The following is a 57,671-nucleotide window of genomic DNA, read 5'->3' as shown; positions in this document are numbered from 1 at the left end:
GTCATCGCGCACCGATGCGCGGTGACACTACGGACCGCTTGCCCGTCCGCGCACCATGGGACGGGCAAGCGGCTCCGGATCCTCCGGGCCGATCCGCGGTCCGGAAAGGACAGTCATGAACTCCCGCCCCGCAACGGTTTCCGACCAACCCCGGATACGGACGGTCCTTGTCCTCACCGGGGCTTACCTGGCGCTGAGCGTGCTCACCCTCGGCGCGATCTTCCTCTTCCGCGACGACCCGTCGATGGTTAGCGACGTCGTCTGGGTCCGCGCCACGATCGTGGCGGCCAGCGCGTTGCTCACCTTCCTGTTCGCCCGAAGCGCGGCTCGCGGGTCCAAACGAGGGCTGCTGCGGCTGCGGATCGTCTCGGCGGTGATGACGGTCGCGATCGTCGTCATCGTGTCCATTCCGGGGTTCCTGCCGCTGTGGGTTCGGCTGGAGCAGGGCGTCTGCGGGGTGCTGCTGCTGGCGGTGGTCGTACTGGTCAACGGACGGCACGTGCGTTCGCTGTTCTCCGAGTAGCGTGCCGGACGTGGACCGCGGCCCCGATTCCGACGCGCAACGCTGGGTACTGGGCTGGCGCCGGCTCGTGCTGGACGCCGGCCTCCTGGTGTATCCGCTGATCGTCCTCGCCCAGACGGCGGACCGACCGCTGGCGGTGGTGGCGCTGCTGGCGTTCTGCGCGTGCTACATCGGGGCGGCCGTCGCTGCTTACTCGTTCCGGAGCCGGCTTTTCTGGATCCTGACCGGGGTGTTGCCGGTGCTGTTCGCCGTCGTGCTGCCGATCGCCCGCGCGAACGCGTTTTACCTGCTGGCCGTGGTGGTTTCGCTCGCGGTGCCGCGGCTGCCGCGCTGGGGTGCGGGCCTGGTTCCGGTCGCCGCGGTGGCGACGGTGGTGGTGCCGTGGGCGGTCTGGCATACGGACCCGGGCTGGGCGCAGGCGGCGGCGTTGGTGTTCACCGTGCTGGTGGTCGTTGCGTTCGCGGAGGCGTTGCGGGCGAACCGGGCGTTGGTGCAGGCGCGGGCGGAGGTGGAGCGATTGGCCGCGGACGCGGAACGGTCGCGGATTTCGCGGGATTTGCACGACCTTCTGGGGCATTCGCTTACCGCGATCACGGTGAAGAGCAATCTCGCTCGCCGGCTCGCGGACAAGGGGGATGAGCGGGTGGCCGAGGAGATCGGCGAGGTCGAGCAGTTGTCGCGGCAGGCGCTGGCGGATGTCCGGGCCGCGGTTTCCGGATATCGGGAGGTGACGCTGGCCGGGGAACTCGCGCGGGGGCGGGAATTGCTGCGGGCGGCGGGGATCCGGGCGGACTTTCCGCTTTCGGTCGATGGTCCGCATCAGGAGTTGTTCGGGTGGGTCGTTCGGGAGGGGTTGACCAACGTGGTCCGGCATTCCCGGGCGAGCGCTTGTGCGGTGATTGTTTCCGGTTCTTCCGTGGAAATCCGGGACGACGGGATCGGTTCTGCCGCGGATCCCGGGAATGGGTTGTCGGGATTGCGGGATCGGGTTTCCGCGGCTGGCGGTCGGATGGAGGCGGGGCCGGTCCGGCCTCGGGGGTGGCGGTTGCGGGTGACGGTGGAATGACTGTGCGGTTGCTGCTCGCGGACGATCAGGCGCTGGTGCGGCAGGCGCTGGCGACCTTGCTGGGTCTCGAGGACGATTTCGAGGTGGTCGCGCAGGTGGGGCGGGGGGATGAGGTGGTGGGGGCCGCGCTCGCGCATCGGCCGGATGTCGCGTTGCTGGACATCGAGATGCCGGGGTTGGACGGGTTGACCGCGGCGGCGGTATTGGCTGAGCAGGTGCCTGAGTGCCGGGTGGTGGTTTTGACGACGTTCGGGCGGGCTGGGTATTTGCGGCGGGCGATGGAGGCTGGGGCCGTGGGGTTTGTGGTCAAGGATGCGCCGGCGGAGGCGTTGGGGGACGCTATTCGGCGGGTGATGGCGGGGGAGCGGGTGGTGGATCCGGCATTGGCGGTGGCGACGTTGGCCGCGGGGGAATCGCCGTTGACTGCTCGGGAGAGGGATGTGTTGATCGCGGCTCGGGGCGGGGGGTCGGTGGCGGAGATCGCGGGGAGTTTGTATTTGTCGGAGGGGACGGTTCGGAATTATTTGTCCGGGGCTATCGCGAAGACCGGAGCGAGGAATCGGATGGGGGCGGTTCGGGTTGCTGAGGAGCGGGGGTGGTTGTGAGGGTTCGGCTCGTCGCCCTGGCGGGCGACATTGCTTTTTGATGGGTTGCGTGGGGCACCCCGAAGCTTGATTGTGCTGACGGGCGGTGGGTGCTTGTCAAGGCGGGAAAGATGCCTTGACAAGCACCCACCGCCCGCAGGGAGGCTTCGTATCGGGGTTGGGGGAGGGGCTGGGTGCCTCGATGTTTGGGTGCATCTGTGCGGTTGGGGGGCGCGGCTTGGGTGGGTTGGTGCGTTGGGGAGAGCGGGCCAGGGTGCGCTGAGGTGCGTGGGACGCACCTCAGTGCGGCGTTGGGGCGTATTCCCGGCGGAGGGAGGTTGTGAAGGTTCCCGTGAGGGAATCCAAGCCCGTCAAGGGGTTTCTCACGGCTTGCGGCGGGGTCGTGAGGGGAACCCTGGGGGAATCAGAGTTTGTGGAGGTGGCTCTCACGGGGAGGTGGGTCGCCTGCCGAATGTGGTGAAGGGTCCCCTCGCAGCTTGCGGCGGGAATCCTGGGGGGAACCAAAGTCCGTGAAGGCTCCCCCGACGGACCACAAACCAGATCCGAAGTGGACGGACCTACTCGTCCTTCTCCGCGTTCAGCCTCGCGGCTTCGCGGCGTACCTCGGCCTGGGTTTCGCGTTCGCGTTGCAGCCAGGTCGGGTTCTCGGTCTTGAGGGCCTCGATCTGTTCCGTCGTCAGGGCTTCGGTGATGCCGCCTCGGGCCAGGCCGCCGATGGAGACTCCCAGTTTCGCTGCTACCACCGGGCGCGGGTGCGGGCCGTTGCGGCGGAGGTCGCGCAGCCATTCCGGGGGGTCGTTCTGCAGGGCGTTCAGCTCGTCGCGCGAGACGGCGCCCGCGCGGAATTCTGCGGGGGTCGCTTCGAGGTAGACGCCCAGCTTCTTCGCTGCCGTCGCCGGCTTCATGGTCTGGGGGGTCTTCTGCGCCGTCATGCCCACCAGCCTAACCGGCCGTCCTCGCCGGTAGCCTTGCCACGTGACAGGAGCCGACCAGGCCTCGGCGTTCCGGCTCGCCTACGTTCCGGGTGCGACCCCCGCGAAGTGGGTCCGGATCTGGGGCGAACGCAATCCCGAAGTGCCGCTTGAGCTGGTCGCGGTCACTGCCGCCGAGGCCGCCGGCGTCGTGCGCGAGGGTGGGGTGGACGCGGCGTTGCTGCGGCTGTCCGACGACCGCGAAGGGCTGCACGCGATCCCCCTCTACACCGAGGCTACGGTGGTCGTCGTGCCCAAGGAGCACCTGGTCTCGGCGGCCGACGAGGTGTCCATTGCGGACCTCGCGGACGAGCTTGTGCTGCATCCGCTCGACGACTCGCTCGGCTGGGAGCAGCTGCCCGGCAAGCCCGCGCGGGAGCGGCCGGAGACGACCGGCGACGCGATTGAGCTGGTGGCGGCGGGCGTCGGCGTGCTGATGGTGCCGCAGTCGCTCGCGCGGTTGCATCATCGGCGGGACCTCACGTATCGGCCGGTGGTCGACGCGCCGCAGTCGCGGGTCGCGTTGTCGTGGCCGGAGGGGGAGACCAGCGATCTCGTGGAGCAGTTCATCGGGATCGTCCGCGGGCGCACGGTGAACAGCACTCGCGGGCAGCAGGAGACGCAGGCGAAGACCGGCAAGGCGGCACCGGCCAAGAAGAAGCAGCGCGAACCGGACCGGCGCCGGAACGTGCCCAAGTCTGGCGGGCGGGGGAAGCCTCGCCGTCGTCGTTGAGGGAGAAGTCGTGGATCTCGGGTTGAAGGGCAAGTGCGCGGTCGTCACGGGGGCCAACCGCGGGATCGGGCTGGCGGTCGCCGAGGTGCTCGCGGCGGAGGGGGCGGACCTCGCGCTCGTCGCCCGGGACGGCCAGGCGCTCGCCGCCGCGGTGGAGAGCGTCGGCAGGCACGGCACGAAGGTCGTCGCGGTGCCGGCGGACACCACCGACGACGCTGCGGTCGCGGCGATGGCGGAGCGGGTCAAGGCGGAGTTCGGGGCGGCGGACGTCCTGGTCAACTGCGCGGCACCGGCGTCGAGCGGGGTCCGGACGCCGCTGCACGACCTGCGCGACGACGACCTGCGCCTCGAGATCGAGACCAAGGTGCTCGGCTACCTGCGGTGCGCCCGCGCGCTCGCGCCGGGGATGCGCGAGCGCGGCTGGGGCCGGATCGTGAACGTCAGCGGGCTCAACGCGCGGCTGGCCGGTTCGACGTTCGGTTCGATCCGCAACGTCGCGGTCGCGACGATGACCAAGAATCTCGCCGACGAACTCGGGCCGCAGGGCATCACCGTGACGGTCGTGCATCCGGGCTACACCGTCACCGAGCGGACGCCGGAGAAGTTCGCCGACATCGCCGCGGCGCGGGGGATTTCCGTGGCGGAGCTGGAAAAAGGCCTCACCGCCGGGGTGAGCATCGGGCGGCTGGTGACGGCGGCGGAGGTGGCGGACGTGGTGGCGTTCCTGGCGTCGCCGCGCAGTGTCGCGATCAACGGAGACGCCATCGCGGTCGGCGGCGGCGTCCCCGGCCAGATTTACTACTGAACCACCTGGAATTCGCGCGCCGGGCGGGGATAGCCGAGACGGCCCTTGGTCGCGGCGAGCACGATCAGCGCGGCGGCGGCGAACGCGGCGAACAGCAGGTGCTCGGCGAGTTTCGGGTCCGCGCTGGGGAAGAGTTCCGCCCACGCGACGGACAGGTAGTTGTTGATCCCGGCGTGCAGCAGCAATGCGATCGGCAGGCTCTCGCCGCTGCGGTTGAACACCCAGGTCATCACGAAGCTGATCGCGATGGCGGTCGCGACGAACTCCAGCACCGACCAGACCGGCACGTTCGGCCAGTGGCCCCATTCGGTGAAGAACAACGGCAGATGCCAGACGCCCCACAGCGGGCCGAGGATCAGCGTGCCGCGCAACGGACCGTACTTCGGCTGCAAATGCGGCAGGGCGAAATCGCGCCAGCCGGGTTCTTCGGCGAGGCCGGTGGTGAGCACCTGCAGCACGAAACCCAAGGCCCACACCAGGATCAGCGACGCGGCGGGGATCCGGAACGATCCCGCGAACGGCAGGCTGGCGAGCGTCAGCACGACGGGTACGGCGAAGACGGCGAGTGCGTACCACCGCCAGTTCACTCGCCACCGCAGTAGCCGGCCGACCCATGCGCGCAGTCCGGGACGGCCTTCTGCGAGTGCGGTGACGAGGAACGCGGAGAAGATCGGGCCGAGGTAAGCACCGGGGAGCATGCCCAGGATCTGCGTCGTGCCGAGCACCGGCGGGAATCCGAAGTGGACGATGCCGAGGCCGTTGTCCGAGAGTACGTACGGGAGCCAGGCGAGCCAGCTCAGTGTGATGGCGAGGGCGAAGAAGGTCGCGATCGGACGGCGTGCGACGAAAGCGCGTAGTGCGGTCATGTCAGTCCTTTGTGGACGATTTAGCGGTGGGTGCGGTAGTTCGCGACGAGCGCGATTCCCGCGGCGAGGGTGACGACGCCGAAAACGGTGCTCAGCAGGAAGTTGACGCCGAGGGCCGAGGTGACGGCGTTGGCCGCGGCGCTGAGCGCCAGCACGCCCCAGAGCAGTGGCCGAGGAGGTGATTTCGTCATGCCGGGAACGCTACGAATCGGGGCTCGCCAGAACGATCCCGTGCGCGGGAGGATCGAGGTACAGCAGGCTGTACTCCTTCGCTCCGCAGCACCGGCGGGGTGCCTTTCTGGGCTAGGGTTCGGCGGCGTAGGAGGTGCGATGGCAACCGCAGGCGAACCCCGGCCGCGTCCGTGGACCGTGCGTGTCCGGGCTGCCCTCGACGCGCTGGAACACCTCGTCGGCGGGATCGGCACTTCCGTGCTGGCGCTGCTGGTGCTGCTGGGGGTGGTCGCGGTCGCGGTGCTGAGCCTCGTGGGCGTCGGACTGGTGCTGGCGCGGCCGATGCTGCGGGTCGTGCATGCGGTCGCCGACCGGGAGCGCATCCGGCTCACCGCGATGAAGCCGGACGTGATCAGTCCCGGCCCGGGGCCCGAACGGCTCGGCGCGGCTCTATGCGACCGCACGGTGCAACGCGAACTGCTGTGGGTCGCGGTGCACTCAGTGGCGGGTTTCCTGCTCGGCTTCCTCGCGCTGACGATCGTGCTCAACACCGCGCGCGACGGGCTTTTCCCGCTCTACTGGTACTTGCTCCCGCCGGACGACGCGACGGCGTCGCTCGGCTGGCCAGTGCACAGCCTGGCGGAATCCCTTCCGGTGTCGTTGCTCGGCGTCGCGTGGGCGTTCGTCTCGGTCGCACTGCTGCCCGCGATGGCGCGCCTGCAAGCGTTGCCCGGCCGACGGTTGCTGCCCGCGGGCTCGGACGCCGACGTCACCCTCCGGATCGCTCACCTCGCCGCCACCCGGGCCGCCGCGCTCGACGCGCATTCCGCCGAACTGCGCCGCATCGAGCGCGCGCTGCACGACGGCACGCAAAACCGGCTGGTCGCGGTGAACGTGCTGGTCGGCGCGGCCCGCCGGGCAGCCGGCCGAGGTTCGGCGGACGTGGACGAAATCCTCGGCCGGGCGCAGGAAGCCACCGAGACCGCGCTCGCCGAATTGCGCGCGGTGGTGCGCAGCATCCTGCCGCCCGTGCTGGCCGACCGGAGCCTCGCCGACGCGTTGACCGCGCTCGCCGCGGACTGCCCGGTGCCGTGCACGGTCGACGCCGACCTGCCTGGCCGGTACGCCGTTTCGGTGGAGGCGTCGGTGTATTTCGTGGTCGCCGAGGCGCTGACGAACGTCGCCAAACACAGCGGGGCCAGCAGCGTCGAGGTGGTGTTGCGCCGGGAAAACGACGTGCTCCACCTCCGCATCACCGACAACGGCCGCGGCGGCGCGGCGGAAACCGGCGGCTCCGGACTCGGCGGAATGCGCCGCCGGGTCGAGGCGCTCGACGGAGCCTTCGCGCTGGCGAGTCCCGCCGGCGGACCGACTACCTTGACTGTGAGCCTGCCATGCGGATTGTGATCGCCGAGGACGACCCGTTGCTGCGCGAGGGTCTTGCGCTGCTGCTGCGCGCGGAGGGGCTGGACGTCGTCGCGACTGCCGGCAACCCGGCCGATTTCCTTGCTGCCGTGGACGAACACGAGCCGGACACCGCGGTCGTGGACGTCCGGATGCCGCCGACGCACACCGACGAGGGCATCGTCGCGGCAGTCGAAGCCCGTCGCCGGCGGCCGGGGCTGGCGGTGCTGGTGCTGTCGGCGTATGTCGAGCAGGCCTTCGCGACCGACCTGCTGGGCAGCGGCAGCGCGCGGCTCGGGTACCTGCTGAAGGAACGCGTCGGCCGGGTCGAGGAGTTCATGGGGGCGCTCAACCGGGTGGCCTGCGGCGGGACGGCGATCGATCCGGAAGTGGTGGCGCAGCTGCTGACCCGAACCCGCGCGGATTCCGGGCTGGAACGGCTCAGCCCGCGCGAACGGGAGGTGCTGGCGCTGATGGCCGAAGGATGGGGAAATGGCGCGATCGCCGAACGGCTCGTGGTGACCGACGGCGCGGTGCACAAACACATTCGCAGCATTTTCGCGAAACTCGATTTGGCCCCGGACGACAGCGCGGACCGGCGGGTTGCCGCGGTGCTGCGGTATTTGGAGGAAGCCCGGCGTTGATTCTTTGCCGGAATCCGGAGTACTCGGTGGAGGGCTGGCGACAAGCGGTCCGGGGCAATTCGCGCAGACGGAAGCGACACCGCGCGAACCGGACGCGGTGCTGCGAGCCGTCCGTACAAGGGCAGCCTTCACCGACGTCCGGCGCGATGCGATTCACTCGGACGAGTGCAGTATCGAACGCGCAAACAGGTGACCCCGATTGGGCGTACGCGCGTGCCTGAGGCCGGCGCACCGGCCCGCTGAACCCGGCGGCTACTTGCCCGGGGAGCCGGGCTTATCCTCCGCGCCGCCCTCGGGAACGTCCTCTTCGGACCAGTCCAGCCCGGCCTCGGCGACCACGCCGTCGAAAATCGGGGTGGCCACGGCCTGTTCGGCGCTCACGACGCACTCACCACGTCGATGATCGCGTCGGCCGCGATCCACTGCGGATCCGCGTCTCTCGCCTGGCCGTCGACCTGGACCGGGACCCAGGTGACCGCGGTGGCGTCGTCGGTGACCGGGGCTCCGGTGACCACTCCGCGCCGGCACAGCTGGCGCCTGCCGGTGCGCTTGCCGACCAGGTAGATGACCCGGTGGCCGGTGGACAGTTCGGGCCGGTGCTGTTCGCCGTCCATGTGTTCCTCCCTGCACGCCACCCTTGTGGGCGACGCTCGCTTCACCGACGCGACTCGCTCCCCTCGCGCCGATGACGCACTCCCGGTCCGTGTTCTGAGTCACATCGAAGCAACGGCCGCCGTGCGCGCGACTGCTACATCGAGGCAACCCCGACCACGGACAGTCATCCCTCTATACCCAAAGTAACAGGTACAGCGGCGTATCCGATAGGTGACCCGGCGATACACTCGCGCGGATGACGTCCTCAGGTACTCCGCCCGACGGGCGGGCCGCCCGGTGGGCAGGGCAGCGCGAACGCCGACGCCGGGAGTTCGTGGAAGCCGGGATGCGGGCGATCGCCCGGTACGGGCCGGAGGTGTCCACCGAGCAGATCGCCGACGAGGCCGGGGTGGCCCGCACGCGCATTTACAAGCATTTCGCCGACACCGCCGATCTGCAGCGCGCGATCGCGTTGCGCGCGGCGGAAATGATCGGCGCGCAATTCGCTCCGCTGTGGGGAGTTTCCGGCACTCCGCGCGAAATAGTGCACGCGACGATCGGCGCGCACATCGAATGGCTTTCCGAACACCGCGCGCTTTACCAATATCTGATGCGGCAGTCGGTGACCGGGCCGCGCGACGTCGTCGCGGACGTGAAAACCGCGATCGCCCGGCAGCTGACCGTGCTGTTCGAGTACTACCTCGGCCTGTTCGGCGCCGACCAGCGGGTCGGCGAGACCATCGCGTACGGACTGGTCGGGCTGGTCGAGTCCAGCACCGCGCACTGGCTCGACACCCCGCGCGGCATCGACCGCGACGACCTGCGCCAGCTGCTCGCCCGCTGGGTCTGGTCGATCCTCGACGACACGCTGCGCACGGTCGGCGTCGAGCTCAACCCGGATTCGCCGTTGTCCGATCTGGACTACCGCGTCCTCGACTGAGCGAAAAGGCCTCCCCGCGGGAATCCCGCGAGGAGGCCTCGAAACGAAAGGGGCGTCAGGGCTTCCGGGCGACCCCGCCCGCGATGCACTCCTGGACCTGGTTCAGCGGCTGGTACCGCGGGCCGTCCGGCCACCAGTCCTCGCACAGCACCAGGCCCGGCTCGACCAGCTCGGCTCCGCCGAACATCCGCTTGATCTCGTCCCACGTGCGGAAAAGGCCGCTGCCCATCGGGCTGTGCGTGAACTTCTCCTCCATCCGCCGGGCGATCTCGCTGTGCTCGGGCGTCTGCGGGTCGAGGAAGTGCGCGACCACCACGAACGACCCGGACGGCAGCGCGTCGACGTAGGTCCGCATCATCTCCTCGTAGTCGTCGCCGAGGTAGTGGTGCAGGGTTCCGTTGTGCAGCAACGCGATCGGCTTGCTCCAGTCGAGGAACTCGCGCGCGGTCTCGTTCTCGAGGATCTGCGGCGGCTTGAAGATGTCCGCTTCCATGAACCGGGTGTTCTCGTTCTCCTCGAGCAGCGCGCGCCCGTGCGCGAGGACCACCGGGTCGTTGTCCACGTACAGCACGCGGGCCTCGGGGATGATCCGCTGCACGACCTGGTGCGTGTTCTCCGCGGTGGGCAGGCCGGAGCCGCAGTCGAGGTACTGGGCGACCCTGCCCTGGGTGGCGAGGAACCGGCAGGCGCGGATGAGGAAGTTGCGGTTGGCCCAGGCGAGGTCGTTGACCTCCGGGGCCACGGTGCGCACCTGGTCGAGCACCCTGCGGTCGATCTCGTAGTTGTTCGTGCCGTTCAGGGCGGCGTCGTACACCCGGGCAATGCTCGCTCGCGTGATATCGACCCCGACCGGGTGCGAACTGGGCGATTCGACGGCCTCGGTCATTTCTGGCGTCACCTCGGATGTGTCGGACGTCTCTGTGGCCTACTCACCGTAGACCTTCGAGGCTGTCAAGCGACCGCCAGGAGGAGGACACCCGGACCGGGTGACAGATTCTTGATTCATTCCAGAAAATGGGGCAGACTCGCGGGCATGCCGACGACCGCGGACTTCGAGCAGATGCTGCGCGGAGTGCAGTTGCGGATCACGCGCCCCCGGCTGGCCGTGCTCTCCGCGGTGCACGCCCATGCGCACGCGGACACCGAGTCCGTCATCGGCATGGTGCGCGCGGACCTCGGCGAGGTTTCCCACCAGGCCGTTTACGACGTGCTGCGCGCGCTCACCGAAGCGGGGCTGCTGCGGCGCATCCAGCCGCCCGGTTCGGTCGCGCGGTACGAGGCCCGGGTAGGGGACAACCACCACCACGTCGTGTGCCGCTCGTGCGGTGCCATCGAGGACGTCGACTGCGCGGTCGGGGAAGCGCCTTGCCTGACCGCTTCCGAAGCACACGGTTTCGTCATCGACGAGGCCGAGGTCGTCTACTGGGGCCGATGCCCCGCCTGTTCGACGGCAGCAAACTGATTCTGAGTTCCGGAAGGATTCCCGTGTCTGACACCCCGAACGCCGAAGTCGGCGAGATGAATGAGGAGACCGCTGGCGGGTGCCCGGTCCACACGGGCCGCTTCGCGCACCCGACCGAGGGCGGCAGCAGCCGCGACTGGTGGCCGAACCAGCTCAACCTGAAGATCCTCCGGAAGCACCCCGTCGTGGCGGACCCGATGGACGACGGCTTCGACTACGCCAAGGAATTCTTGAGCCTCGACCTCGACGCCCTCGCCCGCGACGTCGACGCGGTGCTCACCGACTCCCAGGAGTGGTGGCCCGCCGACTTCGGCAACTACGGCCCGCTGTTCATCCGGATGGCCTGGCACAGCGCGGGCACCTACCGGATCGACGACGGCCGCGGCGGGGCCGGCGCCGGGCAGCAGCGGTTCGCGCCGCTGAACAGCTGGCCGGACAACGGAAACCTGGACAAGGCGCGCCGTCTGCTGTGGCCGGTCAAGAAGAAGTACGGCAAGAAGATCTCGTGGGCCGACCTGATGATCTTCGCCGGCAACCGCGCGCTCGAGACGATGGGCTTCAAGACCTTCGGCTTCGCCGGCGGCCGCGCCGACGTGTGGGAGCCGGACGAGGACGTGTACTGGGGCCCGGAGCGCACCTGGCTCGGCGACGAGCGCTACTCCGGCGACCGCGAGCTGGAGAACCCGCTGGCCGCGGTCCAGATGGGCCTCATCTACGTGAACCCGGAAGGCCCGAACGGCAACCCGGACCCGATCGCCGCGGCGCGCGACATCCGCGAGACGTTCGGCCGGATGGCGATGAACGACGAGGAGACCGTCGCGCTGATCGCGGGCGGCCACACCTTCGGCAAGACGCACGGCGCGGCCGACGCGGACGTGCACGTGGGCGCGGAGCCGGAAGGCGCCCCGATCGAGCAGATGGGCCTCGGCTGGAAGAACAGCTTCGGCAGCGGCAAGGGCCGGGACGCGATCACGAGCGGGCTGGAGGTCACCTGGACCCCCACCCCGACCAAGTGGAGCAACTGGTTCTTCCACAACCTCTTCACCTACGAGTGGGAGCTGACGAAGAGCCCGGCCGGCGCGCACCAGTGGAAGCCGAAGAACAACGCCGCGGCGAACACCGTGCCGGACCCGGAGACCGGTGACCTCAACCGGGCGCCGAGCATGCTGACCACCGACCTGGCGCTGCGCTTCGACCCGATCTACGAGCCGATCTCGCGCCGGTTCTACGAGAACCCGGACCAGTTCGCGGACGCCTTCGCCCGCGCCTGGTTCAAGCTGACGCACCGCGACATGGGCCCGATCCAGCGCTACCTCGGCCCGCTGGTGCCGCAGGAAGAGCTGATCTGGCAGGACCCGGTCCCGGCGGTCGACCACGAGCTGGTCGACGACGCGGACGTGGCGGCCCTCAAGGCGAAGATCCTCGAGTCCGGCCTGTCGGTGTCGCAGCTGGTGTCCACCGCGTGGGCGTCGGCCTCGACCTACCGGCACAGCGACAAGCGCGGCGGCGCGAACGGCGCCCGCATCCGCCTCGAGCCGCAGCGCGGCTGGGAGGTCAACGAGCCGGACGAGCTGGCGCAGGTGCTGCGCACGCTCGAGGGCGTCCAGGAAGCGTTCAACAGCGCGCAGACCGGCGGCAAGAAGATCTCGCTCGCCGACCTGATCGTGCTGGCCGGCGCGGCGGGCGTGGAGAAGGCGGCGAAGGACGGCGGCGTCGACATCACCGTTCCGTTCACGCCGGGCCGCACCGACGCTTCGCAGGAGCAGACCGACGTCGAGTCGTTCGCGCCGCTCGAGCCGAAGGCCGACGGGTTCCGCAACTACCGCGGCAAGGCCAACCGGCTGCCGTCGGAGTACCTGCTGGTGGACAAGGCGAACCTGCTCAACCTGAGCGCGCCGGAGATGACCGTGCTGGTCGGCGGCCTGCGCGTGCTGGGCGCGAACTACCAGAACTCGTCCCTGGGCGTGTTCACCGACCGGCCGGGCACGCTGACGAACGACTTCTTCGTCAACCTGCTCGACATGGGCACCGAGTGGAAGCCCGCCGACGGCGAGGGCCCGAACGCGGAGTCCTTCGAGGGCCGCGATCTCGCCACCGGCGAGGTCAAGTGGACCGGCACCCGCAACGACCTGGTGTTCGGCTCGAACTCCGAACTGCGCGCGCTCGCCGAGGTCTACGGCAGCGACGACGCCAAGGAGAAGTTCGTCCGCGACTTCGTCGCCGCGTGGCACAAGGTCATGAACAACGACCGGTACGACCTGGTCTGAGTTTCCTGATCCGCTGAGCGGACGAAGGGCTCCTCGCGGGAATTCCCGCGAGGAGCCCTTTGCCTTTTTTTCGCCTAGGCGTCAGCTCTGGACGAGCTTGCCCATCGCGTTGACCTCGTCGACGTCGCCGGTGCTGAAGAACGACCACGGCACCGTCACGAAACCGCCATCGCCCCAGCCGGATCCCCAGCTGTTCTCGATCTTCACGCCCTGCTCGTTGTAGGCCACGATGGTCACCTCGTGCCCGCCGACGACGGGGTCGCTGTTCGAATCGCCGGGCAGGTACGAGTAATCGCTCGCGGTGGACGAGTCCAGGTTCATGAAGCTCTGGTGCACGGTGAACCCGATCGCCACCGGCTCGCCCTGGGAAATGGCGTTCTCGATGTCGGAACGGGCCGCGTCGCCGCTCGTCGACAATTGCGTGTAGCCGGAAAGCTTGTAGTGCGCCGCATTCGCCCGTTCGTTCTGATCGGGCTGGGTGGTGTAGTCGAAATCGCCCTGCCAGTAGTCGGATTTCGTGTCGATGCCCTGCTTCTGTTCCATCGGAAGCGCGACGCTCGCCCAGGTGCCCTGGTCGTTGCCCTTGGCGATCTGGGAGTAAATGAACATCGGGGCCATCGGGCCGCCGCTGATGCCCTGTTCGTTCATCAGCACGCCGTAGCCGGTGTAGCCGGTGGCCCAGGTGACGCACGAACCGACCTGGCCCTGGTCGCCGGGCGCGTTGGCGTACTGGGTGAGGTCGCCGCTGGAGGGCAGTTCGGCCGTGGCGCGCGGGTGCACGGGGAGCGCGGAGTTCGCGCGGGCGTGTTTTTTGGCCTGCTCGGCCTTCAGTCCGGCGATGTTCAGTCCGAGGCCGTGCTTGAGGTGCTGCGGGTGATGCTGGGCGGCGGCCGCGGAGGCCGGGGTCGCGCCCATCGCCGCGGCGAGGCCGGCCGCGGCGAGCAGGGAAACGAGTGCGGACGTTTTTCTGATCTGCATCCTGGTGCTCCTTTGGACCTGCAGAAAAAGAAATCGGAAAGGGTGGGGGAGGCGGATCCGGCCAGAGCAAAGGTAGATCGGCGGAAATTTTCCGGGAACCTACGAAAGGAGGGAGCGCATCAACTGCCGAATTGGAGCGGATCGATCAAGCGGACATTGCGCCCGTAATCGCCGCTATTCCGGCGTACTGGTCCATGATGGACGCGCGGAAACCCTGGTGCCGCAGGTGGTCTGAACCACCTCAGCCGGGCAGCTGGGTCGTGCGCGCGCCGTTGAGAAGGGCGTCGATCGCCCACCGAGACCGCGTTTCGGCATTGCCGGAGAACAGGTTTTCGCTCGCCGCGGCGATGTGCGGATGCGTTTCGGGGGAAAGGCCGCGGACGGTTTCGGCGAGCGCGTCGTGCTTGCGTTCCGAGTCCGGGCGGTCCTTGCGGGTGCTGTGCTCGACCGCGCTGGCGGTGGCGACGAGCAGCAGCAGGTCGACCGTCCACGCGGCCGGGCCGGACGGCACCCCGGCTTCGGCGAGCAGGCCGAGCACGGTGTCGACAACGGCGAGGTAGTTCGGCCCGTGCAACGGCGTCACGAGCGCGACGCGGGCGAGCCCGGGGTGGGCGTAGAGGACGTCGCGGTAGGTGGACATGACTGTCCACAAGCGACTCCGCCAGTCGCCCTCTGCGGCGCCGGCGGCGGCCGGGACCTCGCCGAGGAGTTCGTCAAGCACCGCGGCGTGGAGTTCGTCGGTGTCGCGGACGTAGACGTAGAGCGAGGCCGGGCCGGTGTCCAGTTCCTTCGCGAGCCGCCGCATGGTGACGCGCTCGGCTCCTTCGCGGCGCACGACGTCGAGAGCGGCCGCGATGATGCCTTCGCGGCTCAGCGCGGGCTTGGCGGGACGTTCCCGGCGGTTGTAGCCACTCGCGGTCATCCGCCCATGGTAGGCGCACGCGGCCCGAACGGTCTGGACCTTGGCCGGGCTACTCGGCGAGCACGCGGTCCAGGGCGGGCTGGACGTCGGTCCGCCGGACCGCGCCGAGGTAGACCGCGGCGACCCGCTGCTGTTTGTCCACGATCAGCGAGATCGGCACCGCGCTCAGCGGGAGGCCGCGCAACTGCAGGGCGACCCGGCCGGACGGGTCGAAGATCGACTCGTAGCCGAGCCCGAGGTCCTTGACGAAGTCGGCGGCGTACTTCGGGTTGTCTCGGACGTTGATGCCGAGCACCCGGATGCCGCGGTCGCGGCCGGCGTCGGCGATGGCCTGCAGCGTGCGCGCTTCGGCCCGGCACGGCCCGCACCAGGCGCCCCAGAGGTTGAGCAGGACGACTTTCCCGGAGTAGTCGGCCAGCGAGAGGTCCCTGCCGGGCTCGCGCAGGCTCTGGCCCTTGACGTTCGCGGCCATTTTGCGCTCCGGCACCGGATAGTGGATGGTCGTCCGCCCGCCCGGCGAGACGAATTCGAAGGTGTCCGACTGGCTGACCGCGTCCTTGCCGGTCGCGCACGCGGCGAGGGGAAGCAGAGTCAGCAGGAGAACGAGCCGAGCGAAGCGCACGCGGCATGGTATCGGTGCGGCCCCGGGCGGCTTCCGACGCGGTTTTCTAGGCTGGACCCCGTGTGGGAGACAGCGAAGGACCGGTTGCGGGGCCGGCTGGCGGACGGCTTGGCCCAGTCCGGGCTCACGCTGCCCTGGTGGGTTCCGCTGGGGACGACCGCCTTCACGGTGATCGGGCTGGTGGTCGCGGTCGGCCAGCGGGTGGGGCCCGCGCTGCCGGTGGCGATCGCCGGGTTTCTGCTGGCCACGTCGTCGACGCTGCTGTGGATCTGCACCGGGCGGCTCGCTCCGTCGTGGCTGAAGGCGCTCGGGGTGCTCGCCGGGACCGGGCTGCTGCTGACGCACCCGGTGGTGCCGGACTTCGCGCCGATGCCGATGATCGTGCTCGCCGGCGAACTGGGGTCCATCGCGCCGCCGCGGGTCGCGTTCGCCTCGACCGGCGGGGCGATCGCGGTGCTCGGGGCCGCCGCGCTGACCGTCGGGCTGGTCGGGGCTCCGGTGTACCAGCTGGCGGTGGTGGTCGGGATGGCCGCCGGGTTCATGCTGCGCTGGTACGTGCGCGCGCTGGACGCCGAACGCGGCAAGCAGGAGGCGGTGCGCGAACAGGCGATGCTCGGCGAGCGGCAGCGGATCGCGCGCGAGGTGCACGACGTCGTCGCGCATTCGCTGAGCATCACGTTGCTGCACGTCACGGGCGCGCGGCACGGATTGCGCACGGATCGCGACATCGACGAAGCCGTCGCGGCGCTCACCGAAGCGGAGCGGATCGGACGGGCGGCGATGGCCGACATCCGGCGCACGGTTGGATTGCTCGCGCAGGAGTCGGCGGGGACGCGGGCGTTGCCCGGTGCGGGCGACCTCGCGGACCTGGTGGCGGAAACGTGCGCGGCCGGGCTGGCCGCGGACTACGAACTGGAGGGGGACGTGACCGCGGTCGATGCCACGGTGGGGCTGGGGCTCTACCGGATCGCCCAGGAGTCGCTGGCGAACGTGGTCAAACATGCCCCGGGGGAGAAGGCGTTGGTACGGCTGGAGATCGGCGGCGCGGACGCGCGGTTGACCGTCCGCAATGGACACCACGGCGCGGCGCGCGGCTCGGGCGGTTCGGGGTTGGCGGGCATGGCGGCGCGCGCGGATCAGCTGGGCGCGCGGCTGACTGCCGGACCCGAGGGGGGCGAGTGGGTGGTCGACGTGACGGTTCCGCTGGCGCGCGAGGCGGGGTCGTGACCGCTGCCGCCGGGGAAACGCGGGTGTTGCTCGTCGACGATCAGGAGCTGGTGCGGTCCGGGTTGCGGTTGATCCTGCGGCGCCGCGACGGGTTCGTGGTGGCGGGGGAGTGCGCCGACGGCGACGAGGTCCCGGCCGCGCTCGAAGCGGCGGGCGGGGTCGATGTCGTGGTGATGGACCTGCGGATGAAGCGGGTCGACGGCATCGAGGCGACGCGCCGGCTGCGCGCGGCCGGCCCGCGCCCGCCGGTGCTCGCGCTGACCACGTTCGACGACGACGAACTGCTCGCCGGAGTGCTGCGCGCGGGCGCGGTCGGGTATGTGCTGAAGGATTCGCCCGCGGAGGACCTGATCCGCGCGGTGCGAGCCGTCGCGATGGGCGAGGCGTGGCTCGATCCGGCGGTCACCGGACGCGTGCTCACGACCTACCGCGAGGCGGCGACGGACCGTCCGACGATGCCGTCCGGATTGTTGACCCCGCGCGAACTGGACGTGCTCACCGCGGTGGCCCGGGGGCTGACGGACGCGGAAATCGCCGGAACGCTGGGGATTTCCGCGACCACGGTCGAGGCGCACTACGAGCGGGTGCGCGCGAAACTCCGCCTCCGCGACCGGGCGGCGGCCATCGTGTACGCCTTCGACCACGGCCTGGTCACCCCCGGCGCGGCGCCCGCCCCGGTCGGCCCGGACTCGCTGCGGTTCAGCGTGCTCGGCCCGCTGCAGGCCTGGCGAGGCCCGAACCTGCTGGACCTCGGCCCGGTGCGGCAGCAGGCACTGCTGGCGGCGCTGGTCCTGCGTCCGGGCGAGACGGTGAGCCCCGGGGAACTGCTCGATGGCGTGTGGGGGCTGGAACCGCCCGGAACCGGTGGCCGAGTGGTGCCGGTCTACGTGCATCGGTTACGGAAATGCCTGCGCGGGGCCGGTGAACGAACGGAAGACTCAGTCATCGGGAGCGACCGCGGCGGATACCGCTTCGCCGGGGAACGGGTGCGACTGGATGTCAGCGAGCTGACCGACCGGATCTCGGAAGCCACGACCGCCACCCGAGGCGGCGACTCAGCGGCCGCGGTCGCCGCGTACGACGGCGCGCTGGCCCTCTTCCACGGCGAACCGCTGGCCGGGCTGCCCGGTCCGTTCGTAGAAGGGGAACGCCTGCGCCTGACCGAGCGGCGGCTGACGTTGGTGCAGGAAAAGGCTGTGCTGCAACTGAAACTGGGCCGCACGGACGACGTGGTGCACGAGCTGTCGGCGTTGCTGGCAGTGCACCCGCATCGGGAACCGTTGGCGGTATTGCTGATGCGAGCACTCCATCGGGGCGGCCGCCGGGCCGACGCACTGGCGGTCCATCGCCGGACGCGGGAACGATTGCGCGCGGACCTGGACGTCGAACCGGGGGCGGAGCTGGATCGGGAACTGCGGGTGGTGCTTGGCTCGTGAGTGCACACGGGACCCTGCACCATGTCGAGTTGTGGGTGCCGGACCTCGGCCGCGCGGTCGCGTCGCTCGGATGGCTGCTGGAAGAACTGGGATATCAGCGGTTCCAGGACTGGGACGCCGGGCGCAGCTGGCGGCTCGGGCCGACGTATCTCGTGGTCGAGCAGTCCCCGGCGCTGACCGCGGACCGGCACGACCGCTGCCGGCCGGGACTGAATCACCTCGCCTTCCACGTCAAGGACGCCGCGACGGTCGAGCAGATGGCCGCCGACGCCGCCCGGCACGGGTGGCAGCTGATGTTCCCGGAGAAACATCCCCATGCGGGCGGCGCGGAGCACTACGCCGCGTACTTGCAGAACGACGACGGCTTCGAGGTCGAACTCGTCAGCTCTGCTGCGCAGTAGTGCGCGGGAGATCCTGGCTCGGGTACTGAGAATCCGCCGATTCATGCGGCGACTCCGCAGAAGAAGCCGAGCCAGCTCCGTCCTCAGTGCTGGCTTCGTAGCGCTGCACCGCTTCGGCTTTCTGTTCGGCCGCTTGGACATTCGCGGCGAACAGGCTGGCCCCCGCCGCCCGCACTCGCTCCTGCCGCGGCGGCGACTGCGCCCCCAGTCGGGTCGCCCGGCGGCTTCGGCATGGGGTTGCTCGACAGCATGCGAATCGCCCGTGGGCCGCGCGCCGAGTCGGCCAGGTTCTCCACCCGGCCGACGCGGCGTCGACCCACTGATCCGGATTCTCCGGTCATCCCCCGCCTTCGCCTCTGCCCGGCCAGCCGCGGCCGGGCACTCGCGCACGGTAAGAGACGGCGATGAAATCGCGATGAAAGCTGTGCTTACCGGGGCGGGACGAGGTCTCCGCTCTCGATCCGGGCCGCGGTGCGGGCGAGCCAGTCGGCGTCGTGCCGGAGCCGGGAAACCAGGAAATGCGCTTCGATCATCTGCATCTCCGGCAAGGCGGCGTCGTCGAGCGTCTTGGCCAGCTCGCGATGCTGGTCGCTGACCCGGGCCGCCCGGTCGCGCAGCAGAGTCACCGCGCGCGCCGGCGGCAGCGCGCCGAGGTAGGCCAGCGCGATCAGGAACCGGGAGTCGAGGTTCGGGTCGGCGTCGCGCAGCTGCCGCTCGATCCGTTCGCGGAAATCGGCGAGACCCGCCTCGGTCAGCCGCACCGGCTGCGGGTCGCCGTCGCCGTCCGGTTCCACGAGACCGTTCCGGGTCAGCGTGCCGACCAGCGTGTACACCGTCGACGTCTTCGGGTTCAGGAACGGGTAGCGCGTGCGGAGTTCGCGCAGGAGCGCGTACTGGTGGCGCGGGGTTTCCACGAGCAAGCCCAGCATCGGCAGCACGAGCGGGTTGTCGAGAGCGTTCGTCGGCACCGGACCAGGGTAGCGCACGATAGTCGTATACGAGTATATTGCTCGTATACGACTAATGGAGGAGATGCTCATGATCGCCTTTGGCGTGTGGCCCGGCGTGGTCAGCGCGGACCTGGTGCGGCTGGACACGTTCATCGACGCGCCGCCGGAGGACGTCGAACGGACCGCGGAAGCGTTGCGGGACCTGGCGAAGGGCACGGAACGGTTCTACGTGCGCTGTTACCGCAACTACCGGGGTCCGCACGAGCCGACGCCGCCCGATCCGGTGCCGTACCTCGGCGACGGGCGGGTGGTCGACTACGTCCTCGGCTACGGCAGTCCGGAGGCCGATCCGGACGGGTTCGCCGGCGCGGTGCGCGCCGCGGTGCGCGAGGTCGCCGAGCTGGGCGGCGGGAAACTGCAGGTCTGCGAGGAGGTGAACGTGGCCGCGCCGCTGGACGGCGGCAGTCCGGGTTGTTACGAAGCGCTCGGCGCCGGGCTCGCGGCGGCGCTGGACGAACGGGCGCGGCTGGGGGTCGACGTGGCGATCGGATTCAACGCCGCGGTCGCGTTGCCCGGCGATCCGTTCTGGGCCGCGGTGCGCTCGGCGGTGGACCCGGAGGTGCTGGCCCGGGTGGACTACCTCGGCCTGGACTTCTTCCCGGACGTCTTCCGCCCGGTGCCCGCCGGCGCGCTGGCCGGTGCGGTGACCCACGTCGTGCGGTCCTTTCGCGAATCCGCGTCGGCGATCGGGATTCCGGCGAGCGTGCCGCTGCACATCACCGAAACCGGCTGGCCGACCGGACCGGAGAATTCGGAGGAACAACAGGAGCGGGTGATGGAATCCGTGGCGCGCACGGTGTTCGGGCTGGCGGCCGAGGCAGGCGTGGACACCTACGAGATTTTCGGGCTGCGGGACGGGCTGTCGAGCGGCCCGCGCGAAAATCGGTTCGGACTGCTGCGGGACGACTATTCCGCGAAACCGGCGTACGAGATGGTGAAACGGCTGATCGCGCAGCATTCTTCCTGACCGCGGATTCGCGCAAGGTGGATATTCCGCCGCGCGCAGGACCCGGTTAGTTCCATCTGGCCCCTGGTCACCGGGAAGCCGAGGCCCGATTCTGGAGCGGTCAGAGATCACCAGTGCCCTCAGGGAGATACCGTGCGCAGAAAGAAGTGGGTGGCAGGCGCGTTGGGTGCCTGCGCACTGGTCATGGGCGTCGCGCCGGCGGCCAGCAGCCACAGCGGCCAGCAGGCGCCGGAATCGGCCCGGCAGCCGGCCGGGGCGGCTTACCGCGACGGCGATTCCGCCTCCGCCACGCTGAAGGACGCCAAGGGCAACGAGGTCGGGACCGCGTGGTTCACCGCCGACAGCCGCTCGCACGCGGTCTGGGTCGAGGTGTACCTCACCGGGCATTTCACCCCCGGTTTCCACGGCATGCACGTCCACGAAAAGGGAAACTGCACCGTAGGCGACCCGAAAAACCCGTTCACCGCGGCGGGCGGGCACCTGATGCCGATGGACCACCACACCGGACTGCCCATCGGCCAGCTGCTTCCGGTGCAGGTGCGCTCGAACGGCCGCGGTTACGTCAAGTTCCTCCTGGACACCTTCACGCTGGACCAGCTGTTCGGGCCTAACGGGACCGCGATCATCGTGCATTCGAAGTCCGACAATTTCGCGAACATCCCCGCCGACCGCTACAGCGTCCGGGGCGACCCCAACGCTCCGGTGCCGGACGAAAAAACCAAGGCGACCGGCGACGCGGGTTCCCGGTTCGCCTGCGGCGTGATCACCCGGGACCAGAACTGACGGAGTCCTTTGTGGACCTTGCCGCGGCGTGATCCGGGAAGGGTTGCTTGAGGGAAGCAGATCCCCTCAAACAGCCCTTCCCGGACCGGTAACCGGGAGCGGCTACTACGATCGGCGCATGTCTGATCAGCCGGTCACGCTCTCGCGGCCCGTGCGGTTCTTCGGTTTCGCGTCCGCGGCGAGCCTGCGCTGGACCGGCTTCGGCGGCGTGCTGCTGCTTGCCGTCGCGGTGTACGCCGGGGCCGCCGGGACGTCCGGGGTGCTGCCCTTCGCGGGCGGGATCGCCGGGGTCGGGCTGGTGGTGCTCGCGTGGGCGCTGCTGGGCGGCCGTATCCTCGCCGCGGACGTGCCCGGCGCGGGCTGGCTCAAGTGGACGCTCGCGTTGTGGTGCGGGCCGTTGCTCGTCGTGCCGCCGTTGTTCAGCGGAGACGTCTTCAGCTACCTCGCACAGGGTGCGGTGGCCGCGCACGGGTTCGACCTCAACGTCGTCGGGCCGCGGCAAGCGCTGGGCGCGGCGTCGGACATCGTCGGGCGGGTCAGCGTTTACTGGCGCGAGACGCCGTCGCCGTACGGGCCGTTGTTCGGTGCGGTCGAACGGGTCATCGCGCAAGCGTCCGGCGGAAACCCGGTCGTCGGCGTCGCGTTGCACCGGCTGGTCGAGGTGGCCGGGCTCGTCTTGATCGCATGGGCGGTGCCGCGGCTGGCGGCCGCGGCGGGTGCGTCGCCGCGGGTCGCGTTGTGGCTGGGTGTGCTGAACCCGCTGGTGCTGTGGCACGTGGTCGCCGGGATGCACAACGACTCCCTCATGCTCGGCCTGATGCTCGCGGGCGTGGCGGTCGCGCTGGACGCGATGGGCGACCGGATCCGCTGGTGGCCCCTCGCGGGCGGGGTGCTGCTCATCGCGCTCGGCGCGGAGGTGAAGGTGCCCGCGCTGGTCGCGCTGGCCGCGGTCGGCACGGCACTTGCCCGCCGGCGCGGGCGGATCGGCGAATTCCTGCTCGCCGGCGCGGCGATGGCCGTGGTTTTCGCGGCGGTGTCCGCGGCGGTTTCGCTGGCGTCCGGGATCGGGTTCGGCTGGGTGTCGGCGCTGACGACCTCCGGCGAGGTCAACAGCTGGATGGCGCCCACGAACTGGTTCGGCTTCCTGGTCGGCGGCATCGGTTCGCTGTTCGGCGCGCACGTTACGCAGACGATGATCGGCGTCGGCAAGATCATCGGGTACGTGCTCACCGCGGCGGGGATCGCCGTGGTGCTGCGGCAGCAGTGGACCGGCCGGATCGACGCGGTCCGGTCCCTCGGGCTGATGCTGAGCGCGGTGGTGGTGTTCGGGCCCGTCGTGCAGCCGTGGTACCTGCTGTGGGCGGTGATTCCGCTGGCCGCGTCGCTGCCCGCCGGGCGCGTGCGGTCCGTGGCGATCACGCTGGTGGCGGTGTTTTCGGTGGTGCTTCCGCCGGTGGGCGGCAACTTCAGCGGACGCGTCGGGCTGCTGGTGCTCGGGTACGTCATCGGGCTCGCGGTCGTGGTGGCGGCGTTTTTCGCGCTGCGGAAAGCCGCCGCGGCGGACTAGCGCTGGCTCAGCCAGGCCTGTTCGGCGGCTCGGGCGGACGCGATCGCGCCGGTTTGAGTCCACTGTGGACATTGAACAGCTGGCGGGCACCGCGAACGGCGCTGGTTGCCCGGTGCGGGACGGCCGGATAGGTTGCGATCATGGACATCGAGGTGCTCGTGTTCGACGTGCTTGGCACGCTCGTCGACGAACCAGCCGGAATCCGGGCGGGGATCCGGAAATTCGCGCCGTCGCTCGCCGCCGCGGAGGTCGAAGAGCTGCTTTCGGTGTGGCAGAAGAAGGTCGAGCAAGAGCAGGCTCGCATCGTGGCCGGGGAGCGGCCGTTCGTCGCGAGTGACGTCCTCGATCGCGAAGCCGCGCAAGCCGTCGCCGACGCGGTCGGTGCTGGTGATGCGGCCGAGCTGGCGCTCGCGGCTCGGCAACTGCCGCCGTGGCCGGACACTGTCGACGGCCTCTCCCGCCTGGCCGAGCGATTCCCTCTGGTCGGACTGTCCAACGCGAGCCGGACCGGGTTGCTCGACCTGTGCGCGAACGCCGGCCTGCGCTGGCACACCGTGTTGTCCGCCGAGGACGCCCGCACCTACAAGCCGGCTCCGAACGTCTACCGGCTCGCCATCGACGTCGCGGGCCGCGCGCCGGAGCGGCTGCTGATGGTCGCCGCGCACGCTTGGGACCTGCGCGGGGCGCAGGAAGCCGGACTCCGGACCGCGTACGTCGGGCGTCCGGTCGGTGACCCGCCGGGCCCCGCCGACCGGTTCGACCTGCGGGCGGACGGGCTCGCGGACCTCGCCGACCAGCTCGAGCGCGGTCGCGGCTGAGCCCCGGACCAGGCATGATCTCGGGCGTGACTGCGCCCCGGGTGTCCGAGCTGAGCGATTTCGAACGCCGTCTGGTCGAATCGGCCCGCGAAGGCGAACTGCTCGGCGCCGCCCCGATCGACGTCGCCGAGCTGGCCGAAACCGAAAGCCCGGACCACCTCGTGCGCGCGGAGGTCCTCCGCGACCTGCTGCTCGGCAGGCACGGCGACCTCGACCCGCGCGGGATCATGCTGGCGCGGGCGCGGATCATCGGCGAGCTGAACCTCGACGGGGCCACCGCGATCGCCGGGATGGTGCTGCTTGCCTGCGTCTTCGACGGGCCGGTGCTCGCCCGCCAGGCGCGGCTGCCGCACCTGTACCTGATCGGCGGGCGGATGCCGGGCCTGCACGCCTCCCGGGTGCGGATCGAGGGGGACCTGCACCTGTCCGACGGCGTGCGGATCACCGGGAACAGCTCGGACGGGGCGATCCGGCTGATCGGCGCGCACCTCGGCGGGAGCCTGCTGTGCCGGGACGCGGAGATCTCCAATCCGGACGGGCTCGCGCTGGAGGCGAGTTCGGCGGAGCTGGGCAGCGGGCTGTACCTGCATCAGGGCACCCGGATCACCGGCTCGTCGGCCGACGGTGCGCTCCACCTCAACGGCGCGAGCATCGGCGGTCCGCTGGAGTGCCAGAGCATCAAGGTCTCCAACGACCGGGGACCGGCGATCGAGGCGGACAACCTGACGGTCGGCCGCAGCATGCTGATCCGGGACTCGGAACTGAGCGGCAACGGCGAGATCGGCGCGGTGCGGTTGCAAGGCGCGCAAATCGGCGGACAGCTCGAGTTCTCCGCGACCACGCGCGTCACGTCGCCGGAAGGCCGGCTGCTCGGGCTTTCCGACGCGAAAGCCACCACGGTGTTCATGCCCGGCGGCCTCGTGTGTCCCGACGGCAGCACGAGCGCCGAGTGCGACCATCCCGAACTGGCCTGGCTGGACGGATTCACCTACGCCACCATCGATCCCGCGTTCGGCTGGCGGAGGTGGCTGCACCTGCTTCGCTGCCACACCGAGTACTACGACGCCACCGGGTACCAGAAGCTGGCGGCAGTCGAACGGACCGCGGGCCACGACGGCAACGCGCGTGCGATCCTGATCGCGCAGCAGGACGACCTGCGCCGCCGGTCGCCGGAAGCCCTCGGCGGGCGGATGTCGCGCGGCTTCCACTGGATCTGGGGCACGCTGGCCGGATACGGCTACCGCGCCCGGCGTACGGCGGCGGCGTTGCTGCTCGCGCTCGTCGCCGCCGGAGCGCTCGGATTGTGGGCCGGCGCAACGGAAACCCGGCCGGGACACCACGCGGCGGAACGGGTCGCGACGGGTGCCGCGTGTTCGCCGGTCGAGCTGATCGGCCTGGGACTGGATCGCGGGCTGCCGATCGCGCCGACCGGTCTGCGGAGCCGGTGCGACCTCGACACGGCCAGCGTTTCCGGCCAGGTGTTCACCGTGGCGATCTGGAGTGTGCAGGTCGCGGTGTGGGGACTGGCGACGCTGGCGCTGGCCGGATATACGAACCTGGTGCGCAAAACCGGCTGACTTTCCGCGCTGCTCACAGCAGATCTGCCGTCGGCAGCGAAAGCGGCGGCACCGGGTCCCGCGGCGGCACAGTCGGGGCATGACCAACGAATCGACTCCGCCGATGTTCGACCAGCGGCTTCGGGAACGGTTCCTGAGCCAGCGGGTCCTCGTGCTGGACGGCGTGCTCGACGACGACAACGGGACGGTCCTCGCGACCCAGATGCTGTCCCTGGCCGGCGAAGACCCGGTCAAGGACATCGCGCTGTGGATCCACTCGCCCGGCGGTTCGGTCCCGTCGATGCTCGCGATCCGCGACGTGATGCGGCTGGTGCCCTGCGACGTGTCGACGCTCGCGCTCGGATTGGCGTGCAGCGCCGGGCAGTTCCTGCTGTCCGCGGGCACTCCCGGGAAGCGATTCGCCCTGCCGCACGCCCGAATCCTGATGCACCAGGGCTCGGCGGGCATCGGCGGCTCGGCCGTGGAGGTCGAGGTGCAGGCCGACGACCTGCGCTACACGCGGGACACCGTGCTGGGCCTCATCGCGCAGGACACCGGACAGCCGTTCGACCGCATTTTCGCCGATTCCCTGCACGACCGGTGGTACACCGCCGCGGAGGCGAAGGACTACGGCTTCATCGACCAGATCGTCGACCGCCTGGAGCAGGTCGTGCCGGTGCGCACGCACGCGATGGGCCTGGGGGTACGCGCATGAGCACCTACACCATCCCGAACGTCGTGACCCGCAGTCCCGGCGGCGAGCGGATCATGGACGTCTACTCGCACCTGCTGTCGGAACGGATCGTGTACCTGGGCACGGCGATCGACTCGGGCGTCGCGAACGCGTTGATCGCGCAGCTGCTGTTCCTGGAGTCGGACAACCCGGAGCAGGAAATCAACCTGTACATCAATTCCGAGGGCGGCGACCCGGCCGCGATGCTGGCGCTGTACGACACGATGCGCTTCATCAAGGCCCCAGTGGCGACGACCTGCGTCGGCCAAGCGGTGGCTACCGGCGCGGTTCTGCTGGCCGCGGGCGAGGCGGGCCGCCGGTCGGTGCTGCCGCACGCGCGGGTCGTGCTGCACCAGCCCGCCGCGCAGGGCCGAGGAACGATCCCGGACCTGATCCTGCAAGCGGACGAGGTGATCCGGGTCCGGACGCAACTGGAGGAGATCACGTCCCGGCACACCGGCCACGACGTGGCGGAACTGCGCCACGACACCGACCGGGACCGGGTGTTCGACGCGGCCGGGGCGGTGGAGTACGGACTGGCGGACCAGGTGATCGAAGCCCGTCCGTGAGCGGAGGCGCAGGCCGGTCTGGGGTTCCGGCCTGCGGCTTCGCGCCTCGGTTCGGGCTGTCGTGGGGGCGGGGTCGGGTTGCGGTGTCGCGCCTCGGTTCGGGCTGCGATGGGCGCGGTTCGGTGGGCGGTTTCGTTCCTCGGCTCGGGCTGCGGTGGCGCGCTCCGGTGGGCGGTTTCGTGCCTCGGTTGGTTGCCGTGGGCGCGGGGGTCGGACTGCGGCTTCCTCTTTGGTCCGGGCTGCCGTGGGCGCGAATCCGGCTTGCGGCTTCGCGCCTTGGCCAAGGCTGTCTTCGGCACGCGGGCCGTGGTCAGAGCACGGCGATCCAGGCGATCCCGCGGGCGGAATCAAGCAGCCATCAGCACCGGTCCGGCCGGACGGCGCGACGGGCGCGGTCCCACCACGCTGATCCGTCGCAGGTCCCCGGCGATTCCGCTCAGCAGTCCGGCCAGAGTGACCCCGAGCGCGCCCGTCACCGCGGCGATCATCTCGCTCGACGGTTCCTTCCGGCCGCGCTCGATCTCCGACAGGTACTGCGGCGAGATCCCGGCCCGCTCGGCGACGTCGACGAGCCGCTCGCCCTGGTTTTCCCGTTCGGCGCGGAGGCTGCGGCCGAGGACCTCGCGCCACAGCGGCTCCGCCTCGTCGTCCCGGGCGGGGGCGCGGCGCTGGTGGAAAGGAAGGATGTCCGCCATAGGCCCAGCCTGGCATCCGCCGGGGCCGCGGCGACAGCGGTTCCGCTCAGGGCAGAACGTCACCCCCCGACGTAATTGGCGAGCATGACCACTCCGAACACCAGCGCGATCGCCGAGATCGCGATGCCGGCCGCCGACACCGGCTTGCCGGTGCGCCGTCCGACGACGCCGACGAGTCCGCAGGTCAGCCCGGCCACGCCGAAGGGGAACGCGAGGTACGCGCGGATGCCGGTCAGGTCGATCGGCAGCAGCGGGACCACGCAGCCGAGCACCCCGAGCACCAGCGCCGCCACCCCCAGCCAGACGCCGTTCGCCGGAGCGGGCAGGGCGGGCGGATACCCCGGATACCCCGGGTACTGCTGGAGGTTCGGCTGACCGGCCCACTGCTGCGGCTGCCCGGCCCACTGCGCCGGTGGTTGCGCGGGGCCCGGCATCGGCGCGGGTCCGGCCGGCGGCACGCTCTGCGGACGGGGTTCGTCGGTCATCGGAAAGCTCCTCACCGCGCGAAAGAAACGTCGGCACACCTTAGATCGCCGGCTCCGGAAACCCAATCCGCTGCCCGCGGGCCGATAGGGTGCCCGAGGGGCAGCAACCGGCGACCGACGGGGTGACGCATGGACCGGCGCGAACTGATCGACCAGGCTCTCCGCGGCGTCGAGGCGTGGGAACGCAAGTGGGGTCCGTTCACCCCCTCCCCGGCGAGCCGGCCGGACGTCGACCTTCCCGCGCTGCTCGACGCCTACGCCGCCCGGATGGACGCGTCGTTCCCCTTCTTCCACCCCCGTTACGCGGGCCAGATGCTCAAACCGCCGCATCCGGTCGCGGTCGCCGCCTACCTCGCCGCGATGGTGGTCAACCCGAACAACCACGCGCTCGACGCTTCGCAGGCCACCTCGCCGATGGAGGTCGAGGTGATCGCGGACCTGGCGCGGATGTTCGGGTTCGCGCAGCCGTCGCTCGGCCACCTCACCTCCAGCGGGACGATCGCGAACCTCGAAGCCCTCTGGGTCGCCCGCGAACTGGCACCCGGCAAAGCGGTCGTCCACTCCCGGGACGCGCACTACACGCACGGCCGGATGTGCCAGGTCCTCGGGGTCGAATCCCGCGCGGTGCGGGCACTTCCCGACGGACGCGTTGATATGTCAGCTGTCGAAGCTGAAGTCCGCCGCGGCGGGGTCGGCACGGTGGTGCTGACGCCGGGAACGACCGGACTCGGGGCGGTGGACGACATCCAGCAGGCCCTCGCGCTGAAGGAACGGTACGGAATCCGCCTGCACGTCGACGGCGCGTACGGCGGGTTTTACACCCTGCTGGACGAGTACGAGGCCTACCGCGCGATCGGCTCGTGCGATTCGGTTGTCGTCGACCCGCACAAACACGGGCTTCAGCCCTACGGATGCGGCGCGGTGGTGTTCGCGGACCCGGCGGTCGGCCGGTTCTACAAACACGATTCTCCCTATACCTACTTCACTTCCGACGAATTGCACCTCGGCGAGATCTCCCTGGAATGCTCCCGCGCGGGCGCCGCGGCCGGAGCGCTTTGGCTTACCCTGCAAGCCTTTCCGCTGGAACGGGACCGCGGGCTCGGCCGAATGCTGGCCGCGTGCCGTCGAGCGGCGAACGATTTCGCCGGACTGCTCAAGGAATCCGACCGTTTCGCGCTGCACCTCGAACCCGCGTTGGACATCGTCGCCTACTGGCCGCGACGGACGCGGATGAGCGAGATCACCGACGCCGCCAACGCCATTCTCCAGAACGGCATGGCCGATCCGGACAACCCGCTGTACCTGTCCACTCTGCGCGTCGACGCGGACGCCTTCGCCGCACTGCACCCGGACGTCGAACGCGATGCCGAGACCGTCACCATCCTCCGGTCGGTGCTGATGAAACCGGAGCACGAAGCCTGGGTTCCGCAGCTCAAGCAAGCACTCGACCGGTTGGCGGGCTGAGCCCCGGACCGCCGGTTACCTCGGTGCGCCTGGTTGAGGATGGAACTTCGCGCGCCTGCCGACGAGTTAGTCCATTGAGGACTTGAGGCGCCACACGCCGTCCGGTGAGATATCAGGTCGACCGGATCTCCGAGATCCCCCCGGACCTGACCGCGGCGGGTGTCCGGTTGCTCGTGGAGACCCAAAATTCCCCGCTCGCGGAAAGCGGAGTGCCTGCCTCAGGCCGGTGCCGACGAGACAGCCCGCGATCTCCGACCTCCTGGATCGAGCCGACGGCCTCCCCCGGGGCTTCCGGACCCGGTCCGCGGCCAATCGACTGCTCTCGGCTCCCCGTGTCGCGGCCTCCTGCCGCGATACCTCGAGCGGAATGCCCGCCGCGATCGCCCCCGTCTCCGGGACCGTCATCCCAACTGTGACCCTCATCAACAACATGCGCCAACAACATGCCGCGTATGCAACTATTGCGAGAGCCGACAAGGAGCATCCACACACAGACCACGGAACCAAGGAGACGCGGGCTCATGCCACTAGCACTGGTAGCGCTGGCCATCGGCGCGTTCGGGATCGGCACCACCGAATTCGTGATCATGGGCCTGCTCCCGGAGATCGCCGCCGAGTTCGGGGTGTCCATCCCGGCCGCGGGATTCCTGGTGACCGGTTACGCGCTCGGGGTCGTTGCCGGAGCCCCGGTGATGACGATTCTCGGCACGAAGATCAACCGGAAGACCATGCTCATGCTGCTCATGGGCCTGTTCATCGCCGGAAACCTGCTGTCGGCGGTCGCGCCCGTGTTCGGGGTCATGCTCGCCGGGCGGATCGTCGCGTCGCTCGCGCACGGGGCGTTCTTCGGGATCGGCTCGGTCGTCGCGGCGGAACTCGTCGCGCCGGACAAGCGGGCCGGGGCGATCGCGATCATGTTCACCGGGCTCACGGTCGCCAACATCGTCGGCGTGCCGCTCGGCACGTTCGTCGGGCAGGCGGTCGGCTGGCGGGTCACCTTCGGGATCGTTGCGGCGCTCGGCGTCGTCGGGCTGGCCGGGGTCGCGAAGCTGGTGCCGGACCTGCCCCGGCCCGAAGGTGCGCATCTGCGCAAGGAGCTGGCTGCGTTCCGGAACGTCCAGGTCGTCCTCGCGATGGCGATGACGGTGCTCGGCTTCGGCGGGGTCTTCGCCGCGATCACCTACATCGCCCCGATGATGACCGAGATCGCCGGATACTCGGCGGGCGCGGTGACCTGGCTGCTGGTGCTGTTCGGCGTCGGCATGTTCCTCGGCAACCTCACCGGCGGCCGGTTCGCCGACCGCAAGCTCATGCCGATGCTGTACGTCAGCCTCGGCGGGCTCGCGCTCGTCCTGGCGCTGTTCACCGTCACCGCACACAGCAAAATCCTCGCCGCGGCAACGATTCTGCTGATCGGCGCGCTCGGCTTCGCCACCGTGCCGCCCCTGCAGAAGCGCGTTCTCGACCAGGCGCACGGCGCGCCGACGCTCGCGTCCGTCGTCAACATCGGCGCGTTCAACCTCGGCAACGCGTTGTCCGCGTGGCTCGGCGGCGTGGTGATTTCCGCCGGATTCGGCTACACCGCGCCGAACTGGGTCGGGGTCGCGCTCGCCGGTTCCGCGCTCGGCCTCGCGGTCCTGTCGGCCGCGCTCGAGCGGCGCCCGCGCGTCGCCGCGGCCGAACCCCTGGTTCAGCACTGAGAAAGGCAAGTCCCATGAACATCCGCCTCAACAACGGGGTCGAAATCCCGCAACTCGGCTTCGGGGTCTTCCAGGTCCCGGACGAGGAGACGACCGCCGCGGTCGCCAGCGCTCTCGAAGCCGGCTACCGCAGCATCGACACCGCCGCGATCTACGGCAACGAAGCCGGCGTCGGCCGCGCCATCGCCGAGTCCGGGATCTCCCGCGAGGACCTCTTCGTCACCACCAAGCTGTGGAACGAGGACCAGGGTTACGACTCGACCCTGCGCGCCTTCGACGCCAGCCTCGCGAAACTCGGTCTCGACTACGTCGACCTCTACCTGATCCACTGGCCGGCGCCCGCCCGCGACCGCTACCTCGACACCTGGCGCGCCTTGGAACAGCTCGCCAAGGACGGCCGCGTCCGCGCCGCCGGCGTGTCCAACTTCCAGCCCGCGCACCTGCGCCGCCTGCTCGACAACAGCGGCCTCGTGCCCGCGGTCAACCAGATCGAGCTGCACCCCGGCCTCCAGCAGGCCGAGCTGCGCGCCTTCCACGCCGAACACGGCATCGCGACCGAAGCGTGGAGCCCGCTCGCCCAGGGCGCGGTGCTGGCCGACCCGGCGATCGCCGGGATCGCCGCGCGCACCGGGAAATCCGCCGCGCAGGTGGTGCTGCGCTGGCACCTGCAGCTGGGCAACATCGTGATCCCGAAGTCCGTGACCCCGGCCCGGATCCGGGAGAACCTCGACGTCTTCGACTTCGAACTGACCGAAGAGGACCTCGCCGCGATCGCCGCCGCCGACCGCGGCCTGCGCACCGGGCCGGACCCGGACCAGTTCGGCTGACCGCTGCGGCACAACGGAAAAACCGGTCACCGGGAGCCTTTGGCGGCTCTCGGTGACCGGCCGCGTCCGGGGCGTCAGGGCCGGTTGACAATTCGCGCGGCCGCCTGCAAAGGTTGCCGGAGGTGACGAGGCCGGTCGCCGCACTGGGGATGTTCGATGAGGACTCGGGGGATTTCTTCTGCCCGATTCCTTGTGCTGCCAAGGGTTTCCCGGACCTCCCCGACTCGCCCGAGGAGGACGCCGATGACTGCCGATGCCGGGTTGCTCGCCCAGCTGCTGCCGTACGACCCGTTCGATCCCGCGTTCCTCAGCGATCCGTACCCGACCTACCGCAAGCTGCGCGAGGAAAGCCCGATCCTGCGGACGCCCGCGGGCATCTGGACGCTGACCGGTTTCGAGGACTGCTCCGCCGTGCTGCGCGACCCCCGGTTCGGCTGGGGAGACGGAGCCACGGTCGCCGACCACTTCACCACGGCCGAGGACGGTTCCGTAGTGCGGCCGTTCATCTTCGCCGACCCGCCGGAGCACACGCGGATCCGCACGCTGGTCAGCAAAGCGTTCGCCGCGCGCCGGGTCGACCGGATGCGCGACCGGGCGCGCGAACTGGCGAACGAGCTGGTCGGCGCGGCGGTGGCGAGCGGAACAACCGACCTGATGTCGGCGGTCGCGCATCCGCTGCCGGCGTTGCTGCTCGGCGAGCTGATGGCCGTCGAACCCGAACACGAGCCGCGCTTCCGGCAGCTGACCAGCGACATCGCCCGCGGCCTCGACCCGAGTTTCTTCCTGACGCCAGAGGAAATCGCCAAACGCGACAACGGCCGCCGCGAACTGCGCGAGTACTTCGCGACGCTCGTCGAGGCCCGCCGCGGCAAGCCGGGCGACGACCTCGTCAGCAACCTGGTCGCCGCCGAGGAAGCGGGCGACCGGCTCACCGAGTTCGAAATCCTGGTCACCTGCACGCTGCTGCTCGGCGCGGGCTACGCGACCACGGTGAACCTGATCGGCAACGGCATGCTCGCGCTGCTGCGGACGCCCGGCCAGCTCGAATGGCTGCGCGCCCACCGCGACGCGATCCCCGGTGCGGTCGAGGAAATGCTGCGGTTCGACGCTCCGGTCCAGGTGGTCTCCCGGACCGTGCTCGCCGAAGCGGAGATCGGCGGGACCGCGTTCCAGCCGGGGGAGCAGCTGATGCTGCTGCTCGGCGCGGCCAACCGCGACCCCGCGTTGTGCGAAGACCCGGAGGAGCTGCGGGTCGCCCGCCCGGCGAGCCGCACTCTCGCGTTCGGGCTCGGCATCCACTTCTGTGTCGGCGCTCCGGTCGCGAGGCTCGCCGCGCAGTCCGCGGTGGACGCGCTGCTCGACCACGACCTGGTGCTCGCCGGGGAACCGAGCCGGGTGCCGAACGTGGTGATGCGCGGGCTCGCCGAATTGCCGGTGGAGTTCCGCGACTGACCGGCACGGGCGCGAAGCGGCGCCGGGGGAGGAGAACCGCACATCCCGCTGAGTGCTGCCTCGAGAACGGCTCGAAGACGCGCCGTACCGGGCCGGCCGCGGTGCCGCAACCGCATTCCGGCGGGAATATGCGCCGCATTTAACGTAATTCCTCCGGCCGTCCGCACTAACTTGCCGACCGGGCAAGCCGGGACGTGCAGCGGAAATGGCCGGCGTTTCCGATATCGCGGCTCTGTCGAGAATGGAGCAGTGCGAAATTCCCGTGACGAAATATGCTTCCGGGCGGCTCCGGGAAGTGACCGGACGCGTGCGGGCAGTAGTCCTTTGTGGTCGGTTGGCCTCGGATTGTCCGGAATATGCGCAGGTCAGCGCGGTGCGGTTGCGACGGACACGCGGCGCGACCGAGACGGTACCGGCTGGATAGGCCCAACCGGAGGCTTGACGTAGTTCGGATCCGTGCGGCAATGTCGGGCTCAATCACGGAATGCGCTGGGGGTCGCAAGAGTGGCACAACAACCTGCCCTGTCCACTTCACGCGGGGCTGCCGAAGTCACCGGTCAGGATCTTCCCGAGATCCTCGGCGGGTTCGACCTCTCCGATCAGGACCGGTTCGCCGCCGGTTTCCCGTACGACGTTTTCGCTCGGCTGCGCGAGTCCGCTCCGGTGCTGCGGCATCCGCCGGGCCGCACCCGCGACGGCGAGGATTTCTGGGTGCTCAGCCGGTACCACGACATCGTCGAAGCGGCGCAGAACCCGGTTTTCTCGTCGCAGGGCGGCGGCTCCCGCGAGGGCGGCGGCACGCACCTCGACGACCTTCCCGCCGGGACGTACTCCGGCGGCATGCTGAACATGATGGACGATCCCCGGCACCGGCTGCTCAAGGACCTGGTCGCGCCGATGGTCACCGGCACCGGGCTCGGCAAGCTCGAACCGGTGGTCCGCGACCGCGCCGCGGCCGTCGTGTCCCGGGCGGTCAAGCTCGGTTCCGGCGACTTCCAGACCGCGGTCGCCGGCCGGTTCTCGGTCGAGATCATGGCCGCGCTGCTGGGAGTTCCGGCCGAGGACTGGGACCGCCTGATCGGCTGGACCGACGTCGCGATGGGCTACGAGGACCGCGATTCGGGCGAGTCGAGCGAGCGCAGCCAGTCGGTGCTGCTCGACATGTACAACTACAGCCGCGAACTCGTCGCGGCCAAACGCGCCGATCCGGGCGACGACTTCCTGTCCGGGGTCATCCACGCCGATCTGCCCGAGGTCGAAGGCGTCGCGCCGCTGTCGGACTACGAGCGCGAAGTGTTCTTCAACCTGCTTTCGCTGGCCGGCACCGAACCGACCCGCAACGCGATCGCGATCGGCATGCTGGCGCTGGCGGAGCGGCCCGACCAGTGGCGTGCCCTGCGCGCGGACCGGTCGCTGCTGGACGGCGCGATCGAGGAGATGCTGCGCTGGTCGAGCCCGACCCCGTACAACCGGCGCACGGCCACCGAGGACATCGAGTTCGGCGGCCACCTGATCCGGAAGGGCGAGAAAGTCACGCTCTGGTGGGCGTCGGCGAACCGCGATCCGGAGGTCTTCCCGAACCCGGACGCCTTCGACATCCGCCGCGACCCGAACCCGCATCTCGCCTTCGGCCACGGCACGCACACCTGTCTCGGGCTCACGCTCGCCCGGTCCGAACTGCGCGCGCTGTTCACCGAACTGCTCGACCAGGTCGCGCAGGTGCGGCTGACCGGGCCGGTTCCGTGGGCCCGCAACAACAAGCACACGGTCGCGCTCGAGATGCCGGTGGAGTTCGTTCCCGCCTGACGCGCCGCTCCCGGCCGCACCGGTCCGCGGCCGGGCACCCCGAACTCGACCGACGCACCGCCGAACCGATTGGTGTCCCGTCATGTCCGAAACCGCTGCGCTGGCGAATCTTTTCCCGTTCGACCCGTCCGATCCCGGGTTCCGCGCCGACCCGTACCCGGTGTTCCGCTCGATGCGCGAGCAGGCCCCGGCGCTGCGGACCGCGCCGGGCATGTGGGTGGTGACCGGGTTCCCGGAGTGTTCGGAGGTGTTGCGCAACCGCAGCTTCGGCCACGGCGACGGCAGCCTCGTCGCGTCGCAGATCACCACGAACGCCGACGGCGAGGAGGTCCGGCCGTTCGTTTTCCTCGACCCGCCGGACCACACCCGGATTCGCCGGCTGGTCACGAAAGCGTTCTCCGCGTCGATGATCGAGAAGCTGCGCTCGCGGGCCGAGGAGCTGGCCAGCGGGTTGCTCGCGCAGGCCGCGGGCGAACCGGTGAACCTGATGACGTCGCTCGCGCTGGCGCTGCCGTCCCAGCTGATCTCCGAACTGCTCGGCGTGCCCGCGGAGGACAAACCGCTGTTCGAACAGTGGTCTGCCGCGCTCGGCCGCGGGCTCGACCCGGATTTCATGCTGACGGCGGAGGAAACCGAGCAGCGCGACCGTGCTCGCACCGAGTTCGACGAGTATTTCGCCGAACTCGCCCGGCTCCGGCAGGCCGAACCGCGGGCGGACCTGGTCAGCGCGCTGGTCGCGGTCGCCGAGGACGGGGACCGGCTCAGCCGCACCGAACTGGTCAGCACGTGCCGGCTGCTGCTGTCCGCGGGCTATCTGTCCACCGCGCACCTGATCGGCAACGGCGTCGCGGCGTTGTTGCGGCATCCGGAACAGCTGGAGTGGTTCCGCGCGAACCCGGGCGAGGCCGTCGGCGTGGTCGAGGAACTGCTGCGCTTCGACTCGCCGGTGCAGGTCGCCGGAATGCGGCTGGCCTTGGAGGACACCGAAATCGCCGGTCAGCCGGTCGCCGCGGGCGAGGCGGTGACGATCATGGTCGGCGCGGCGAACCACGATCCGCGCGCCTTCGAGAACGCGGATTCCCTCGACGTCCGCCGCAAGCCCGAACGCAACCTCGGGTTCGGCGTCGGCGCGCACTTCTGCGTCGGGGCGCCGCTGGCCCGGTTGTCCACGCAGGTCGCGCTCACCGAACTGGTCACGCGGTACCGGATCGAGCGCACGGACGCGGACGCGACCCGCATCGACAACCTCGTGCTGCGCGGTTACGCGGATCTACCCGTTTTGCTCAACGCTGCTTGATCGACCCCCGGGGGGTGGTGCGTCCAGTGAGTTCGGCGAGAGAAGACGATCCGATCGCGGTCGTCGGGATGTCCTGCCGGCTGCCGGGGGCAGCGAACCCGGCCGAGTTCTGGAAGCTGCTGCGGGACGGGGCGGAGGCGGTCGGGGAAGCACCCGCGACCCGCTTCGTCCCCGGTGGCCCGGAGCCGCTGCACCGCCCGGACGGCCAGCCGCTGCGGGCCGGTTTCCTCGACCAGGTCGACCGGTTCGACGCGCAGTTCTTCGGCATTTCCCCGCGCGAGGCGGCGGTCACCGACCCGCAGCAGCGGTTGATGCTGGAGCTGTCCTGGGAGGCGCTGGAAGACGCAGGCACGGTGCCCGGCAACGGTCGGGTCGGCGTGTTTTTCGGGGCGGTGGCGGGAGATTTCGGCTCGGTCACCGAGACCGTTTCGCAGCACACCGCCACTGGGCTGAGCCGCGGTCTGATTGCCAACCGGGTTTCGTACGCGCTCGGGCTGCGCGGGCCGAGTCTCACCGTTGACAGCGCGCAGTCGTCGTCGTTGGTCGCGGTGCACTTGGCCAGCCGCAGTTTGCGGGACGGCGAGTGCGAAATCGCGCTCGCGGGCGGGGTGAATCTCAACCTCACTCAAGGTGCGCACGACGTCATCGAGGCCTTCGGCGCGTTGTCTCCGGACGGGCGCAGCTATACGTTTGACGCGCGCGCCAACGGATACGCGCGTGGCGAGGGCGGCGGGGTCGTCGTGTTGAAGACGCTCTCTCGGGCGCTCGCGGACGGCGATTCGATCTACGCGGTCATCCAGGGGAGCGCGGTCAACAACGACGGCGGCGGTGCCGGATTGACCGCGCCGAGCCAGGAATCGCAAGAGGAAGTGCTGCGGCTGGCTTGCCGCCAGGCCGGGATCTCGCCGAGTGAAGTGTCCTATGTGGAGCTTCACGGGACTGGTACGCCGCTGGGCGATCCGATCGAGGCGGCGGCGCTCGGGCGGGTGTATGCCGCGGAGCGGGAACTGCTGGTCGGGTCGGTCAAGACGAACATCGGGCATCTCGAGGGCGCGGCCGGGATCGCCGGGCTGCTCAAGGCGGTGCTGTGCGTGGCGCACCAGTCGGTGCCGCCGAGCCGGAACTTCGAGACGCCTCATCCGGCGATCCCGTTCGCCGAGACGCGGATGCGGGTGGTCACCTCGGCCGAGCCGCTGCCGGAGTCGGCGCGGGTCGGGGTCAGTTCGTTCGGGATGGGCGGGACGAACTGTCACCTGGTGCTGTCGGGATGGGCGGCCAGCACCGCGCGGACCGACTCTGACCTGCCGGTTTTGCTCCCGCTGTCCGCGCGCGACGAGACCGCGCTGGGGGAGCTGGCGGCCCGGCTGCGCGAGGTAGCGGCGGCTCCGGCGGACCTTGGCTACTCGCTGGCGACGACTCGGGCCGCGCTGGAGCGGCGAGCGGTCGTGGTGGCCGCGGACGCGGCTGAGGTCGACTCCGGTTTGGCCGCGCTCGCGTCCGGTGCCGGGACGATCCAAGGCACGCCGGTACCCGGTGAGGTGGCGTTCCTGTTCACCGGGCAGGGCAGCCAGTGGGCCGGAATGGGGCGGGCGCTCTACGAGCGATTCGAGGTCTTCGCGACGGCGCTGGACGAGGTGTGCGCGGCGTTTGGCCCGCATCTCGAGCAGCCGTTGCGTGAGGTGATGTTCTCTGCCGAGTCCACATTGGACGAGACCGCGTACACCCAGCCCGCGTTGTTCGCCCTCGAGGTGGCGTTGTTCCGTCTGCTGACGGAATGGGGCCTGACAGCGGACGTCCTGCTTGGACACTCCGTCGGCGAACTGGCCGCGGTCTACGCGGCCGGTGCCTTGTCTCTGTCGGACGCGTGTGCGCTGGTGGCCGCGCGGGGACGGTTGATGCAGGCGTTGCCGGGCGGCGCGATGGTCTCGGTGCGGGCGAGCGAAGCCGAGCTGCGGTCCGAAGTGGAGGAGCGGACCGACGTCGCGATCGCGGCGGTCAATGGGCCGTCGGCGACGGTGTTGTCCGGTGCTGAGAACGCGGTGCTGGAGATCGCGCAGCGGTGGGCGGCGCGGGGCCGGAAGACCCGGCGGTTGCGGGTCAGCCACGCGTTCCATTCGCCGTTGATGGAGCCGATGCTGGCGGAGTTCCGTGCGGTCGCGTCGACGGTGGCGTGGCAGGATCCGTGGCTGCCGGTGCTGTCCAATGTGACTGGTCGCGAGCTGACCGCCGAGGAGATCCGGTCGCCGGAGTACTGGGCTCGGCACGCGCGGGAGGCGGTGCGGTTCGCCGACGGGGTCCGGCGGTGCGGCGAACTCGGCGTGACGACCTTTGTGGAGCTAGGCCCGGACGGGACGTTGTCCGTGCTGGGGCGCGATTCCTCCGCGGCCGCGTTTCTGCCGGTACTGCGGGGACGCGATCGGGACGAGGTTCGGGCGCTGCTCGAAGCGGTGGCGCGGGCCCACGTTCGCGGGCTTTCGGTGGACTGGCAGTCGTTCTATGCCGCGCACGGTGCGCACCGGGTGAAGTTGCCGACGTATCCGTTCCAGCGGCAGCGGTACTGGCCGGGTGCGGTGAGCGACCAAGCTCCAGTGAAGTCTACTGTGGACGTTCCTGTTCTGGAGCTGGTTCGGCGGCACGCCGCGGCGGTGCTGGAGCACGGGTCGCCGGACGCGGTCGATGTGCGGCGGGCGTTCAAGGATTTGGGTTTCGGGTCGTTGATGCTGGTCGAGTTGAGCGACCGGCTGAGCGAGGCGCTCGGGCGGCGAGTTTCGCCCGCGACGCTGTTCGACCATCCGACGCCGGAGGCGGTGGCCGCTGCCCTGGCCGGTGCTCCCGAGACGGTGCCGGACGAGGTCGTGACGCCCGTCGATGAGCCGGTCGCGATCATCGGAATGGCGTGCCGGTTCCCCGGCGGCATCGACGGACCGGAACAGTTCTGGCAGTTCGTCCGCGGCGAAGGCGACGCGATCGGCGACTTCCCGGACGATCGAGGCTGGGACTTGACCCGGTTGTCCGGCACGAGTTACGTCCGGCAGGGCGGTTTCCTCACTGGTGCGGCGGAATTCGACGCGGCGTTGTTCGGCATCTCGCCGCGTGAGGCGTTGGCGATGGATCCGCAGCAGCGGTTGCTGTTGGAGACGTCGTGGGAGGCGTTCGAGCACGCCGGGATCGACCCGAAGTCACTGCGAGGCAGCCGGACCGGGGTGTTCGTCGGTGCCACCGCGCAGGATTACGGCGCGCGGATGCACGAATCGTCCGAAGGGGACGGTTATGTGCTGACCGGCACCACGCCGAGTGTCGCTTCGGGCCGGGTGTCGTACTCGTTCGGGCTTGAAGGCCCCGCGGTCACGGTGGACACTGCGTGCTCGTCGTCGCTGGTGGCTCTGCATTTGGCGGCGCAGTCCCTGCGGTCCGGGGAGTGTTCGCTGGCGTTGGCGGGCGGGGTGACCGTGCTGGCGTCGCCGGGGATGTTCACCGAATTCAGCAGGCAGCGCGGGTTGGCTCCGGACGGCCGGTGCAAGGCGTTCTCCTCGGACGCGGACGGAACGGCGTGGGCTGAAGGCGTCGGAATGCTGCTGCTGGAGCCGCTTTCGCTGGCGCAACGCAACGGACGGCGGATTCTCGGCGTGCTGCGCGGGTCGGCGATCAATCAGGACGGTGCGTCTAATGGGTTGACCGCACCGAATGGTCCGGCGCAGGAGCGGGTGATCCGGGCGGCGCTGGCTTCGGCGGGTCTGTCCACTCAGGACGTGGACGCGGTCGAAGCACACGGCACTGGTACGGCGCTCGGGGATCCGATTGAAGCGCAAGCCTTGTTGGCCACCTACGGGCAGGGCCGGGAGCGTCCACTGTGGCTGGGCTCGGTCAAGTCCAACATCGGGCACACGCAAGCTGCGGCCGGGGTGGCCGGAGTGCTCAAGATGGTCCTGGCGATGCGCGACGGGGTGCTGCCGCGGACATTGCATGTGGCCGAACCTTCGCCGCACGTCGATTGGTCTGCTGGCGCGGTGGAGCTGCTCACCGAGACCGTGGAGTGGCCTGCGGTGGAGCGGCCGCGGCGAGCTGGAGTGTCGTCGTTCGGGATCAGCGGCACCAACGCGCATGTCATCGTGGAACAGGCTCCGGCCACTGTGGACTCGACGGTCGAGGGCGCGGCACCGGTGTTGCTCTCCGGCCAGAGTGAGGCTGCGGTACTAGCGCAAGCTGCGCGACTTCGGGACTTCGTGGCGGACCGTCCAGAAGCGACCGTCGCCGATCTCGCGTACGCCAGCGTGACGACCCGAGCCGCGCTCGAACACCGAGCGGCCCTGCTGGCTGGTGATCGAGCCGAGTTGCTGCAGCAGTTGCACGCATTGGCGGACGGCCGCGAAGCACCGGGCATCGTCCAAGGCACCGCAGACGGCACCGGCGGAATCACGTTCGTCTTCCCTGGTCAGGGTGGCCAATGGGCGGGGATGGCGCAGCGGTTGCTCGCCGAGTCGCCGGTGTTCGCCGACCGGTTGAATGCCTGCGCGGACGCGCTGCAGGCGCATGTGGACTGGAAGCTGCTCGAAGTGCTCGGCGATGCCGCCGCGCTCGAACGAGTCGACGTCGTGCAGCCCGCGTTGTTCGCGGTGATGGTGTCGCTGGCGGAACTGTGGCGATCCCATGGTGTCGAGCCTTCGGCGGTGATCGGGCACTCGCAGGGAGAAATCGCCGCGGCCTGTGTCGCGGGGGCGTTGTCGCTGGAGGACGCGGCGGCGGTCGTGGCCTTGCGGGGCAAGGTGCTGACTGGCTTGTCGGAGCCCGGCGGCATGCTGTCGGTGCTGCTGTCAGCGTCCTCAGTGGAGCCTCGGCTTACCCGTAAGGTTTCGATCGCGGCGGTGAACGGTCCGTCGGCGGTCGTGCTGTCCGGCGATCCGGCCGAGCTGACGAGGCTGCTCGCGGAATTCACCGCGGAGGGCGCGCGGGCCCGGCTGATCCCGGTGGACTACGCCGCGCACTCCGCACAGGTCGAGCCGCTCCGCGCACAGCTGGTCGAGTTGCTGTCCGGGATCGCGCCGCGCCCGTCAGAGGTCCCGTTCTACTCCACGGTCACCAGCACCCGGATCGACACCACTGAGCTGGACGCCGAGTACTGGTACCGGAACCTTCGCGAGACAGTCCGCTTCGAACAGGCGGTCCGCGCGGCGGCCGAGGCGGGGAACCGGTTCTTTGTCGAGGCCAGCCCGCATCCGCTGCTGGTGGCCAATGTGGAGGACACCGTCTCCGGCGCGGTGGCGGTGGGCTCGCTGCGCCGCGACGAAGGCGGTTCCGAGCGGTTCCGGACGTCGCTGGCGGAGGCCTATGTCCGCGGGGTCGCGGTGGACTGGCCGATCACCGGAACCGGGCCCGCGCTTGAACTGCCCACGTATGCGTTCCAGCATCAGCACTACTGGCTTGAAACCCCCGCCGGTTCCGTGGATCCGGTGGCGCTCGGCCTGCAGTCGTCCACGCATCCGTTGCTGGGCGCGGTTACGTCGGTCGCCGGGGCGTATCCGCTGCTGGCTACCGGAAAGGTAACTGTCCGCGAGCATTCCTGGCTCGCTGAGCACGCTGTGTTGGGTACCGTCGTATTGCCGGGCACCGCGTTCGTCGAGCAAGCGGCCTGGGCCGGGGCGCAACTCGGCTGTCCGTATGTCGAAGAACTCACGCTGCAGGCTCCGCTCGTCGTGCCGGACCAGGACGGCGTCCTGATGCAGTTGACGGTCGGGCCGGCCGGGGACGATGGCCGCCGCACGGTGGAGATCTACTCCCGGACGGACCCGAGCGTTGACTGGACTCGGCACGCGACCGGGGTACTCAGCGCAGGCAGCCGTCCGGTGGCCGACCTCCGCGCGTGGCCGCCAGCCGGGGTCGTCGAGCTGCCGTCTCCCTACGAGGCGCTGGCCGATCGCGGTTACGGCTACGGTCCGGTTTTCCAGGGCCTGCGGAAGTTATGGCGTCGCGGCGAGGAGAGGTTCGCCGAGATCGCTCTGCCCGAAGCGCCTGGTGAGTACGTCGTCCATCCTGCGTTGTTGGACGCCGCACTGCACGCCCTTCTTCCGGACTCCGGCGACACGATGCTGCCGTTCTCGTTCAACGGAGTGCGGTTGTACCCGACGAGTGCAACGACTCTGCGTGCCCGCCTGACTTCAGCCGGTGCTATTGACCTCGCCGACGAGCGCGGCAACCCAGTGGCCACTGTGGACTCGGTCGCGTTCCGCCCGGTGACGATGAACCAACTCGGCACCGGACAGCACGAATCGCTGTACCGCGTCGAATGGTCGCCGATTTCCGTGCCCGCCGCGGGTTCTTTGCAGCTGGTGACCGAACTGTCCGAAGTAGACGAGGTGCCGGCGGCGGTCGGCATCCGGGCGGACACTCCGGGCCGGGCGCTTGCGGTGGTTCAGCAATGGCTTGCCGAAGAACGGTTCGCCGAATCCCGCCTTGCCATCGTGACCAGCGATTCCGTGGACGCGGCAGCGGTCTGGGGATTGGTGCGTTCGGCACAGTCCGAACATCCCGGTCGCTTTGTCCTGGTCAAGGACGGCGACGAGCGGCTGCTCGCCCGCGCGGTAGCCACCGGGGAGCCGCAACTCGCGCTCCGTGCTGGCCGAGTTCTGGTCCCGCGGCTGACGAAAGCGACTGGCCCGGTGGCGAAGTCGCCGTGGGGACCGCATTCCGCCGTGCTGATCACCGGTGCCGGAGGAACGCTCGGCAAGCTGATCGCCCGGCATCTGGTGGCGGAGCACGGGGTGCGCCGGCTGGTGCTCGCCAGCCGTCGAGGTGCCGCGGCTCCCGGCATGACGGATCTCCACAGTGAACTGTCCGAACAGGACTGCTCAGTCACCGTGGCCGAGTGCGATGTCGCCGACCGGGACGCGGTCGCGGCCCTGCTCGCGGAACACCCGGTCAACGCGGTCGTCCATGCCGCCGGGGTGCTGGACGACGCGGTGCTCGAATCGCTGACCGCGGAACGGATCGAGCACGTCATGCGCGCCAAGGTCGAGGGCGCGCGCAACCTGGACGAGCTGACCGGCGACCTCGACGCGTTCGTCCTGTTCTCCTCGATCGCAGGCACCTTCGGCAGTCCGGGGCAGGCCGCGTACGCCGCCGCGAACGCGGTGCTCGACGCACTGGCCGCCGACCGTCGCGCGCGCGGTTTGCCGGCCTCCTCGCTGGCCTGGGGTTTCTGGGCGGACCGCAGCGAGATGACCGAGCACCTCAGCGACGTCGACGTGTCCCGGATGGCGCGGGCCGGGGTGATTCCGCTGTCCGCCGACGAGGGCCTGGCCCTCTTCGACACCGCGACCGCGCTCGACGAACCGGTGCTCGTCCCGGTCCGCCTCGACCTCGCCGCCTTGCGGGCACAAGACCGCGACGGTCTGCTGCCCGCGGTTTTGCGCGGACTGGTGCCCCGTTCGACCACAGTGGACGCCGGCGCGCTGCTGAACCGGCTCACCGGCACCGACGGCGAGCAGCACGCGCTCGACCTCGTGGTGGCGCAGGTCGCGGTGGTGCTCGGGCATTCCGATCCGGCGGGGTTGTCGCCGGACCGGCCGTTCAAGGACTTCGGCTTCGACTCGCTGACCGGCGTGGAATTGCGCAACCGGTTGAGCCGCCTGACCGGCTTGCGGCTGCCGGCCACCGCCGTCTTCGACCATCCGACGCCGGCCGCGCTCGCGGGTTACCTGCGCGGCCAGCTGGTCGGCGCGAAACGCCCGGTTACGGCCGAACCAGCCGCCCGCGCCGACGAACCGATCGCGATCGTCGGCATGGCCTGCCGGTATCCGGGCGGGATTGATTCGCCCGAGCAGCTGTGGCGGTTCGTCTCCGAGGGCGGCGACGCGATCGGCGAATTCCCCGACGACCGCGGCTGGGACGTCGACGCGTTGTTCAACGCCGACCCCGACCATCCCGGCACCAGCTACGTCCGGCAGGGCGGTTTCCTGTCCGGTGCGGCGGAATTCGATGCCGCGCTGTTCGGGATTTCGCCGCGGGAAGCGCTGGCGACGGATCCACAGCAGCGGCTGTTGCTGGAGGCCTCGTGGGAGGCGTTCGAGCGGGCCGGGATCGACCCGTTGTCTCTGCGCGGCAGCCGCGCCGGGGTGTTCGCGGGCGTGATGTACCACGACTACAGCGCGGCGTTCGGCGAGATTCCGGACGAGCTGGAAGGCCAGGTGCTGACCGGGACCAGCGGGAGCGTCGCGTCGGGCCGGGTGGCGTACTCGTTCGGTCTCGAAGGGCCTGCGGTCACGGTGGACACTGCGTGCTCGTCGTCGCTGGTGGCGTTGCATTTGGCGGCGCAATCGCTGCGCTCCGGGGAGTGTTCGCTCGCGTTGGCCGGCGGGGTCGCGGTGATGGCGACGCCGACCACGTTCACCGAGTTCAGCCGCCAGCGCGGTCTGGCGCCGGACGGCCGGTGCAAGCCCTTCGCCGCCGCGGCCGACGGAACCGGTTGGTCCGAGGGCGTCGGCATGCTGGTGCTGGAACGGCTTTCGGACGCGGAGCGCAACGGGCACCGGGTGCTGGCGATCGTGCGTGGCTCGGCGGTGAACTCCGACGGTGCGTCGAATGGGCTGACCGCGCCGAACGGGCCTTCGCAGGAGCGGGTGATTCGCGCGGCGCTGGCTTCGGCAGGTCTGTCCACAAAGGATGTCGACGCGGTCGAGGCGCACGGTACTGGCACGGCGCTGGGCGATCCGATTGAGGCGCAGGCATTGCTGGCCACTTACGGCCAAGAGCGCGAGCGTCCACTGTGGCTTGGTTCGCTGAAGTCGAATCTCGGGCATACGCAGGCGGCATCCGGCGTGGCTGGGGTCATCAAGATGGTGCTGGCCATGCGAGACGGGCTGTTGCCGCGAACGTTGCATGTGGACGAACCTTCCCCGCACGTCGATTGGTCGGCTGGTGCGGTGGAATTGCTGACGGACCCCGTCGAGTGGCCCGCGGTGGACCGGCCGCGCCGGGCTGGGGTGTCCTCGTTCGGGATCAGCGGGACCAACGCGCATGTCATCCTTGAGCAAGGGCCGGTCGTCGAGCGAGAGCCGATTCCCGCTGCGGGTCCGGTGCCCGTGCTGGTTTCGGGACGCGGAGAAGCGGCGTTGGCCGCTCAGGCGGCACGGCTGCGGGAATTCGTGATCGAGCGTCCGGAGTTGACCGTCGCCGAGATCGGTTACGCCTCCGCGGTGACGCGCGCGGCGCTGCCGGACCGAGGCGTCGTGATTGCGTCCACCCGGGACGACCTGCTGCAGAAGCTCGGCGCGCTCGCTGCTGGTCGCGAGGTGCCGGGAGTGCTCCGAGGCACCGCCTCGAATTCGCCGGGCCGGGTGGTGTTCGTGTTCCCGGGCCAGGGTTCGCAATGGGTCGGAATGGCGCGGGAACTGGCCACGGAATCGGAGGAATTCGCGGCGCGGCTGGCGGAATGTACGGCGGCGCTGGACGAGTTCGTGGACTGGTCGCTGGACGAAGCATTGGCGGACAGCGCGTTGCTGGACCGCGTCGACGTCGTACAGCCCGCTTCATGGGCCGTGATGGTGGCGTTGGCAGGCCTGTGGCGCTCGTGCGGAGTGGAACCGGCCGCGGTGATCGGGCACAGTCAGGGCGAAATCGCCGCGGCCTGCGTGGCGGGAGCGTTGTCGTTGCGCGACGGCGCGCGCGTGGTGGCGTTGCGGAGCCAGCTGATCAGCGAAGTCCTGGCTGGCCAGGGCGGCATGGTTTCGGTGGCGCTCCCGGTCGGCGACCTGGCGGACCTGCTGGGCGAGCTGGAAGTCGCGGCGGTGAACGGACCGTCGTCCACAGTGGTCTCCGGAAGTCCGGAAGCGGTCGAGAAGCTGCTGGAGGTGTGCGAATCCCGCGAGATCCGGGCGCGGCGGATCGCGGTGGACTACGCGTCGCACTCCACCCAGGTCGAGTCCCTTCGCGACCGGCTGGTCGAGCAGCTCGCCGAGATTGCTCCGCGCAGTACGGAAATCGCCTTCTATTCCACCGTGCACGGCGCAGTGATCGACACTCACGGGCTCGACGGGGACTACTGGTACACGAACCTCCGCCAGACGGTGCGTTTCGAGGAATCGATCCGGGCCGCGCTGTGGGACCGCTTCGGCACCTTCCTCGAGGTCAGCCCGCATCCGGTGGTTGCGCAGGGAATTCAGGAAACCATCGACGCCGCGGACAGCTCGGCGCTCGTCCTCACCACGCTCCGGCGCGATGACGGCGGTCTTGACCGGTTCCTGTCGTCGGCGGCTGAAGCGCACGTGCGCGGGGTCGCTGTCGACTGGGCGAAGACGTTCCCGGTCGCGCCCGCACATCCGGTGGAGCTGCCGGGTTACGCGTTCCAGCACCAGCGGTTCTGGCCGGTCGGTTCCGGACAGTCCCCAGTGGACAAGTGGCGTTACGCGGTGGAGTGGCAACCGGCCGGTGTTCCGGCGGAAGCTGAACCAGGACCGTTGGTGGCGCTGGTTCCTGCTGGGCACCGGGGTTGGGCAGCGACGGTCCTGGACGGACTGGAAGCACGAGTGATCGAGGTCGATCCGGAGAATGTCGTCGCGGCGGTAGCCGAGATAGGCCGCCCGGCCGCACTTGTCTCCTTGCTCGCGGCGGATGACCGGCCGCATCCGGATTACCCGATGCTGTCGCGCGGCGTCGCGGGAAGTCTCGCGCTGGCAAAGGCATTGCTCGACCACGACCTTCCGTTGTGGACGCTCACCCGCGGCGCGGTAAGCGGACCGGACCCGATGCAGGCGCAGATCTGGGGCTTGGGCCGGGTCGTGGCCCTCGAACACCCGAAGACCTGGGGCGGCCTGATCGACCTGCCGGAGCAGATCGGTCCGGCCGAGCTGGCGGCGGTGAAGCACGCCATCGCCGGAGCTTGGGGCGACGAGGACCAGTTCGCCATCGGCCCGGACGGAGTGCAGGTCGCCCGGCTCGTGCGCGCGCCGGCGGCCGGGGGACGGAGCTGGCAGGCCCGGGACACCGCGATCGTCACCGGCGGAACCGGCGCGCTCGGTCCGGACATCGCCCGCTGGCTGGTCCGCGAAGGCGCGGCGCACGTGGTCCTGGTCAGCCGCAGCGGCCCGGCCGCCGACGGCACCGCGGAACTCGAAGCCGAGCTGACCGGACTCGGCGCGGAGGTCACCATCGCGGCCTGCGACATCGCGGATCCGGACGCCGTCGCGAAGCTTCTCGGCAGTCTCCGCGAACGCGGTTGCGTCGTGCGTTCGGTGTTCCACGCCGCCGCGTTGATGAAGCTCGGCGCGGTGAAGGACATCGATCTGGCCGAATTCGCCGCGGTCGTCGAGGCGAAGGTCGCGGGTGCGGAGAACCTGGCGCGGCTGCTCGACTACGACGAACTCGACGCGCTGGTGTTCTTCTCGTCCATCGCGGGTGTCTGGGGCAGTGGCGATCACGGCGCTTACGCTGCCGGAAATGCCTACCTCGACGCGCTCGCGGTGCGGCTGCGCGCCGAGGGGCGCCCGGTGACTTCGGTGGCCTGGGGCGTCTGGGACGGGGCGAAGTTCCCCGCCGGAGTCGATCCGGATCAGTTGCGGCGGCAGGGTTTGCCGCTGATCGGCACCCGGCCCGCGCTCGCTGCCCTGCGCCGGATTCTCGGGCAGGACAAGGCGATGGTCGCCGTGGCCGACGTCGACTGGACGCGGTTCGTCCCGCTGTTCACCTCCGCGCGTTCCCGGCCGCTGCTGACCGGTGTGCCGGAAGCCGTGCAGGCGTTGAACGAATCGGCCCCGCAAGAAGAGACCGCTTTGGCCGGTCGGCTAGCCGAGATGTCCGAAGTGGAGCAACGCACCACCTTGCTGCGGCTCGTCCGCGAACAAGCGGCACTCGTTCTGGGGCACCACGGCCCCGAGGCCGTCGGCGACGACCAGCCGTTCCGCGACCTCGGCTACGACTCGCTGACCGCGATGGAGCTGCGCGCCCGGCTGGGCGAACGGATCGGCCTCCGGCTGCCCGCGACGCTGGTGTTCGACCATCCGACGCCGGTCGCGGTCGCCGAACACCTGCGGTCGCGGATCGCTCCCGCGACCGTCTCGATCGGAACCGAGCTGGACCGGCTCGCCGCCCGACTGTCCGGAGTGGACGAAGGGGAGCGCGCGGACGTGGCCGAGCGGTTGCGCGCGATGCTCGCGGCGGTGCGGGACGAGCCGGACGACGACCTCGGCGCGGCGACCGACGACGAGATGTTCGACCTCATCGACCGCGAACTGGGCTTGGACTAGGGGAATCGGATGGCTGACGAGGACCGGCTGCGCGACTACCTCAAGCGCGTGACGACCGACCTGCGCAAGGCGAAACAGCGCGTACGGGAGCTGGAGGAGGCGCGGCGCGAGCCGATCGCGATCGTCGGGATGGCCTGCCGCTACCCCGGCGGCGTGCGCTCGCCCGAGGACCTGTGGCGGCTCGTGGCCGAGGGCCGCGACGCGATTTCGCCGTTCCCGGCGGACCGGGGCTGGGACCTCGAGGCTCTGTACGACCCCGACCCGGCGCGGTCCGGCCGGTCGTATGTCCGCGCGGGCGGTTTCCTGGACGACCCCGGCTCGTTCGACGCCGGGTTGTTCGGGATCAGCCCGCGCGAGGCGCTGGCGATGGACCCGCAGCAACGGCTGCTGCTGGAAACCGCGTGGGAATCCCTCGAACACGGCCGGATCGACCCGTTGTCGTTGCGGGGCAGCCGAACCGGGGTGTTCGTCGGGCAGAACTACCAGGAATACGGGCCAGGACTCGCGATCGCGCCACCGCGAGTAGAAGGCAACCTGGTCACCGGCGTGGTGCCGAGTGTCGCTTCTGGACGCGTCTCGTACAGCTTCGGCTTCGAGGGCCCTGCGGTCACTGTGGACACTGCGTGTTCGACGTCCTTGGTAGCGCTGCACTTGGCGACCCAGTCGCTGCGCGCCGGAGAATGCACGCTCGCGTTGGCCGGTGGCGTGACGGTGCTCGCCACCCCGGGCACGTTTGTGGAGTTCAGCCGCCAGCGAGTCCTCGCGCCGGACGGCCGGTGCAAGGCGTTCTCCGCGGGCGCGAACGGCATGGGCATGGCCGAGGGTGTCGGTCTGCTGGTGCTGGAACGGCTTTCGGACGCCGAACGCAACGGACACCGCGTGCTGGCCGTGGTGCGCGGCTCGGCGGTGAACCAAGACGGCGCGTCGAATGGGTTGACCGCGCCGAACGGTCCGTCGCAGGAACGCGTCATCCGGGCCGCGCTCGCCGCGGCGGGGTTGTCCACTGAGGACGTTGACGCCGTTGAGGCACATGGCACCGGGACAGCGCTCGGCGATCCGATCGAAGCGCAGGCTCTGCTGGCGACTTACGGCCAGGATCGCGACCGTCCACTGTGGCTAGGTGCGTTGAAGTCCAATATCGGCCACACGCTGGCGGCCTCGGGCGTGGCGGGCGTGATCAAGATGGTGCAGGCGATCCGGGCCGGTTCGCTGCCGAAGACGTTGCATGTGGACAAACCATCGTCGCATGTGGACTGGGACAGCGGTGCGGTCCGGCTGTTGTCCGAACCGGTGGACTGGCCGACGGTGGACCGGCCGCGGCGGGCTGGCGTGTCGTCGTTCGGGATCAGCGGAACGAACGCGCACGTGATCCTTGAGCAGGCGCCGCCGACGGAGGTCGCGACCCGGACGGTCACCGGTCCCGTACCGGTCGTGGTCTCCGGTCGCGGTGTGGCAGCGATGCGGGCGCAAGCCGCGCAGCTGCGGGACTACGCGAACGCCCATCCGGCCCTGGAAATCGCCGATCTCGGCTACTCGTCGGCAGTGACCCGGGCGGCCTTGCCGGACCGAGGCGCCGTGCTCGCGGACGACCGGGCTGACCTGCTGGAGAAGCTCGATGCCCTCGCCGACGGCCGGGACCCGGCGGGCGTCCTCCGCGGCACCGCCAGCCGAACGCCCGGGGGAGTCGCGTGCATGTTCCCCGGCCAGGGCTCGCAGCGGCTGGACATGGGCCGTGACGCCTACGCCCGCTTCCCGGTCTTTGCCGCGGCCTTCGACGAAGCGTGCGCGGCGGTTGGCCAGGAACTGCGCGAAGTCGTCTGGGGCACCGAGGAAAAGCTGCTGGAGCGCACTCAGTATGCCCAAAGTGGACTGTTCGCGGTCGGCATGGGGCTGTGGCGGCTCGTGGAATCGTGGGGCATCGAACCCGCCTGCGTACTCGGGCATTCCGTCGGCGAACTCACCGCGGCTTGTGCGGCGGGCATTTTCTCGCTGAACGACGCGGCGCGGCTCGTGGTCGCGCGCGGCCGGTTGATGGATGCGTTGCCGGAGGGCGGCGCGATGATCGCGGTGTCGGCTTCGGAAGAGACGGTGCGGCCGAGGCTCACCCCGGCAGTCGCGCTGGCCGCGGTCAACGGCCCGGAGTCGGTGGTGCTCTCCGGCGATGAGGACGCGGTCGAGGCGCTCGCCGAATCCCTTGCCGCCGAAGGACATCGCACGCGACGGCTGCGCGTCAGCCACGCCTTCCACTCGCCGCGGATGCAGCCGATCCTCGAGGAATTCCGCAAGGTCGCGGAGTCGGTGGAATACCACCCTCCGCGCCTCCCGTTCATCTCCAGCGGGGACCCCGCGTCGCCGGACTACTGGGTCCGCAACATCGCCGACACCGTGCGCTTCGCTGACGCTGTCACCAAGGCGAACACCACCGTGGACGCGCGAACCTTCCTCGAACTCGGCCCCGACCGCGCGCTGTCGGCCGCCGGCGCGGAATGCCTGAGCGACGCGGCATTCATCCCGATGATGCACCGCGACCAGCCCGAAACCGGCACCATCACCACCGCCGCCGCGCAGTTGTACCTGCATGGCACCCCGCCCGACTGGGGCTCCTTCGAAGCGAACCTTGTCGACTTGCCGACTTATGCCTTCCAGCGCGACCGCTATTGGCTGGACGGCGTCCGCGCAGGTCATCCGCTGCTCGGCGAGAAGGTGGAGGTCGCCGAGGACGGGGTACTGCTGACCGGTCGATTGTCTGCCGGCGACCAGCCGTGGCTCGCCGAGCACGTCGTGCTGGGCGCGACCGTGGTCCCCGGCAGCGCGATCGCCGAGCTGGCCTTGCACGCCGCCGCCGAAACCGGCTGTTCGACCGTCGAGGAACTCGTCCTCGAGACCCCGCTCGTCCTCGACGGTCCGGCGGAGGTGCAGCTCAAGGCAGGCGAAACCGACGCGACCGGTCGCCGTCCGCTGACCGTTCACGCACGCCCCATCGGTGGCGAGTGGACCTGTCACGCGCGAGCGACGCTTTCCAGCGCTACCCCGGTGCCATCTCAGCTGTCGTGGTCTACCGACGGTGCTCCGGTCGACGTATCCGCCACCTATGCGGACCTGGCGGAAGTCGGCCTCGGCTACGGCCCGTCCTTCCAAGGATTGCGCGCGGCCTGGCAGTCCGGCACTGAGATCTTTGCCGAGGTCGACCTCGCCGATCGGGCGGAAGCGGCGCGGTACGGCATCCATCCGGCGCTGCTGGATTCCGCCCTGCACGCGGTCCGGCACCTCTTCGGCTCCCGGCTGGTGCTGCCGTTCGCCTGGCGCGGGCTGACCCTGCACGCGAGCGGAGCGTCGGCGGTGCGCGTGCGGCTCACCGAGACCGGAACCGACACCGTGGCGGTCGAGATGACCGACGCCCACGGCGCACCGGTGCTGTCGATCGAGTCGCTCGCCGTCCGTCCGGTGTCCGCGGGGCAGCTCGGCAGCCACGAATCCCTCTTCGGCGTCGAGTGGTTCGACGCGGAATTCGCGGAGACGACCACTGAAGAAGCCGTCCTCGCACCGGGTGCCACTGCGGCTGAAGTGCTCGCGAAGGTCCAGGACTGGGTGGCCGAACCGCGAACCACTCCGCTCATCGTGTGTACCAAGCACGCCGACACCGACCCGGCCGCCGCGGCGGTCTCCGGCCTCATCCGGTCGGTGCAGGCCGAGCACCCGGGCCAGTTCATCCTGGCCGACCTCGACGCCGACGCGCCGCCCGCGGGACTCTCCGCGCTGGGCGAACCGCAGGTCCGGGTCCGAAACGGCCGGGTGTCCGTGCCACGCCTGGTGCGGCTGCCCGCCGTCGGCGAGCGGTTCGCCTGGAATCCGGACGGCACCGTGCTGATCACCGGCGGCACCGGCACGCTCGGCCAGCTCGTCGCCCGGCACCTGGTCACCGAACACGGCGTGCGGCGGCTCGTGCTGCTCAGCCGCACCGGTGGCGAGGTCGAGCAGCTGACCGCCGAGGTCACCGTGGTCGCCTGCGATCTCACCGACCGCGAAGCCGTGGCTGGCGTGCTGAAGGAACACCAGGTCACCGCGGTAATCCACGCGGCCGGAGTGACCGACGACGGGGTTGTCACGTCACTCACCGAGGAGCGGCTGGCCGCCGTCGCGCGCCCGAAGGTCGAAGGCGCGCTGATCCTCGACGAGCTGACCGAAAACCTCGACGCGTTCGTCATGTTCTCCTCCGCTTCCGGGACGCTCGGTAATCCGGGCCAGGGCGCGTACTCGGCCGCCAACGCGGCCCTCGACGCACTCGCCCGCCGCCGCCGGGAAGCCGGCCAGCCCGCGACGTCGATCGTCTGGGGCCTGTGGGAGCGAAGCAGCGGAATCACCGGCAAGCTCAGCGACGCCGACCGAGCCCGGATCGGCCGCGCCGGACTGACTCCGCTGCCCACCGAAACCGCGCTCAGCCTCTTCGACGCCGCCCTTGCTTCGGGCGATCCGGCACCAGTCGCGATAGGACTCGACCCGGCGGCGGTGCGTGCGGCCGGGCCGGTGCCGGCGATGCTCCGCCGGTTGGTCCCGACCGGCGAAACCCCGAGCACCAAGCGAGCCGCGCGCCTGGACGTCTCGGCACTGTCCGGAATGGAGCGTCAGCAGGCGCTCGCCGATCTGGTCCGCGCCGAGTCCGCCACCGTCCTCGGCTACGGCACGGCGGACGCGATCGGGCCCGACCTCGCGTTCGCCGACCTCGGCTTCGATTCGCTGGCAGTCGTGGAACTCCGCAACCGGCTCGCCGCCGCCACCGGCGTTTCCCTTCCGCCGACGGTGGTTTTCGACCATCCGACCCCGGCCGCGCTCGCCGAGCATCTGCACCGCCGGCTGCCGTCGGCGGACGGAACCGCGGACCCGGCGCTCGGCGCGGAGTTCGACCGGCTCGAAGCGGCGCTGGAAAACGCCGACGCGCTCGACCGGCCGAAGATCGCGATGCGGCTTTCCGCGCTGCTGGCGAAATGGACCGGCACCGAACCGGCTCCGGCCGGTGAGCACGACCTTTCTTCCGCCAGCGACGACGAGTTGTTCGACCTCGTCGACGGCCTCGGCGCGAACTGAGCTAAGGGGACAGACACGCATGGCCGGTGAGGACAAGCTCCGCGAATACCTGAAACGCGCGCTCGCGGAAGCCCAGCAGGCACAGCAACGGCTGCGCGAGGTCGAAAACGCGCGGCGGGAGCCGTTGGCGATCGTCGGCATGGCTTGCCGTTACCCGGGCGGCGTTTCCTCGCCGGAGGATTTGTGGGATCTGGTCGCCGAGGGGCGTGATGCGATTTCGCCGTTCCCCAGCGACCGCGGCTGGGACACCCGCGACGTTCCCGTTGGCGCAGGCGGCTTTCTCAGCGACGCCGGTGCGTTCGACCCGACTCTGTTCGGCATCAGCCCGCGCGCCGCGCTCGCGATGGACCCGCAGCAACGGCTGCTGCTGGAAGTCGCGTGGGAAGCATTCGAGCGGGCCGGAATCGACCCGCTTTCGTTGCGGGGAAGCCAAACCGGCGTTTTTTCCGGTGTGATGTATTACGACTACGCGACCCTGATGGACGCGGTGCCGGAGGAGCTGGCCGGTTTCGTCGGACACGGCAACGCGGCCAGTATCCTTACTGGACGCATCTCCTACACCTTCGGGCTCGAAGGTCCAGCGGTCACTGTGGACACCGCGTGCTCTTCTTCGTTGGTGGCACTGCATTTGGCCGCCCAATCGCTGCGGTCCGGGGAGTGTTCGCTCGCGCTGGCCGGTGGCGTGACGGTGATGCCGAACCCGGGCACCTTCGTGGAATTCGGCAAGCTCGGCGGGTTGGCGGCGGACGGCCGGTGCAAATCGTTCTCCGCCGGCGCGGACGGTACTGGCTGGTCGGAAGGCGTCGGCCTGCTGGTCCTGGAGCGGTTGTCGGACGCTGAGCGCAACGGGCACCAGGTCCTGGCTGTCATCCGCGGGTCGGCGGTGAACCAGGACGGCGCGTCCAACGGTCTGACCGCGCCGAACGGCCCGTCGCAGGAACGCGTGATCGTGCAGGCGCTCACGAACTCCGCGCTGACCCCGGACCAGATCGACGTCGTGGAAGCGCACGGCACCGGCACCGCGCTGGGCGATCCGATCGAGGCCGGCGCGTTGCTCGCGACCTACGGTCAAGGCCGCGAACGTCCACTGTGGCTTGGTTCGCTGAAGTCCAACCTCGGACACACCCAGGCCGCGTCCGGCGTCGCGGGCGTGATCAAGATGGTGCAGGCGATTCGCGCCGGAATGCTGCCGAAGACGTTGCATGTGGACGAGCCTTCCCCGCACGTCGACTGGAACAGCGGTGCCGTCGAACTGCTCACCGAAGCGCAGCCGTGGCCGGAGACCGGACGTCCTCGGCGCGCCGCCGTCTCGTCGTTCGGCATCTCGGGGACGAACGCGCACACCATCATCGAGCAGGCTCCGGACGCGGCGGTCGAGGACAGTCCACGGAGGACACTTCCGGCGATTCCGTGGGTGCTATCCGGAAAAACCGAAGCGGCTCTGCGGGAGCAAGCCCGGCGACTGGCCGAAGTGGACGCTGACCCGATGGACATCGGGTACTCGCTCGCCGCTACCCGCGCCACCCTCGATCACCGCGCAGTAGTGCTCGGCGCCGACCGTGCCGAACTCCGCGCCGCGCTCACCGAGCTGACGTCGAGTCCCGCCGCGTCCGGACGGCTGGCCTTTTCATTCTCTGGCCAGGGCGCGCAACGGCCAGGGATGGGCCGGGAGCTGTACGAGACGTTCAGCGTTTTCGCCGAAGCCTTCGACGAGATCTGCGCACAGCTGGATCCGTTTCTGGACCGGCCGGTGAAGGACGTCGTCTTCGGCGACAGCGAGCTGGTGCACGAGACGCAGTACACACAGGCCGGGTTGTTCGCGATCGAGGTCTCGCTGTTCCGGCTGGTTTCGTCGTGGGGCGTGAAGCCGGACTACCTGATCGGCCACTCGATCGGCGAACTCGCCGCCGCACATGTCGCGGGTGTGTTTTCCCTTGCCGACGCGGCGAAACTGGTCGCCGCGCGCGGCCGGTTGATGCAGGCGCTGCCGCGCGGCGGGGCCATGGTGGCGATCGAAGCGACCGAGGACGAGGTCATTCCGAGCCTTACCGATGGCGCGGACCTCGCCGCGGTCAACGGTCCGCGGTCGGTTGTCATTTCCGGAGACGAGGACGCGGTACTGCGGGTCGCGGGGAGTTGGCGAACCGAGGGGCGCAAGACGAAGCGGCTGACGGTGTCGCACGCGTTCCATTCGCACCGGATGACCGCGATGCTGGCCGAGTTCGGCGAGATCGCCGCGAGTATCGGCTACGCCGCTCCGGTGGTTCCGGTGATCTCCAACCTGACCGGCGAGATCGGCACCGAACTGCACGAACCGTCGTACTGGGTCCGGCACGTCCGAGAAGCAGTGCGATTCCACAATGGACTGCAGACCCTGGCCAAGCACGGCGTCACGCGTTATCTGGAGCTGGGCCCGGACGGCGTGCTGACCGCGCTCGCGCCAGCCGAGGCCGTCGCCGGTGCCGCCACCCGCAAAGGCCGCCCCGAACCGGCCACCCTGCTCACCACGCTCGGCCGCCTGCACGCCGCTGGCGTCGAGGTCGACTGGGCCGCGGTCTTCGCCGGCACCGGTGCCCGCCGGGTCGAGCTGCCGACGTATCCGTTCCAGCATGACCAGTATTGGCTCGAACCCCAGCCTCGGCGCGGACAACTGGCCGCGGCCGGCGCTCGCGACGCCGAACACCCGTTGGTACGCGCGGTCATCACCTTGCCCGGTTCGGCGGGAACGCTCCTCACTGGACGGTTGTCGGTTGCTGCCCAGCCGTGGCTGGCCGACCATCAGGTCTCCGGCGCGGTCCTCTTCCCCGGCGCGGCGTTTGTCGAACTGGCGCTCCAAGCGGGCAACCACATCGGCTGCGCGACCGTCGACGAGCTGACCTTGCACGCCCCGCTCGTGCTGCCCGAGGGAGAAGCCGCCGACCTGCGGGTATGGGCGCGTCCGGACACCGTGCCCGGCCGCTGGACCCTGGAAATCCACTCGCGCCCGGAAGCCGGCAGCGAGCAGGACTGGACCCAGCACGCGACCGGCCTGCTCAGCGAGCAGGCGAGCGCAACCGCGGCCGGACTCGCCGAATGGCCGCCCAACGCGACCCCGGTCGACCTCGACGGCCTCTACGAACAACTCGAAAACTCCGGCCTGAGCTACGGTCCCGCCTTCCGTAATCTCCGCGCGGCCTGGCGCGACGGCAACACCCTCTATGCCCACATCGCGCCGACCGGAACCCCAGCCGCGCAACGCTTCGACCTCCACCCGGCCTTGCTCGACGCGTCCCTGCACGCGCTTGCCCTCACCGGTGGCGAAACCGCGCAGCTTCCCTTTTCCTGGCAAGACGTCCAGGTGCACGCCACCGGTGCCCGGTCCCTGCGCGTCCGGCTCACCCCTGGCAACGGCTCGGTGGCGATCGACCTCGCCGACGACACCGGCGCACCCGTCGCGACAATCGGCGCTCTGGCATTGCGCCCGATCGGAGCCCCGGCCCGACGCACCGCGCACGACTCGCTTTTCCGGCTGAACGCGGAAGTCCTGCCGCTGGAACCGTCCTCAATCGACGGACGCTGGGCCATCGTCGGCCCACCGATGCGCGGCCTCGACGCGGAGTCCTTTGTGGACATCTCGGCAATTCCGGAGGGTTTTGACACAGTAGTCGTCCGTGCCGCTGACGCCGAGGTCGGCGCGGCGACGCGCGAAATGCTGCGGACAGTGCAGGAATTCCTGGCCGCGGAACGGTTCTCCCGCCTGGTCGTGGTCACCACCGAAGGGCTGCCCGGTGCTGCGGTACAGGGCCTTCTCCGTTCCGCGCAGGCCGAACACGCCGGGCGCATCGTCATCGCCGAGCTGGAAGACCCCGACGTCGCGCCGCCGCTGCTCGGTGCCGCGCTCGCCACCGGCGAACCGCAATTCTCCTTCCGTGCCGGGGAAGTCCGCGTGCCCCGTCTCGCCCGCCCGGAGCTGACCCCGCCGGATGGACCCTGGCGGCTGGACGTCACCGC

At 70.0% G+C, this 57,671-nt stretch carries 41 protein-coding genes (1 of these 41 cut by a window edge); 29 read left to right on the top strand and 12 right to left on the bottom strand.

Annotated features, from left to right (window positions below; genetic code table 11):
* Positions 1–115 precede the first annotated feature (115 nt).
* From F9C11_RS42045 to F9C11_RS42035, 3 genes are read left to right on the top strand one after another with little or no spacing between them, the layout of a single operon-like run.
* Positions 116–523: a hypothetical protein gene (locus F9C11_RS42045; RefSeq protein ID WP_409182894.1), complete on the top strand. Its 408-nt coding sequence runs from the start codon at positions 116–118 to the stop codon at positions 521–523.
* 10 nt (positions 524–533) lie between these two features.
* The gene (locus F9C11_RS42040) at positions 534–1,589 is read left to right on the top strand and encodes a sensor histidine kinase (RefSeq protein WP_409182893.1); all 1,056 of its coding nucleotides are present in this window, start codon (positions 534–536) and stop codon (positions 1,587–1,589) included.
* Positions 1,586–2,194, top strand: a complete 609-nt coding sequence (locus F9C11_RS42035) for a response regulator (RefSeq protein WP_409182892.1) — start codon at positions 1,586–1,588, stop codon at positions 2,192–2,194. The genes F9C11_RS42040 and F9C11_RS42035 overlap by 4 nt, the downstream gene beginning before the upstream one ends.
* A gap of 557 nt (positions 2,195–2,751) precedes the next feature.
* On the opposite strand, the gene F9C11_RS42030 is transcribed toward F9C11_RS42035, so the two are convergent.
* On the bottom strand, positions 2,752–3,126 hold the full coding sequence (locus F9C11_RS42030) for a DUF5997 family protein (RefSeq protein ID WP_409182891.1): 375 nt from the start codon (positions 3,124–3,126) through the stop codon (positions 2,752–2,754).
* Between the two features lie 43 nt (positions 3,127–3,169).
* Here F9C11_RS42030 and F9C11_RS42025 point away from each other — a divergent pair, with 43 nt between their 5' ends.
* Positions 3,170–3,898, top strand: coding sequence for a LysR family substrate-binding domain-containing protein (locus F9C11_RS42025; protein ID WP_409182890.1), 729 nt, complete (start codon positions 3,170–3,172; stop codon positions 3,896–3,898).
* A gap of 10 nt (positions 3,899–3,908) precedes the next feature.
* On the top strand, positions 3,909–4,703 hold the full coding sequence (locus F9C11_RS42020) for an SDR family NAD(P)-dependent oxidoreductase (RefSeq protein ID WP_409182889.1): 795 nt from the start codon (positions 3,909–3,911) through the stop codon (positions 4,701–4,703).
* Here the strand turns inward: F9C11_RS42020 and F9C11_RS42015 are convergent.
* Positions 4,697–5,569, bottom strand: coding sequence for a CPBP family intramembrane glutamic endopeptidase (locus tag F9C11_RS42015; RefSeq protein WP_409182888.1), 873 nt, complete (start codon positions 5,567–5,569; stop codon positions 4,697–4,699). The genes F9C11_RS42020 and F9C11_RS42015 overlap by 7 nt on opposite strands.
* A gap of 20 nt (positions 5,570–5,589) precedes the next feature.
* Positions 5,590–5,760 (bottom strand): hypothetical protein, encoded by a 171-nt coding sequence (locus F9C11_RS42010; RefSeq protein WP_409182887.1) that lies wholly within the window; start codon positions 5,758–5,760, stop codon positions 5,590–5,592.
* Positions 5,761–5,899: 139 nt separating this feature from the next.
* On the opposite strand from F9C11_RS42010, the gene F9C11_RS42005 reads away from it, so the two are divergent.
* Both F9C11_RS42005 and F9C11_RS42000 read left to right on the top strand, forming a co-directional pair.
* Positions 5,900–7,147, top strand: coding sequence for a sensor histidine kinase (locus tag F9C11_RS42005; RefSeq protein ID WP_409182886.1), 1,248 nt, complete (start codon positions 5,900–5,902; stop codon positions 7,145–7,147).
* The gene (locus F9C11_RS42000; protein WP_409182885.1) at positions 7,135–7,788 is read left to right on the top strand and encodes a response regulator; all 654 of its coding nucleotides are present in this window, start codon (positions 7,135–7,137) and stop codon (positions 7,786–7,788) included. Before F9C11_RS42005 ends, F9C11_RS42000 begins: the two co-directional genes overlap by 13 nt.
* 252 nt (positions 7,789–8,040) lie before the next feature.
* Here F9C11_RS42000 and F9C11_RS41995 read toward each other — a convergent pair whose 3' ends face one another.
* Positions 8,041–8,169: a hypothetical protein gene (locus F9C11_RS41995; protein WP_409182884.1), complete on the bottom strand. Its 129-nt coding sequence runs from the start codon at positions 8,167–8,169 to the stop codon at positions 8,041–8,043.
* On the bottom strand, positions 8,166–8,402 hold the full coding sequence (locus F9C11_RS41990; RefSeq protein WP_409182883.1) for a hypothetical protein: 237 nt from the start codon (positions 8,400–8,402) through the stop codon (positions 8,166–8,168). Before F9C11_RS41990 ends, F9C11_RS41995 begins: the two co-directional genes overlap by 4 nt.
* Before the next feature lie 236 nt (positions 8,403–8,638).
* On the opposite strand from F9C11_RS41990, the gene F9C11_RS41985 reads away from it, so the two are divergent.
* A complete protein-coding gene (locus tag F9C11_RS41985) occupies positions 8,639–9,322 on the top strand; it encodes a TetR/AcrR family transcriptional regulator (protein ID WP_409182882.1) in 684 nt (227 codons plus the stop codon).
* Positions 9,323–9,377: 55 nt separating this feature from the next.
* Here the strand turns inward: F9C11_RS41985 and F9C11_RS41980 are convergent, their stop codons facing one another.
* Complete coding sequence (locus F9C11_RS41980; RefSeq protein WP_409182881.1) at positions 9,378–10,208, bottom strand: SAM-dependent methyltransferase; 831 nt, start codon at positions 10,206–10,208, stop codon at positions 9,378–9,380.
* 147 nt (positions 10,209–10,355) lie between these two features.
* Here F9C11_RS41980 and F9C11_RS41975 point away from each other — a divergent pair, with 147 nt between their 5' ends.
* Together F9C11_RS41975 and katG are read left to right on the top strand one after the other, a co-directional pair.
* Positions 10,356–10,784, top strand: coding sequence for a Fur family transcriptional regulator (locus F9C11_RS41975; RefSeq protein WP_409182880.1), 429 nt, complete (start codon positions 10,356–10,358; stop codon positions 10,782–10,784).
* A gap of 23 nt (positions 10,785–10,807) precedes the next feature.
* Entirely contained in the window at positions 10,808–13,051 is a 2,244-nt protein-coding gene (katG, locus tag F9C11_RS41970; RefSeq protein ID WP_409182879.1) for a catalase/peroxidase HPI, read from the top strand.
* Positions 13,052–13,132: 81 nt separating this feature from the next.
* On the opposite strand, the gene F9C11_RS41965 is transcribed toward katG, so the two are convergent.
* The 3 genes from F9C11_RS41965 to F9C11_RS41955 all read right to left on the bottom strand — a co-directional run bounded on the left by F9C11_RS41965 (position 13,133) and on the right by F9C11_RS41955 (position 15,573).
* Positions 13,133–14,029, bottom strand: a complete 897-nt coding sequence (locus tag F9C11_RS41965; RefSeq protein WP_409182878.1) for a C1 family peptidase — start codon at positions 14,027–14,029, stop codon at positions 13,133–13,135.
* Positions 14,030–14,270: 241 nt separating this feature from the next.
* Entirely contained in the window at positions 14,271–14,951 is a 681-nt protein-coding gene (locus F9C11_RS41960; protein WP_409182877.1) for a TetR/AcrR family transcriptional regulator, read from the bottom strand.
* 49 nt (positions 14,952–15,000) lie between these two features.
* Positions 15,001–15,573: a TlpA family protein disulfide reductase gene (locus tag F9C11_RS41955; protein ID WP_409182876.1), complete on the bottom strand. Its 573-nt coding sequence runs from the start codon at positions 15,571–15,573 to the stop codon at positions 15,001–15,003.
* A gap of 60 nt (positions 15,574–15,633) precedes the next feature.
* Between F9C11_RS41955 and F9C11_RS41950 the strand changes: the two genes are divergently transcribed.
* From F9C11_RS41950 to F9C11_RS41940, 3 genes are read left to right on the top strand one after another with little or no spacing between them, the layout of a single operon-like run.
* Positions 15,634–16,800: a sensor histidine kinase gene (locus tag F9C11_RS41950; RefSeq protein ID WP_409182875.1), complete on the top strand. Its 1,167-nt coding sequence runs from the start codon at positions 15,634–15,636 to the stop codon at positions 16,798–16,800.
* Positions 16,797–18,236 (top strand): BTAD domain-containing putative transcriptional regulator, encoded by a 1,440-nt coding sequence (locus F9C11_RS41945; RefSeq protein ID WP_409182874.1) that lies wholly within the window; start codon positions 16,797–16,799, stop codon positions 18,234–18,236. The genes F9C11_RS41950 and F9C11_RS41945 overlap by 4 nt, the downstream gene beginning before the upstream one ends.
* Positions 18,233–18,637: a VOC family protein gene (locus F9C11_RS41940; protein ID WP_409182873.1), complete on the top strand. Its 405-nt coding sequence runs from the start codon at positions 18,233–18,235 to the stop codon at positions 18,635–18,637. Before F9C11_RS41945 ends, F9C11_RS41940 begins: the two co-directional genes overlap by 4 nt.
* A 428-nt stretch (positions 18,638–19,065) precedes the next feature.
* Here F9C11_RS41940 and F9C11_RS41935 read toward each other — a convergent pair whose 3' ends face one another.
* A complete protein-coding gene (locus tag F9C11_RS41935; RefSeq protein ID WP_409182872.1) occupies positions 19,066–19,605 on the bottom strand; it encodes a hypothetical protein in 540 nt (179 codons plus the stop codon).
* A gap of 70 nt (positions 19,606–19,675) precedes the next feature.
* Between F9C11_RS41935 and F9C11_RS41930 the strand changes: the two genes are divergently transcribed.
* The 7 genes from F9C11_RS41930 to F9C11_RS41900 all read left to right on the top strand — a co-directional run bounded on the left by F9C11_RS41930 (position 19,676) and on the right by F9C11_RS41900 (position 26,640).
* The gene (locus tag F9C11_RS41930) at positions 19,676–20,614 is read left to right on the top strand and encodes a hypothetical protein (RefSeq protein ID WP_409182871.1); all 939 of its coding nucleotides are present in this window, start codon (positions 19,676–19,678) and stop codon (positions 20,612–20,614) included.
* Positions 20,615–20,746: 132 nt separating this feature from the next.
* Positions 20,747–21,397 (top strand): superoxide dismutase family protein, encoded by a 651-nt coding sequence (locus F9C11_RS41925; RefSeq protein WP_409182870.1) that lies wholly within the window; start codon positions 20,747–20,749, stop codon positions 21,395–21,397.
* Positions 21,398–21,515: 118 nt separating this feature from the next.
* Complete coding sequence (mptB, locus tag F9C11_RS41920; RefSeq protein ID WP_409182869.1) at positions 21,516–22,964, top strand: polyprenol phosphomannose-dependent alpha 1,6 mannosyltransferase MptB; 1,449 nt, start codon at positions 21,516–21,518, stop codon at positions 22,962–22,964.
* Positions 22,965–23,104: 140 nt separating this feature from the next.
* Positions 23,105–23,782, top strand: coding sequence for a haloacid dehalogenase type II (locus F9C11_RS41915; RefSeq protein ID WP_409182868.1), 678 nt, complete (start codon positions 23,105–23,107; stop codon positions 23,780–23,782).
* Positions 23,783–23,808: 26 nt separating this feature from the next.
* Positions 23,809–25,359, top strand: coding sequence for a hypothetical protein (locus F9C11_RS41910; RefSeq protein ID WP_409182867.1), 1,551 nt, complete (start codon positions 23,809–23,811; stop codon positions 25,357–25,359).
* 79 nt (positions 25,360–25,438) lie between these two features.
* Positions 25,439–26,053: a ClpP family protease gene (locus F9C11_RS41905; RefSeq protein WP_409182866.1), complete on the top strand. Its 615-nt coding sequence runs from the start codon at positions 25,439–25,441 to the stop codon at positions 26,051–26,053.
* Positions 26,050–26,640, top strand: a complete 591-nt coding sequence (locus F9C11_RS41900) for a ClpP family protease (protein ID WP_409182865.1) — start codon at positions 26,050–26,052, stop codon at positions 26,638–26,640. Before F9C11_RS41905 ends, F9C11_RS41900 begins: the two co-directional genes overlap by 4 nt.
* Positions 26,641–26,987: 347 nt before the next feature.
* Here the strand turns inward: F9C11_RS41900 and F9C11_RS41895 are convergent, their stop codons facing one another.
* Together F9C11_RS41895 and F9C11_RS41890 are read right to left on the bottom strand one after the other, a co-directional pair.
* Positions 26,988–27,335 carry a helix-turn-helix domain-containing protein gene (locus F9C11_RS41895; protein WP_409182864.1) on the bottom strand — a complete coding sequence of 116 codons (348 nt, stop codon included), beginning with the start codon at positions 27,333–27,335 and terminating at the stop codon, positions 26,988–26,990.
* 59 nt (positions 27,336–27,394) lie between these two features.
* A complete protein-coding gene (locus F9C11_RS41890; protein WP_409182863.1) occupies positions 27,395–27,820 on the bottom strand; it encodes a hypothetical protein in 426 nt (141 codons plus the stop codon).
* A 129-nt stretch (positions 27,821–27,949) separates the two neighbouring features.
* Between F9C11_RS41890 and F9C11_RS41885 the strand changes: the two genes are divergently transcribed.
* From F9C11_RS41885 to F9C11_RS41845, 9 genes are all read left to right on the top strand, one after another.
* Entirely contained in the window at positions 27,950–29,284 is a 1,335-nt protein-coding gene (locus F9C11_RS41885) for a pyridoxal phosphate-dependent decarboxylase family protein (protein ID WP_409182862.1), read from the top strand.
* 521 nt (positions 29,285–29,805) lie between these two features.
* The gene (locus F9C11_RS41880) at positions 29,806–30,984 is read left to right on the top strand and encodes an MFS transporter (protein ID WP_409182861.1); all 1,179 of its coding nucleotides are present in this window, start codon (positions 29,806–29,808) and stop codon (positions 30,982–30,984) included.
* 14 nt (positions 30,985–30,998) lie between these two features.
* Positions 30,999–31,811, top strand: coding sequence for an aldo/keto reductase (locus F9C11_RS41875; protein WP_409182860.1), 813 nt, complete (start codon positions 30,999–31,001; stop codon positions 31,809–31,811).
* Between the two features lie 243 nt (positions 31,812–32,054).
* A complete protein-coding gene (locus F9C11_RS41870) occupies positions 32,055–33,263 on the top strand; it encodes a cytochrome P450 (protein WP_409182859.1) in 1,209 nt (402 codons plus the stop codon).
* A 504-nt stretch (positions 33,264–33,767) separates the two neighbouring features.
* Positions 33,768–35,069, top strand: a complete 1,302-nt coding sequence (locus F9C11_RS41865) for a cytochrome P450 (RefSeq protein WP_409182858.1) — start codon at positions 33,768–33,770, stop codon at positions 35,067–35,069.
* Positions 35,070–35,151: 82 nt separating this feature from the next.
* A complete protein-coding gene (locus tag F9C11_RS41860) occupies positions 35,152–36,366 on the top strand; it encodes a cytochrome P450 (protein ID WP_409182857.1) in 1,215 nt (404 codons plus the stop codon).
* 26 nt (positions 36,367–36,392) lie between these two features.
* A complete protein-coding gene (locus F9C11_RS41855) occupies positions 36,393–48,599 on the top strand; it encodes an SDR family NAD(P)-dependent oxidoreductase (protein WP_409182856.1) in 12,207 nt (4,068 codons plus the stop codon).
* Positions 48,600–48,647: 48 nt separating this feature from the next.
* On the top strand, positions 48,648–53,681 hold the full coding sequence (locus F9C11_RS41850) for an SDR family NAD(P)-dependent oxidoreductase (RefSeq protein WP_409187098.1): 5,034 nt from the start codon (positions 48,648–48,650) through the stop codon (positions 53,679–53,681).
* A gap of 49 nt (positions 53,682–53,730) precedes the next feature.
* On the top strand, positions 53,731–57,671 hold the 5' portion of the coding sequence (locus F9C11_RS41845) for a type I polyketide synthase (protein WP_409187097.1). 11,431 nt of this gene lie beyond the right edge of the window; only the first 3,941 of its 15,372 coding nucleotides appear in the window; the start codon lies at positions 53,731–53,733; the stop codon falls past the right edge of the window.

Origin of the sequence: Amycolatopsis sp. VS8301801F10, from assembly GCF_046195355.1 — a bacterium.
GTDB lineage: Bacteria > Actinomycetota > Actinomycetes > Mycobacteriales > Pseudonocardiaceae > Amycolatopsis.
The sequence above is the reverse complement of the archived record's forward strand: the minus strand, read 5'-3'. Positions and strand labels throughout refer to the sequence as shown.

Excerpts from the sequence above, each read along its gene's own strand:
- F9C11_RS41880 (WP_409182861.1), top strand. The coding sequence starts at position 29,806 with ATGCCACTAGCACTGGTAGCGCTGGCCATCGGCGCGTTCGGGATCGGC.
- F9C11_RS42045 (WP_409182894.1), top strand. The coding sequence starts at position 116 with ATGAACTCCCGCCCCGCAACGGTTTCCGACCAACCCCGGATACGGACG.
- F9C11_RS41990 (WP_409182883.1), bottom strand. The coding sequence starts at position 8,402 with ATGGACGGCGAACAGCACCGGCCCGAACTGTCCACCGGCCACCGGGTC.
- F9C11_RS41895 (WP_409182864.1), bottom strand. The coding sequence starts at position 27,335 with ATGGCGGACATCCTTCCTTTCCACCAGCGCCGCGCCCCCGCCCGGGAC.
- F9C11_RS41980 (WP_409182881.1), bottom strand. The coding sequence starts at position 10,208 with ATGACCGAGGCCGTCGAATCGCCCAGTTCGCACCCGGTCGGGGTCGAT.
- F9C11_RS42010 (WP_409182887.1), bottom strand. The coding sequence starts at position 5,760 with ATGACGAAATCACCTCCTCGGCCACTGCTCTGGGGCGTGCTGGCGCTC.
- F9C11_RS41870 (WP_409182859.1), top strand. The coding sequence starts at position 32,055 with ATGACTGCCGATGCCGGGTTGCTCGCCCAGCTGCTGCCGTACGACCCG.
- F9C11_RS41985 (WP_409182882.1), top strand. The coding sequence starts at position 8,639 with ATGACGTCCTCAGGTACTCCGCCCGACGGGCGGGCCGCCCGGTGGGCA.
- F9C11_RS42005 (WP_409182886.1), top strand. The coding sequence starts at position 5,900 with ATGGCAACCGCAGGCGAACCCCGGCCGCGTCCGTGGACCGTGCGTGTC.
- F9C11_RS41960 (WP_409182877.1), bottom strand. The coding sequence starts at position 14,951 with ATGACCGCGAGTGGCTACAACCGCCGGGAACGTCCCGCCAAGCCCGCG.
- F9C11_RS41965 (WP_409182878.1), bottom strand. The coding sequence starts at position 14,029 with ATGCAGATCAGAAAAACGTCCGCACTCGTTTCCCTGCTCGCCGCGGCC.
- F9C11_RS41875 (WP_409182860.1), top strand. The coding sequence starts at position 30,999 with ATGAACATCCGCCTCAACAACGGGGTCGAAATCCCGCAACTCGGCTTC.
- mptB (WP_409182869.1), top strand. The coding sequence starts at position 21,516 with ATGTCTGATCAGCCGGTCACGCTCTCGCGGCCCGTGCGGTTCTTCGGT.
- F9C11_RS41975 (WP_409182880.1), top strand. The coding sequence starts at position 10,356 with ATGCCGACGACCGCGGACTTCGAGCAGATGCTGCGCGGAGTGCAGTTG.
- F9C11_RS41900 (WP_409182865.1), top strand. The coding sequence starts at position 26,050 with ATGAGCACCTACACCATCCCGAACGTCGTGACCCGCAGTCCCGGCGGC.
- F9C11_RS41890 (WP_409182863.1), bottom strand. The coding sequence starts at position 27,820 with ATGACCGACGAACCCCGTCCGCAGAGCGTGCCGCCGGCCGGACCCGCG.
- F9C11_RS41915 (WP_409182868.1), top strand. The coding sequence starts at position 23,105 with ATGGACATCGAGGTGCTCGTGTTCGACGTGCTTGGCACGCTCGTCGAC.
- F9C11_RS41885 (WP_409182862.1), top strand. The coding sequence starts at position 27,950 with ATGGACCGGCGCGAACTGATCGACCAGGCTCTCCGCGGCGTCGAGGCG.
- F9C11_RS42035 (WP_409182892.1), top strand. The coding sequence starts at position 1,586 with ATGACTGTGCGGTTGCTGCTCGCGGACGATCAGGCGCTGGTGCGGCAG.
- F9C11_RS41860 (WP_409182857.1), top strand. The coding sequence starts at position 35,152 with ATGTCCGAAACCGCTGCGCTGGCGAATCTTTTCCCGTTCGACCCGTCC.
- F9C11_RS41905 (WP_409182866.1), top strand. The coding sequence starts at position 25,439 with ATGACCAACGAATCGACTCCGCCGATGTTCGACCAGCGGCTTCGGGAA.
- F9C11_RS42030 (WP_409182891.1), bottom strand. The coding sequence starts at position 3,126 with ATGACGGCGCAGAAGACCCCCCAGACCATGAAGCCGGCGACGGCAGCG.
- F9C11_RS41930 (WP_409182871.1), top strand. The coding sequence starts at position 19,676 with ATGATCGCCTTTGGCGTGTGGCCCGGCGTGGTCAGCGCGGACCTGGTG.
- F9C11_RS42000 (WP_409182885.1), top strand. The coding sequence starts at position 7,135 with ATGCGGATTGTGATCGCCGAGGACGACCCGTTGCTGCGCGAGGGTCTT.
- F9C11_RS42015 (WP_409182888.1), bottom strand. The coding sequence starts at position 5,569 with ATGACCGCACTACGCGCTTTCGTCGCACGCCGTCCGATCGCGACCTTC.